Annotated in this window: 33 protein-coding genes and 2 rRNA genes (1 of these 35 running past the window's edge); 26 read left to right on the forward strand and 9 right to left on the reverse strand. The window is 33.7% G+C overall.

Annotation, left to right across the window (positions count from 1 at the left end; all coding sequences use genetic code 11):
- From DIT68_RS02750 to DIT68_RS02760, 3 genes are all read right to left on the reverse strand, one after another.
- Nucleotides 1-664 carry the 5' portion of a M90 family metallopeptidase gene (locus DIT68_RS02750; protein ID WP_109358278.1) on the reverse strand. The gene continues 212 nt to the left of window position 1, outside the view, so the window shows 664 of its 876 coding nt (coding positions 1-664); the start codon lies at nucleotides 662-664; the stop codon falls past the left edge of the window.
- A gap of 69 nt (nucleotides 665-733) precedes the next feature.
- Nucleotides 734-2,047 (reverse strand): DEAD/DEAH box helicase, encoded by a 1,314-nt coding sequence (locus tag DIT68_RS02755; RefSeq protein ID WP_109358279.1) that lies wholly within the window; start codon nucleotides 2,045-2,047, stop codon nucleotides 734-736.
- A gap of 178 nt (nucleotides 2,048-2,225) precedes the next feature.
- Entirely contained in the window at nucleotides 2,226-3,521 is a 1,296-nt protein-coding gene (locus DIT68_RS02760; RefSeq protein WP_109358280.1) for a DEAD/DEAH box helicase, read from the reverse strand.
- Nucleotides 3,522-3,771: 250 nt separating this feature from the next.
- Here DIT68_RS02760 and DIT68_RS02765 point away from each other — a divergent pair, with 250 nt between their 5' ends.
- From DIT68_RS02765 to DIT68_RS02810, 10 genes are all read left to right on the forward strand, one after another.
- Nucleotides 3,772-4,728, forward strand: a complete 957-nt coding sequence (locus DIT68_RS02765) for a tRNA dihydrouridine synthase (protein ID WP_109358281.1) — start codon at nucleotides 3,772-3,774, stop codon at nucleotides 4,726-4,728.
- Between the two features lie 52 nt (nucleotides 4,729-4,780).
- Nucleotides 4,781-5,656: an aldose 1-epimerase family protein gene (locus tag DIT68_RS02770; RefSeq protein ID WP_109358282.1), complete on the forward strand. Its 876-nt coding sequence runs from the start codon at nucleotides 4,781-4,783 to the stop codon at nucleotides 5,654-5,656.
- A 406-nt stretch (nucleotides 5,657-6,062) separates the two neighbouring features.
- The gene (locus DIT68_RS02775) at nucleotides 6,063-6,401 is read left to right on the forward strand and encodes a hypothetical protein (RefSeq protein ID WP_109358283.1); all 339 of its coding nucleotides are present in this window, start codon (nucleotides 6,063-6,065) and stop codon (nucleotides 6,399-6,401) included.
- Nucleotides 6,394-6,774, forward strand: coding sequence for a hypothetical protein (locus DIT68_RS02780; RefSeq protein ID WP_109358284.1), 381 nt, complete (start codon nucleotides 6,394-6,396; stop codon nucleotides 6,772-6,774). Before DIT68_RS02775 ends, DIT68_RS02780 begins: the two co-directional genes overlap by 8 nt.
- 146 nt (nucleotides 6,775-6,920) lie before the next feature.
- Nucleotides 6,921-7,811 (forward strand): DMT family transporter, encoded by an 891-nt coding sequence (locus tag DIT68_RS02785; protein ID WP_109358285.1) that lies wholly within the window; start codon nucleotides 6,921-6,923, stop codon nucleotides 7,809-7,811.
- A 354-nt stretch (nucleotides 7,812-8,165) separates the two neighbouring features.
- Nucleotides 8,166-13,262: a translocation/assembly module TamB domain-containing protein gene (locus DIT68_RS02790; protein WP_109358286.1), complete on the forward strand. Its 5,097-nt coding sequence runs from the start codon at nucleotides 8,166-8,168 to the stop codon at nucleotides 13,260-13,262.
- Nucleotides 13,262-15,547, forward strand: a complete 2,286-nt coding sequence (tamL, locus tag DIT68_RS02795; RefSeq protein WP_109358287.1) for a translocation and assembly module lipoprotein TamL — start codon at nucleotides 13,262-13,264, stop codon at nucleotides 15,545-15,547. The genes DIT68_RS02790 and tamL overlap by 1 nt, the downstream gene beginning before the upstream one ends.
- Nucleotides 15,548-15,698: 151 nt before the next feature.
- Nucleotides 15,699-16,970, forward strand: coding sequence for an SdiA-regulated domain-containing protein (locus DIT68_RS02800; protein ID WP_109358288.1), 1,272 nt, complete (start codon nucleotides 15,699-15,701; stop codon nucleotides 16,968-16,970).
- 88 nt (nucleotides 16,971-17,058) lie between these two features.
- A complete protein-coding gene (trhA, locus tag DIT68_RS02805; protein ID WP_109358289.1) occupies nucleotides 17,059-17,694 on the forward strand; it encodes a PAQR family membrane homeostasis protein TrhA in 636 nt (211 codons plus the stop codon).
- Nucleotides 17,695-17,834: 140 nt separating this feature from the next.
- Nucleotides 17,835-19,139 (forward strand): DUF2254 domain-containing protein, encoded by a 1,305-nt coding sequence (locus tag DIT68_RS02810; RefSeq protein ID WP_109358290.1) that lies wholly within the window; start codon nucleotides 17,835-17,837, stop codon nucleotides 19,137-19,139.
- Between the two features lie 4 nt (nucleotides 19,140-19,143).
- On the opposite strand, the gene DIT68_RS02815 is transcribed toward DIT68_RS02810, so the two are convergent.
- Together DIT68_RS02815 and DIT68_RS02820 are read right to left on the reverse strand one after the other, a co-directional pair.
- Nucleotides 19,144-20,703, reverse strand: a complete 1,560-nt coding sequence (locus DIT68_RS02815) for a PH domain-containing protein (protein ID WP_109358291.1) — start codon at nucleotides 20,701-20,703, stop codon at nucleotides 19,144-19,146.
- Nucleotides 20,693-21,211, reverse strand: coding sequence for a PH domain-containing protein (locus DIT68_RS02820; RefSeq protein WP_109358292.1), 519 nt, complete (start codon nucleotides 21,209-21,211; stop codon nucleotides 20,693-20,695). Before DIT68_RS02820 ends, DIT68_RS02815 begins: the two co-directional genes overlap by 11 nt.
- Before the next feature lie 284 nt (nucleotides 21,212-21,495).
- Between DIT68_RS02820 and DIT68_RS02825 the strand changes: the two genes are divergently transcribed.
- The 3 genes from DIT68_RS02825 to DIT68_RS02835 all read left to right on the forward strand — a co-directional run bounded on the left by DIT68_RS02825 (nucleotide 21,496) and on the right by DIT68_RS02835 (nucleotide 24,691).
- Complete coding sequence (locus DIT68_RS02825; protein ID WP_109358293.1) at nucleotides 21,496-21,855, forward strand: TraR/DksA family transcriptional regulator; 360 nt, start codon at nucleotides 21,496-21,498, stop codon at nucleotides 21,853-21,855.
- A gap of 101 nt (nucleotides 21,856-21,956) precedes the next feature.
- A complete protein-coding gene (locus DIT68_RS02830; protein WP_109358294.1) occupies nucleotides 21,957-23,546 on the forward strand; it encodes a T9SS type A sorting domain-containing protein in 1,590 nt (529 codons plus the stop codon).
- Between the two features lie 98 nt (nucleotides 23,547-23,644).
- A complete protein-coding gene (locus DIT68_RS02835; protein WP_109358295.1) occupies nucleotides 23,645-24,691 on the forward strand; it encodes a hypothetical protein in 1,047 nt (348 codons plus the stop codon).
- A gap of 86 nt (nucleotides 24,692-24,777) precedes the next feature.
- Here DIT68_RS02835 and DIT68_RS02840 read toward each other — a convergent pair whose 3' ends face one another.
- The gene (locus DIT68_RS02840) at nucleotides 24,778-26,664 is read right to left on the reverse strand and encodes a B12-binding domain-containing radical SAM protein (RefSeq protein ID WP_109358296.1); all 1,887 of its coding nucleotides are present in this window, start codon (nucleotides 26,662-26,664) and stop codon (nucleotides 24,778-24,780) included.
- Between the two features lie 150 nt (nucleotides 26,665-26,814).
- Here DIT68_RS02840 and DIT68_RS02845 point away from each other — a divergent pair, with 150 nt between their 5' ends.
- The 13 genes from DIT68_RS02845 to DIT68_RS02910 all read left to right on the forward strand — a co-directional run bounded on the left by DIT68_RS02845 (nucleotide 26,815) and on the right by DIT68_RS02910 (nucleotide 38,064).
- The gene (locus tag DIT68_RS02845) at nucleotides 26,815-27,423 is read left to right on the forward strand and encodes a class I SAM-dependent methyltransferase (protein ID WP_109358297.1); all 609 of its coding nucleotides are present in this window, start codon (nucleotides 26,815-26,817) and stop codon (nucleotides 27,421-27,423) included.
- A 416-nt stretch (nucleotides 27,424-27,839) separates the two neighbouring features.
- Nucleotides 27,840-28,346, forward strand: coding sequence for a cupin domain-containing protein (locus DIT68_RS02850; protein WP_109358298.1), 507 nt, complete (start codon nucleotides 27,840-27,842; stop codon nucleotides 28,344-28,346).
- Nucleotides 28,347-28,404: 58 nt separating this feature from the next.
- The gene (locus DIT68_RS02855; protein WP_109358299.1) at nucleotides 28,405-29,127 is read left to right on the forward strand and encodes an NAD(P)-dependent oxidoreductase; all 723 of its coding nucleotides are present in this window, start codon (nucleotides 28,405-28,407) and stop codon (nucleotides 29,125-29,127) included.
- Between the two features lie 226 nt (nucleotides 29,128-29,353).
- On the forward strand, nucleotides 29,354-29,995 hold the full coding sequence (locus DIT68_RS02860; protein WP_109358300.1) for a hypothetical protein: 642 nt from the start codon (nucleotides 29,354-29,356) through the stop codon (nucleotides 29,993-29,995).
- Between the two features lie 36 nt (nucleotides 29,996-30,031).
- Nucleotides 30,032-30,523 carry a hypothetical protein gene (locus DIT68_RS02865; protein ID WP_109358301.1) on the forward strand — a complete coding sequence of 164 codons (492 nt, stop codon included), beginning with the start codon at nucleotides 30,032-30,034 and terminating at the stop codon, nucleotides 30,521-30,523.
- A 494-nt stretch (nucleotides 30,524-31,017) separates the two neighbouring features.
- Nucleotides 31,018-31,971, forward strand: a complete 954-nt coding sequence (locus tag DIT68_RS02875; protein ID WP_109358303.1) for a polysaccharide deacetylase family protein — start codon at nucleotides 31,018-31,020, stop codon at nucleotides 31,969-31,971.
- 84 nt (nucleotides 31,972-32,055) lie between these two features.
- Nucleotides 32,056-32,685, forward strand: coding sequence for a hypothetical protein (locus tag DIT68_RS02880; protein ID WP_109358304.1), 630 nt, complete (start codon nucleotides 32,056-32,058; stop codon nucleotides 32,683-32,685).
- A 315-nt stretch (nucleotides 32,686-33,000) separates the two neighbouring features.
- Nucleotides 33,001-33,885 (forward strand): endonuclease/exonuclease/phosphatase family protein, encoded by an 885-nt coding sequence (locus DIT68_RS02885; protein WP_233244139.1) that lies wholly within the window; start codon nucleotides 33,001-33,003, stop codon nucleotides 33,883-33,885.
- 149 nt (nucleotides 33,886-34,034) lie between these two features.
- Nucleotides 34,035-34,985, forward strand: a complete 951-nt coding sequence (locus DIT68_RS02890) for a hypothetical protein (protein WP_109358306.1) — start codon at nucleotides 34,035-34,037, stop codon at nucleotides 34,983-34,985.
- Between the two features lie 221 nt (nucleotides 34,986-35,206).
- Entirely contained in the window at nucleotides 35,207-35,560 is a 354-nt protein-coding gene (locus DIT68_RS02895) for an FEKKY domain-containing protein (protein ID WP_109358307.1), read from the forward strand.
- Between the two features lie 139 nt (nucleotides 35,561-35,699).
- Entirely contained in the window at nucleotides 35,700-36,134 is a 435-nt protein-coding gene (locus DIT68_RS02900; RefSeq protein WP_109358308.1) for a hypothetical protein, read from the forward strand.
- A gap of 186 nt (nucleotides 36,135-36,320) precedes the next feature.
- Complete coding sequence (gene arsS, locus DIT68_RS02905) at nucleotides 36,321-37,385, forward strand: arsenosugar biosynthesis radical SAM (seleno)protein ArsS (protein ID WP_109358309.1); 1,065 nt, start codon at nucleotides 36,321-36,323, stop codon at nucleotides 37,383-37,385.
- 70 nt (nucleotides 37,386-37,455) lie between these two features.
- Nucleotides 37,456-38,064, forward strand: a complete 609-nt coding sequence (locus tag DIT68_RS02910) for a TIGR04282 family arsenosugar biosynthesis glycosyltransferase (RefSeq protein WP_109358310.1) — start codon at nucleotides 37,456-37,458, stop codon at nucleotides 38,062-38,064.
- An 86-nt stretch (nucleotides 38,065-38,150) separates the two neighbouring features.
- Here DIT68_RS02910 and priA read toward each other — a convergent pair whose 3' ends face one another.
- The 3 genes from priA to DIT68_RS02925 form a co-directional block, all read right to left on the reverse strand.
- Entirely contained in the window at nucleotides 38,151-40,634 is a 2,484-nt protein-coding gene (priA, locus tag DIT68_RS02915) for a replication restart helicase PriA (RefSeq protein WP_109358311.1), read from the reverse strand.
- Nucleotides 40,635-41,185: 551 nt separating this feature from the next.
- Nucleotides 41,186-41,299: ribosomal RNA gene (gene rrf, locus DIT68_RS02920) — 5S ribosomal RNA — on the reverse strand.
- 77 nt (nucleotides 41,300-41,376) lie between these two features.
- Nucleotides 41,377-41,496: ribosomal RNA gene (locus DIT68_RS02925) — 23S ribosomal RNA — on the reverse strand; the annotation flags it as partial.

Here is a 41,496-nt window from a genome sequence, read left to right on the forward strand (position 1 = left end):
CTTCACCGAGATAGTTTGGAATTCCATCTATTGCCCCATCCGACTTATCCAAAAGATGAGAAAACTCATGGATTCCTACATTTTTCTTGTCATTATCAATTTGAAATCCTTTGACTAAAGCTGGCAGCGATAAAATCATGGTGTTATTCATCAATCCACCATGGTGTACTTTCCCGTTTACAATTCCGTGTTTATTCAAGGAGTTATCCATATCAAAATTGGAAGGGTAAACTAAAACTTCTCTTAAATTTCCGTAGTTGTAGTAAGGCAAACCCCAAAATGCAATTACCGCACTAGCAGCTACATACAAACAAGTTTCTTTCTCAGGTTTTTCTTTACCAATTTCTGATATCGTTACATTTGCAATAAAAATGCCCACCCTATCTTCAAAAATAAGCTTGTCTTCTTTATTTAAACGTTTGTAGAATGAAATGTACTCTTTCATCCAATGCTTATCGTTTACGGACAATGAAACCTTAGGTTTTCTCGGGGATTTCTTTCGGGTATTGATTCTCCAAAACCATAAAGCCGCTACAATTGCAATGACAACGATTATTCCAACGATTTTTGCCGATGTAAATCCTTTATAATGAAGAATTACAGGAATACTTCCTAAGGTTACCAGAAACAAAATAATCCAAGGTAAAAAAGACTTATTTTTCATGCGTTAAAGATAGCATTGAAAGAAGTAAAAGCAAATTGAAAACCTTAAAGATTGTTGAAGGACGATCGTCTAAATCCCATAAATTCGCACTTTCTTCTTTTTAAAATAAGTGTTATTCAGTTTATCGACCAATTCATCGGCTTTTTTAAGTGGAACTGCAACGAAAGAACAATCTTGCTTGAGTTCAATCATTCCAAGTTCATCCTTTGATAAACCGCCCTTTTTCATGAAAGTTCCTGCGATATCTCCTTTGGAAATCTTGTCTTTTCTTCCTCCCGAAATGAACAATGTCGTGAAGAATGAAGTAGTTATGCCCGCATTTTTGAGCTGATCTAAAGTTGAAGTATTTCGAATAAAATCTGGTAAATTCTTCGTTCTGTCTTTTAAAATATATGCTGTTCCTTTCGCTGAAACCCTTGCCGTTCGTCCATTTCTATGCGTAAACTCTTCCATGGCATGTGGTAATTCATAGTGAATAATAAAACTCAATTCTGGAATATCTAATCCGCGAGCAGCTAAATCTGTGGCTACCAAAACTTGTGTGCTTCCGTTTCTAAATTTAATCAATGAACGTTCTCTATCCATCTGTTCCATTCCTCCGGAAAAGCAGCTGTGGCTAATTCTATGCATTTCCAAATATTCACTCACTTCATCAATTGATGCTTTAAAATTACAAAAAATGATTCCGTTCTGATTTCCAACGTGTTTTAACAGTTTCACTAAGGTTTCAAGCTTTTGTGCCGCATAAGTTTCAAGCACTTTAAGCTCAAGATTGGAACTTGCTTTTTTCTCAAGATAGTTTAAAGTTTTGGCTTCATTCATTTTCACAAATGCGGGAACAGTAATATTTGAAGTCGCTGAAGTTAAAATTCGCTTTTTTAGATTCGGTAAATAATCAAGAATTTGAGTTAGTTCTTGTTCAAACCCTACTTCCAAAATCTTATCAAATTCGTCCAATACCAAATATTTGATGGCATCCGTGTTCATTCTTTCATCCGTAAAGTGGTCTAAGACTCTCCCCGGAGTTCCGATTAAAACGGAAGGTGTGTGCTTTAGCTCAATTCTGTCTTTCGATTTCGCTCTTCCTCCATAAACGGCATTTAACTTAAACCCAGTTCCCATGTGACGAAAAACTTGTTCAATTTGAATGGCCAATTCTCGAGAAGGAACTATAATTAAAGCTTGAAGTTCTTCAATTTCAGAATCCAACAAATTAATCAAAGGCAATAAAAAAGCTAAGGTTTTCCCAGTTCCCGTAGGTGATAAAACGACAGTATTTTCCGTTTTCTCAATCACCTCTTTGGCATCTTGTTGCATTGGGTTTAAACCTTTAATATTTAACTTTTCTAAAATTTCTTGCTGCGATTTTATATTATTTGCCATTTGTTTATGTTGAATTCAAAAATGAGATGATTTTTTTTATTGAATTGAAAAGATTTTAAACCAACTAGTGTCTGGACGAAAACACATCAAAATTAAAAATATTTCTTTTTGTGATAGTTCCCTTTATTTTTAATCGCCTGATGCTAAGGCTAACTATAAATCTTTCTAACGAAGAAAACTAATTGTTTTCTCTCCAATAATTCGCCAAAACCTTCTCTATAAGTTCCTCCTTTGTGAGGTGTTTGAAAATGCTTTTAACCTCCTCTTTTAACTCTTCTGAAATCTGACGATTAGGTTTAGTTTTAAATACTTTTTTCGCCCAAACCAAAGTGTTATTAGATTCAATATCTTCTTCTTTAGCTTTTTCAACAGGTTTAAACTGAATTCCTAATTCATCTTCAAAACCAGCTATTTCTGCAACTTCTTCTTTTTGTAGAATTGTCATAGAAAGTCCCTTCTCTCCTGCCCTTCCTGTTCTACCGCTACGGTGAACGTAGGCTTCATACGTATCTGGCAAATGATAATTAACAATATATCCTAATCCTTTTACGTCGATTCCTCTTGCAACTAAATCCGTAGCAACAAGAATATCGATGTGTCCATCACGGAATTGATCCATAATCCTATCGCGAATTCCCTGCGTTAAACTTCCATGCAAAGCACCTGATGAAATCTTACGAATCGCCAAGTTTTTGGCTAATTTGTTAACAGCGGCCTTCGTTCGGCAGAAAATTATTCCTCTTTCTCCCTCTTGGGTACTTAAAAAATGAAGAAGAACATCTAGCTTTTCAATGGGTTCAACGACCAAATATTGATGATCAATTCCCTCGTGTCCAATACTTACTCTATCCGACTCAACAGTAATTGCTGTTTTCGACATGTAGTTATGTACGATGTCCTTCAAATCACCGGGTATTGTGGCGCTAAACAAAAGCGTTCTCCTAGATTTTGACAAGGATTTAATTAATGAAATCAACTCATCTTTAAAAGCTTGAATCATTTCATCTGCCTCGTCTAAAACTAAATTTTTAACCGATTTAAGGTTCAAGGCATTTTTCTCCAACAAATCCATTAAACGTCCTGGCGTAGCGACAACGATATGAGTTGGTGACTTCAACTCTTCTATTTGTGTTTTTAAAGGTGCTCCTCCTGTCAGCAAAGTTATTTTCACTTCAGGAGAATACTTTGTAAACGACCTTAGATTATTATAAATCTGCTGACTTAATTCACGCGTTGGTGATAAAACAATTGTCTGAATACTTTCATTTTCAGTATCTACCATTTGAATTAACGGTAAACCGAATGCTGCTGTTTTACCCGTTCCAGTTTTTGCAAGTGCAACGATATCCTCGTTTTTATTGAGGATTAATGGAATAACTTGCTCTTGAATATCTGTAGCTTCAGTTATTTTTAATTCGTTTAAAGCTTGTTGTAACTGTGGATTGATTCCTAAATCGGATAAAAGTCTTGACATTGTAATATTTTTCAGCAAAGATAGGGACAGTTTTTTGTGAAATGCTAAAAGTCGGATTATAATTGGATAAAAAACGCTATTAAAATCTAAAGGGACCTCGAAATTGAATTGAATTTTATCTTCTCCACTTAGTTACATTTCAAAATTAAGGAGGCATTACTAAATCTGTAGAAGACAAAAACACACAAAACACTTTTAAAGATTAACGTCTCAAGAAGTAAAATTCTATATTTGTCCTTCAAATAATTCTATGACTCCAGTTTTACTTTCTTCGCCATTGCAGGGTTTTACAGACTTCAGGTTTCGCAATGCTTTTCATCATTATTTTGGTGGAATTGATACTTTTTATGCTCCGTACATTCGATTACAAGGTAAAATGGTGATTAAAAATTCATATCAATTAGATTTAGCACCAGAAAACAATTCTACTTTGGATATTATTCCTCAGGTGATGACCAATGACCCTGATGAGTTTTTATTTGTTGTAAAATACGTTCAGAGTTTGGGTTACAACGAATTGAATTGGAATTTAGGTTGTCCATATCCCATGGTTACAAAATCAGGAATGGGATCAGGAATGATCTGTCAGCCCGCTAAAATTGATGATGTTTTACATAAAGCCCACAATGAATCCGACATTGTTGTTTCAATGAAAATGAGAATGGGTTATGAAAACCCAGAGGAAATCCTCGATACTTTTCCAATTTTAGATAAATATCCACTTAAAAATATCGCTATACATGCTCGAATTGGTAAACAATTGTACAAGGGTCCAGTTGATTTAGACGCTTTTGAGAAATGTGTGACAGCAACAAAACACAAATTGTATTATAACGGAGATATTACAAGCGTTAAAGCTTTTAAAGAGATTTCAAAACGTTTTTCAACACTTGATCATTTCATGATAGGACGGGGTTTGATTGCTGATCCATTTCTGCCCAGCATGATTAAAAACAACACAGAAGAATACCCAAAAAACCGTTGGGAAATCTTCTCCGAATTTCACGATACCATTTACCAACAGTACGATGAATACTTGTCTGGGCCTACGCCAATCAAAATGAAAATGCAGGGGTTTTGGCAGTATTTTGCGGAAACTACTTCTAATCCGCATAAGACTTTTAAAGCAATCAAAAAAGCACAGAATCCTCAAAAATATAGACAAGCCGTGGATAAAATATTAAGAACAGAAATGGAATTTGGTTAACTGACTGGATTCGAGGGAGGAATTGACAATAAAAATTTTAAAAACCACAATTATGCTGCATACCATAGAAAATGATTTTTTGATTTGTAAAATAGAATCTAAAGGTGCTGAAATTCGTTCATTAGAAAACAAGCAGACAGGTGAAGAATTTATTTGGTCAATTGATGAATCAATTTGGGGAAGTAGTTCGCCTGTGTTGTTCCCTTCCATTGGCAACATAAAAGGAAACAAACATGTTTTTGAAGGGAAAGAGTTTCCTATGACAAAACATGGAATCATTAGAAATAATGAGCATTTAGAATTCAATCAAATTGATCCTAAAACTTGTACTTTCACCTTAAAATATTCGAAAGAAACACTTAGATTATATCCATTTAAATTTTCATTTACCGTAGAATTCTCCCTTAAAAAGAAGCGACTGGAAATGAAATATATCTTAGAAAATCAGGATTCTAAAGAGCTGTTCTTTTCTTGTGGTGGACATACGGCTTACGCTTGTCCTTTGGGTGAAAATTTACAATTATCAGATTATGTGGTTGAATTTCCCCAAGAAAATCATCTTCAGTCTAAAAAGCTAGGCGAAACGGGATTGCTTTCAACTGCTGAAAAGGAAATTTCAATTCAAAAGGGTGTATTAGCACTTTCAGAAACACTTTTTAATGAAGATGCCCTAATATTTTCCAATATAGAATTTGATTTTGTTCGTTTGCGAAAAAAGAATGCTAAAAAAGGAATAATTGTTCGCTTTCCAAACTATCCAAATTTAGCACTTTGGTCTAAACCGGGAGCAGATTTTCTTTGTATAGAACCTTGGTTAGGCTTGCCTGACAGTGAAAATGAAGCTTTGGATATTTCACAGAAATCAACTTATAAATCACTTGCTATTGGTGATAAATTCGAAATTTCAATCCTTACAGAAATCGAGTGAGTAAATTGAGATTTTTCTAAAAACAAAGATCGCTTTTACAACAATTTTTTATAATGCGTATCCGATACTTTACCAGTATATTCAGAATTAAAATTCAATCCTCCATAAAAAACAGAGTTTTATGAAATATGGCATATTATTAATTTCATGATATAACAAAACTTAGGTTTCAAGACGCAAGAAATTAGTGTTTATCCGCGTTGCTTGCATCTGTTATGCGGTGACTGAGCTTGCCGAAGTCCCGCGTTCCATTACAGCGCAAACCATTTGCTAAGAAATAGAGAATAGATTATTTCACTACTGGTAAAGATTCCTATAGGCATATTTTTATATAATGCCATACATTATTTAATCCGCTGACTTTATTGAACTATATTTGTGCTTTTAAAATATACAGAACAACATAATGACAAAAAATACAGAAAAACCGTCTCCAGAAGTTAAAGCACTTTCATTATTCTTAATGTCACACAAGTCTTTAAGCCAAAACTATAAGGAGAAGTCTAAACGAATCAACAAATTATGGACGCAAGTAGGTTCAGGAGGAACAACGAAAGCTGTTTATCTTGAAGAAGTTCAAAACATGTTGGATTCTTTTGGCGGTTATGACAAGGTAGTTGAGAAAACTGTTCAGTTTTACATTAACAAAACCGGTAAATGGAAATTAGAAGGTGACGACAAGTTTTGTGTTGATGCAAAAGCAGTTGCGGATAAAATCAACGCGTTAAAGAAAGGAAATGATTAAACAGAAACTATTCGAAAACCAAATTCATTTATCAATAGATAATGAAGATTTTTCCTACAGGATTCCATTAAAAAAGATTGGACACACGATTGATTGGAAAATTGGGGAAAAAGTTTCAGATCATATCGAGTTGAAACACGTTTCAAAATGGGCGCTTAAATTGTTCACCAAAAACGTGACGAATGAAGAGTTTATTTCTCAATTCAAAGCTATAGTTAAGGCCTACGCCCCAGACCATACAATTGATTGGGAGGAAACCTTAATGGCTATTCAAGTTCAAAATGAATACAATAGTCTGATAAAAGAGAATAAATTGAATGAAGAAGAAATCATTTCAAGTTTGAACACAAAGTACAAGTTAGATATCACTTAAAGAACGATAATTCATCATTTAAATTTGGGGAGTTTTTATAACTTCCCTTTTTTGTTTTATAGCGTATAAATTTCAACTCCGAACTTGAAATTTATCGATTTATTAGACTACTTTTATTCTTTGTTTTATATTATTACACAGTCAAAATGAACAGATCTTATGTTGAAATGCATCTTGCCATTCTTTTGGCTGGCTTCAGTGGGCTTTTCGGGAAATTAATCACCTTAAACGAAACATTATTGGTGTTTTATAGGGTTTTGTTTTCATCATTCATCTTGATTCTTATTGTACTCTCCATTTGGAAGAAAAACAAAATGGATCTCTCGTTTTCAAAAGCGAATTTCCTACTGCTCGCCAATGGTGCCTTGCTCGCTCTTCATTGGGTTTTCTTCTTTGGAAGTATTCAAGCCTCTAGCGTTTCTCTTGGAGTTTTGTGTTTAAGTCTGGCGAGTTTTTTCACCGCCTTATTGGATCCGATAATCAATAAAACCCGACTTTCGTTAAACAATCTAGCATTAAGTGCCCTTAGTTTAGTAGGAATAAGTTTGATTTTTGGAATCGACAGTCAATACCGAGAAGGGATTATTTTAGGGATTATTTCCTCCATTTTGGTTTCACTTTTCACCTTATTTAATGAGCGCTTAGTCAAAAAACATGATACAATGAAAGTCACCATGCTTCAAATGTCTGGCGGAACAATTGGTCTAGGAATAATTATACTTTTTCTTGCTTCATTTACTGAATTTCAATTCACATTGCCCGATTCCACAAATTTATTCTACCTCATTATTTTGGCTTTGGTTTTCACCATTTTCATGTACACCTTATTAAATCGTTCTTTACGAACCATCAATTCCTTTACAGTAAATTTAAATTTTAACCTTGAACCAATTTACGGAATAATTCTCGCCTTTCTTTTCTTCAACGAATCCGAAGATTTCAATTTAGCATCTTGGATGGGTGTTACGTTAATCATATTTTCTTTAGGACTTCAATACATTTTTTCTCGACCAAGAAAAGTAGTGAAAGTGCTTTAGTCGATTTAAGCTATTCGCTCTCATTAAAAAGCAGAAGTTGTAGCGCTCATTAATAAATAGGTCGGAACCAAAGGAGTTTTGAAAAACAGATTAGTTTTCATTTTAATTTGTCAAGAGCCTTCCATTGTTGAAAATAGAAATTTGCGAAAGATCTTATCCGTTCATCGCCTAATCAAATGCCGGACTAGATTTATTTACTGGTAAAATATCAGATATGTGTTTAATTTTAATGAGTCCCCAAGCATACACTAAGATAGGTGAAATTAAAATTTATGCTTTTTTAAACAACTAAACACCGTGTGCGTTGCGAACAACAAAGAGAAAGTGTAAATTTGAGAATACTAAAATAAAAAATTGGCAGAAACCCCAGAAACATCAAATGAGAAGAGCAGTAAGTCTAAACGACCTTGGTGGAAGCGTGTCTTACGTATATTGGGCAGTATTTTACTTGTTCTCATTATCCTGTTTATTACACTGGTGCTTATTGTGCGCAGTCCTTGGGGACAAGATTTCATTGTCAGTAAAGCCACCAATTTTGTTTCAGAGAAAACCAAAAGCAAAGTTGAAATAGAGAAACTTTTCATCACTTTTGGCGGTGACGTCGATTTGCAAGGCTTATTTCTTGAAGATAACAAAGGAGATACGCTGATTTATTCCAAAAAATTACAAGTTGACATTCCTCTTTGGCCAATTATCATGGGAAATCCAATTTCTATTGATGGATTAGAATGGACTGGTCTTCGTGCAAATGTAATTCGTAAAGATACAGTAGAGGGCTTTAATTTTCAGTTTTTGATAGATGCCTTTGCTTCTGATACGACAAACACAGAGCCTGCTCCAGAATCGGACACCACAAGTAGTAAACCTCCAAAAATCTCTGTAGGTTCTATTGATTTCACTGATTTTAAAGTGATTTATGATGATGAAGTTACCGGAATGAAAGCCAATCTTGATTTGGGTAATTTCCATTTTCAAGGTAGAAATATTGATTTGGAAGAAATGAAGTTTCAAGTCGCTGAAATGGCTTTGGAAAATACTAAAGTGAGCTACATTCAAACCAAAGCAAGTGCTCCTTCGGACACCACAGAGTCTACGCTTCCTTATTTAAGTCTCGATAATTTAAAATTGAAAAATGTTAGCGCGCATTACGAATCTGTCCCAGACAGTATGTTTGCCGATATTGATTTAGATGAGCTAGAATTAGAAGTTCCAAAAGCTGATTTAGCAAAGCAAGACATTAAAGTGGGGAAATTCATGTTGAACAATTCAAACATTCAACTCATCACAGGAACTCCAAAAGTAGAAGATTCAACTGTAGCTCCTACTCCATCTCAAAAAACGCAGGCCTTTATTTGGCCAGACTGGAAAGTTGAGGTGGAATCCATCGCACTTCAGAACAACAATTTGCACTATCAAGTAGGCAAAAAACCAGCCGAATTAAATAGTTTAAATTCAGATTATATAGTCTTGAAGGAATTCAACTTTTTAGCAAATGGCATCTTATTGAGCAAAGAAGAATCAGCAGAATTAAAGCTTGAAAATTTATCTTTTAAAGAGGAAAGCGGTATTACATTGAACAAATTGGCACTTATTGCAAAACTTGATCCCTATTCCTTTTCGATTGATGATTTTATTGTAGCTACAGGAAATAGTTCCATTGATTTAAATTTAAAAGCACAGTTTTCATCTTTGGAAAGCTTTATAGAAACTCCAGAAAAGTCTGAATTAAACTTGAATTTGAAACAATTTATTATTGATTTAAACGACGCTTTTGAATTTGCTCCAAAACTAAAGGAAAATGAATATCTAAATAAATTAGCCAAACATCCATTTATCGGTGGAATTAAAGCAGACGGTAAACTTAAGGAAATGGATCTTTCCAAATTTCAGGTGAATTGGGGACAAAACACAGAAATTAAAACGAATGGACAGTTTAAAAACTTAACTGATGCTGACCAATTATATGCCGATGTTGAAAGTCTTACCTTCAATTCCACGAAATCAGATATTACCAACATCATTTCAGAGGAAGATTTAGGCATTTCTATTCCAAAAACAGTACAATTAAAAAGTAATTTCAGCGGAAAACTTGATGATTTAATAGCGCAATTACAACTTACTATTCCAGAGGGAAAAGTGAACGTTGACGGTAAATTTAAGCAGCAAAATGAAATTGCTTTCGATGCAAAAATCGATGTGATTGATTTAGAATTAGGCAAAATTCTTAACAATCCAGAAATTGGTACAATCGCTTTTGAAATGAAAGCCAATGGAAAAGGAAATGACATCAATGATTTGAACGCAAAATTAACTTCAAACTTTTCTCAGCTAGAATTTAGCGGATATGATTTTTCTGAATTAGAGCTAGATGGACAATTGAAAAACGGAAAAGGTGATGTCAATATTTGTTATCAAGATGAAAATTTAGACTTAAAAATAGATTCTAAAATTGAATTAGACTCAGTTCAACCAAAAATCGATTTAGATTTAAAATTAGAAGGCGCTGATTTGTATGCTTTAGGCTTAACTGAGAAGAAAATTAGGGCAAAAGTCTTGATGATGGCCAATTTTGAAGGTAATGCAGATGAATTTAAATTCGAAACGAAAATTACGGAGGGAGTAGCTGTTTATGATAACGATAATTATTATTTAGGACCTGTTGACATTAGCGCTAGCGCAGCAACAGACAGTACTTCTATGGACATTAAAAGTGACTTTTTGAATGGAAAGTTAAGGGCAAATACTGGGATTGCAAAAATTACAGAGGCGATTCAACATCAAATGGAAGGCTATTTTAGCGACTCATTAGACCATGAGCATAATTTTGAAAATCCTGTTGAACTTCAATTAAACATGAAGCTGTCCGAGACAAAATTAATCACTAGCTTTTTCGTTCCCCAGATTAAAACAATGGATACTTTGGAGTTAAATCTTGACTTCAATCAAGAAGAAAAAGAGCTCATAGCCAATTTAGATTTACCCTATTTGAATTACGCAGACAACACCATTGACAGCTTAAAATTGAATTTTGACGCATCCGATAAAGAAGCAAAATTCAAGTTCGGTTTTAATGAACTCGACGCTGGACCTTTAGTAATGAAGAGAACTTATTTTGATGGTGACTTTCAAAATGAGCAATTGAATTTACACTTCCATTCATTTGATGGTGAAGAAGAATTGTATGTGCTAAAAACTGGAATTACTGGGAAAAGTTCAAATTTAAAGGTACATATCAATCCGGAGAAGCTTATTTTTCAAGGGGAAAATTGGTCTATTCCTACAGACAATGAATTAAGAATTGAAAATAATCAGCTATTGGCTCAAAATTTTGTTTTCAGCAAAGGAAATGAAAGCGTTAAAATTGCCAATGATTTAGTGCAGACATCACAGCATAATATAGGCGTAGGATTTGAGAATTTCAAACTGGCCAATTTGCTCGCACTTTTCAATAAGGATGAATTATTGGCCACAGGAAACATGCAAGGAAACATTGTAGCCATCGATCCTTTTGAAAACTTCGGTTTAAATGTAGATTTTGGAATTTCCGATTTAACCGCACTACAAGCGCCATTGGGCGAGCTTTCTCTAAAAGCAAAATCTGAAAGTGGCGATAATTATAATCTTGATTTAGGAATTAAGGGAGAGGATATTGATTTAGAAGTGAAAGGCGATTATGCATTTCAAAACAAAGAATCTGAACTTGATTTCATGTTGAATTTAAACAAGATTGGAGTTGAAACCATTGCAATTATATCCGGAGAAACTTTGAATGAAGCCTCAGGAAATATTTCAGGAGAAATTGCGCTTAAAGGAGATCTTAGCAATCCAGATTATAAAGGAAATATACAATTTAACCAAGCCGAATTTAATGTTACACAATTGAACTCTAAATTCAGATTGGCCAATGATAAGATTAAGATAGACAATTCAGACATTACCTTAAATCAATTCTCAATAGAAGATGAACAAAATAATAGCTTCACCTTAGATGGAGGAATTTCAACGGAAAATATGGCTAATCCAGACTTTGATTTAAAAATTAACGCTAAGAATTTTCAGCCTATAAATTCAACCCAAGAAGACAACGAGGAATTTTATGGCGTTTTGGATTTTGATATGAACGGAACAATAAAAGGAAACCTCAATTTCCCAGTCGTTGACATGAACTTATCGATAAACGAAAATACCGATTTCACTTACGTCCTTCAAGATGCACAAGCGCAAATTGAGAAAAGTGAAGGGATTATCGAATTTGTAGATAAGGAAAATCCAGACAATATTTTAACCAGAGCAGACGATTCTACAGAAGTCACTATGTTCGGAGGAATCGAATTACACGCTAATTTGAAAGTTGAGAAAAATTCTGAATTCAATGTAATTGTTGATCCTAGAACAGGAGATAACTTAAATATTTCTGGTGATGGAGATTTAGATTTCAACATTGCCAGAAATGGAAGAACCACACTGAGCGGAAGGTACAACATTAACAAAGGGCATTATAACTTAAGTCTGTACAACCTGGTGAAAAGAGAATTTGAGTTAGAACCTGGAAGTAATATTTCTTGGTCTGGAGGAAGTCCAATGGATGCTGAAATGGACGTTACTGCGAGCTACAAAGTGGAAACTTCAGCCTCTGCCCTTATGGCTTCTCAGACTTCTGGAGCCAGTGAAGAGGTGAAAAATAAATACAGACAAAGACTTCCTTTCTTAGTTTATTTAAATGTAAATGGTGAACTAGATCAACCCAGATTGAATTTCAATTTGGGAATGCCTGAAGATGCTCGTGGCGCAATTGATGGAACAGTTTACAGCAGAATTAAACAAGTCAACAATGAAGAAGATGCCTTGAACAAACAAGTCTTTTCTCTTTTGGTATTAAAGAAATTTTACCCCAACGCAGGCTCTGATGGTAGTGATGGAGGAACAGCTAGAATAGTACAGAAAAACATAAATCAAGCCATTTCCGATCAATTAAATACCTACTCTGACAAATTATTAGGGAATTCTGGCGTAGAATTGAATTTTGGACTAAATAGCTACACCGATTATCAAGGAGAAACAGCAGAAGAAAGAACAGATTTAAACGTAAGTGCTCAAAAAAAATTACTAGACGATCGCTTAATTGTTCAAGTGGGTAGTACGGTTAACGTGCAAGGTGATGCACAAGCTGGAGAGGAAAACGCTGTTGTGGGGAATGCCAGTATCCAATATCTTTTAACAAAAGATGGACGCTGGAGGCTGAAAGGATTTAGAAGTAGTGAATACGAAAACGTGATAGACGGACAAGTTTATGTGAATGGAATAGCGCTAATTTTTCAGCGACAATTTAATCATTGGAATAAACTATTTAGCGAAAAACCAATAAAAGAAGATGGAGAAGACTCTAATTCTGATGAAAAGGAGAAAAGTAAAAATACAAGCACTAAAACCGGTAAAAAAGAGGAGGAATAATGCTAAATAACTTAGGAAAATATCGTGTTATTATTGTTGTTTTGGTGATCACAATGCTTTCTGCTTGTAGCGTCAAAAAGTACATTCCAGAAGGTGAAATGCTGTTTCGCGGAGGAGAAGTTAAGGTAAATGATACACTAGGCAATCAAGACATTTCAAGCTTAGAAAGCGAATTGCAGAGTCTACTCTATCCTGACCCAAACACAAAGTTTTTGGGTTTATACCCTGGACTTCACTACTATTATAAAGCACAAAAAGAGAAACCTAATTTCATCATCCGCTTTCTAAACAAAAAGATTGGAGAAAAGCCCGCATACTTTTCAGATGTCAACGTTAAAAAGACGCAAGAATTATTAGAAAATCGTTTAGAGAATAGCGGTTTTTTCTACACCAGAACTTCTTCGAACATTGAAAAAGACAGCATTTCAAAAACAGTTAAAACAAACTACACCGTCACCATTGGAGAAGCTTATCATTTAGAAAACTATACTGTCGAAGTGGATTCTCTGGAAAAAGCAAATCATGTACCAATCTATTATCAATTAGAGAAAGCACTCTCCGAAACCATTTTAAAGAAAGGCATCCGCTATGATTTGGATGCTTTTAAGGCGGAAAGAGAAAGAATCGATAAATATTTGAAAGATCTTGGCTATTATAATTTCAATCCTACATTTATACTTTTTCAAGCCGATACGAACTTAAACAACAATAGAACTTTTAATCTCTATCTAAAATTGAAAGAAGGAGTTCCTCTCAAATCAAAAGTACCTTATGTTATTGATCATGTTGAAGTTTATCCCAACGTCTCAAAAGACACTACTGGAAATGTAGCAGACACGACACGCATTAATGAAGTGGAATTTATCCAGAATCATTTATTCTTTAAACCTTACCGACTCGATCCATTTATTCTCTTAAAACCAGGAGATAGATTCGACCCTACCAAATCAAAATATACCAGTCAGCGAATTTCTTCCATTGGAACATATAAATTTGTAAATATTAATTTTGAGGAAATCGAACCCATTGGTGAAGACAGTCTCAAATTAAGACATTTAAAAACGACAATTTCCCTTTCACCGTTAAACAAACGTTCCTTAAGATCAGAATTACAGGGAGTTACAAAATCTAATGATTTTACTGGACCTGATCTAAGTTTAACCTACTTAAACAGAAATATTTTTAAAGGGGGCGAAAGTTTTTCTGCCCGCGGTAATTTTGGTTACGAAAAGCAATTCGGTAGAAACACAAATGGTTCAAGCAGCTTACGTCTAGGATTAAATGCGGCTATAACTTTCCCAAGATTAATTTTCCCAGGTAATTTTGATAAATATTTCAAATATGCAATACCGAAAACCAGAATAAGCACCGGTTATGATTTCATGAGAAGAACTCAACTTTACACTCTCAACTCCTACTCTGCTTCATTTGGATATATTTGGAACGCCAATCAATGGGTAACACACCACATTGAACCAATCAAAGTGAATTATGTTAAAGTGGGTAAACGAAGTGAAATATTCGATTCTATATTAGACGGGAATCCATTCTTAAAAAGAAGCTTTGAGCAACAATTTATCGCCGGATTAAATTATACTTTCACCTACAACGAATTAAACAATCCGAATAGAAAAGCGAGACTTTACGCAAGGTTTAATTTCGATTTGGCTGGAAACGCAGTAAGTTTATTTGGTAAAACTAGAGAAGGAGATTCAACTGAAAGTTTTCTTGGTCTTTCTTATGCGCAATACATAAAAGGAGATTTAGATTTAAGCTATCATGTCAGGTTAACACAATCTGGTCATAGTTTAGTGGGTAGAGTATTTGGTGGAATTGGTGTTCCGTACGGAAATTCGAGTTCTCTGCCCTACGTTAAACAATATTTTTCAGGGGGATCCTACAGTGTTAGGTCCTTCGATATTCGCGGACTTGGTCCTGGAACATATAATCCCGACACCGAAGGAGATTTATATTTCGACCGATCAGGAGATATTCGTTTAGAGGGGAATTTTGAATACCGCTTTCCACTAATTTCTGTCCTAAAAGGCGCTTTATTCTTCGATGCAGGAAATATTTGGAATTTGAGCGATAATCTTGAAGGAGGAAAATTCACATCTGATTTCCACAAACAATTTGGTATCGGAACGGGTGTTGGACTAAGGGTCGATGTACAAGGATTCGTTATTCGTTTCGATTTTGCCGCACCATTAAAACGCCCCGAATCGGATTGGAAATTTGAAGCCGATAAACCAGTGTTTAACTTTGCGATTGGTTATCCATTTTAGATGAAAATTAGCTATTTAAATTTTATTTCAATCCTATACTTGATTTAAAAAGAATACGTAATTTAGCGTATGGTTTATGTTTGTAGATTCTAAAACAAAGGACTAGAAAGCAGACAAGTGACACCTAACAACTTAATATAAAATACTGAAAATGAAAACAACGCTATTTCTCGCAATACTTCTTAGCTCTTTTGTTTGTATAGGTCAAAAAACTGGTGACCATATCAGCAATTCTGAAAAGAACGAATATTTCAAAATCATTTATGAAAAATGTCCAAATGCAGATATTCTAAAATTAGAAAATAAAGAAGACTATGTGGAAATAGAGTACCTCTGCGATGGAAAGTATTATGAAATTGGAATCAGTAACTCGAAAGTTTTATTCATCGAATCTAAAGCGGAAAGCAACACAATTCCTAAGGAAGAAATCAAGAAAAAATTAAGCAAGAAATATGAAGGTTGGTTATTGGATGAAATCTCTTTAATTACCACAAATGACACTTCTTTTTTTAAAGTAGAAATCATAAAAGATGGACTAGAACAGAATTTATTTTTCACAACCGAGGGAAAATGGTACAAATCAAAATCTATTGTAAGCTCTGATAATTGGACGATTGATAAGCTAGGCAAAAGCAGTTTATTTCAAAATGCAGAATACAACTTTCTCTCACCAGCACAGGTTTATAACTTGCCCGATGTGTTAAGAGAGGTTTCAGGAATCGCATTATCTGAAGATGAAAAATCAATACTTTGTGTTCAAGATGAACTTGGAGCGGTCTTCGAATATGATTTTCTTCAGGAGGAGATTAAAAACATCCACCGATTTACAGATATTGGCGATTTTGAAGGGGTTTCCGTTATTGGAGAACTCGTTTATGTGTTAAGAAGTGATGGGAAAATTTTTACATTCAATTACAAAAACAAAACAGAAATTAAGGAACAAATGCTCTCTTTGAATTCATTTAATTTTGAAAGCTTGGCATTTGATGAGAGCAATAAGCAGTTTCTTACCATTAGTAAAGATGCTGCATTAAACCAACCTGAATCTAAAAGATTCCTTTATCAATTCCCTGTTGATTACCCCGCACAAACCTCCTTACTCCTTGAAGTTGATATTTTGGAAATTAATAAAATAATTGCTGAAGAAATAACAGATATGCAAGAGAATAATGTGATGTTTAATCCTTCTGAAATCGCGATTCACCCCATCACCAGAGAAATTTATATCCTTGCAGCAAGCGATAGAATTTTAACCATTTACAATGAGCAGGGTTTAAAATCTGTCTATCCCTTACCCGCAGAATTATACTACAAACCAGAAGGTCTAGCATTCTTCAAAAATGGCGATTTATTGATTTCTAGTGAAGGCGACAAAAGAGGAATTGTAAAAGGAAACGTCATGCTTTTTAAGTATGGAAAGTAGATTTTCATTTTGTCTAAAGCCCTGTAAACATTAATGAAAACAAGGCGAATTAGATAAAAATTATAACTTAGCAAAAAATGACAATTACATGAATGATTACTCACCCAAAGAAGAAAGGTTAAACGTTCTTTCTCATGCACTTGGATTTTTTTTGAGCATTGTTGCTTTGTTTTTCCTAATCTTTCGGGCTGCTGAAATGGGGAACTCTTGGCACATTACCAGTGTCACAATTTTTGGTGTTAGCATGATCATCCTTTATGCTGCTTCTACGCTTTACCACAATTCAAAAGAGATTGAGAAAAGAAGAAAGCTAAAGATTTTCGATCACGCAGCCATTTTTGTTTTAATTGCAGGAACTTACACTCCATTTACTTTAATCACACTAGAAGGGACAGTGGGTTGGACAATCTTTGCAGTGATTTGGGGAATGGCCATTACAGGCGTAACTTTAAAACTGTTTTTCACCGGAAAATATAAAATCCTTTCTACAATTATGTACGTTTTAATGGGTTGGGTAATTATTTTCGCCATAAAACCACTGATTGAAAGCTTGTCCTCTGGAGGATTATTTTGGCTATTTCTGGGTGGAGTGTTTTATACAGTTGGAGCAATTTTATACAGTATCAAGAAAATAAAATTCAATCATGCCATTTTTCACTTTTGTGTCCTAGCGGGAACCTTCTGTCATTTTTATTCCGTTTATCATTTCGTACTTCCTTCTTAATAAAGACTAATTTTCTTGAAATCCGGAGTCTTTTGCTACCTTACTCCGCTTCAAATTGCTATATTTAATATTTGGCAGTCATTTGCAGGGTTAAAAACTACAAGAAAACTCTAAAATTAAATAAATCTACTCCTTATTGTATGAAAAGAGAAATAACTAAATTCTTCAAGAAGCAATATCAATACATCATTCAAAGCATTGCATTTTATCCGGTGCTGATCAGTCTCGCGTTTTTAGCGGTTGCCGTTTTAAGCATTGAGATTGAGAGTCATGATTTTATCGACAAAATTAAAAAAGATATACCGTATATATTTATCGAAGATTTTGAAACTGCAAGAGCTATTCTTTCTACAATTATTGGCGGAATAATTTCATTAACGGTTTTCAGCTTTTCTATGGTGATGGTGGTGCTCAATCAAGCCTCATCCAACTTTTCCCCCCGGTTACTGCCTAGTTTAATTTCCAATAAAAAGCATCAAGTCATTTTAGGATTTTACATTGGAACACTACTCTATTGTATCATTTTAATCACAGCATTAGGCGCTTATGGAGTTGAATCAGACTCATTAGGCTTATCGACTATGCTTGCCGCTTTAGCGAGTTTAATTTGTATTGGCCTATTCGTTTATTTTATCAACAGTATTTCTGTTGCTATCCAAATTCACAACATAGTGGATAAAATTCATGCTTCTACCAACTCCTATTTGGATAAAGAACTAAAGCAACAAGAAGAGTCAAAAGTGATAATGAATACTGAAAATTCAGAAAATTGGCTAACTATAAAAATCGATAGAACTGGCTATTTTAGAGGTTTTGACACTTCATTACTCAAAGAGTCGTTAAAATGTAAGGACAACCATTTCATTCTACTACCCTATATAAATCAGCACATTTGGGAAGGAATGCCAATTTTAAAAGTGCGAGAATTCATTACTGAGGAAGAGTTAGAAAATCTTCTTTTTTGCTTTGATATTTCCTCGGACCGACACGAAAGCGATAAAAATGTAACAGGAATGATTAAATTAATGGAAATCGCGGTAAAAGCAATGTCTCCAGGTATAAACGATCCTGGAACAGCAATAAACGCCATTAATAAAATTGGACAATTAATGAACAAGTTTCTTGAGTTTCCAGAAAAATATTCCAAATATGTCACGGAAAATAAATTGGTTATCACAGATTATAGCATTCCCGCCAGCGAGCTCATGAGGTTGGTTATTCAACCCATCAGGTTGTATTCAAAACACGACAACTCGGTGATGTATGTGTTGCTTAAATCACTGCAATTCATGAAAGAGAACCCAAAGATTTCAGTAAAAAACAAAGGTGTGGTTGAGATTGAGTTAAATGCATTAAAACATGACATCGAAACAAGTATTGGTAATCCTATGGACAGAGAGAGTTTGGTGGTTTTGATGGAGGGTGAAAATCAATTGAATTTTTAAATTATTAGATCCAACCCAACTCACTCTCCTCCACTTTAAAATTCAAATAATTTACAAGCAGTAAAACCTCTTCCAACTTCAAGTAATTGATGCGCTCTTTCCCAGAAGCTGTATAAATGATTAAATCTGCGTGTTGGTTTTTTTGCTGAAAAAAGTTTCGCTGAATGGATATGGATTGAACTTTGTGAACTGCGATATACTTTTTATTCGTGTGAATAGAACCAGACTGCACTTCGATGAGATTTTCATTTACACCAATATGACTTTTTCGAACTGTTTTATAGACGATAAACCCGAAAACTGAAAATAGCATAAGCAAAATTACTAAGCTAAATAGCCAGCCTTGTAAAAAGAATAAGGCCGTTGCGATGAGCGAACTCAACAAAACATAAGCAAATGACAGTCTGAACATTAAACGCATACTACTTTTAAAATTCACAAATTGCTGCGGATAGTTCAAATCAAAAAGGGAGGTAAAAAGGATATTTAAATTAGCATCTGAAATTCCTATCACTCCTATCTTTTTCTTATCGCGCAATTCTTGCGATGAAGCTTGACTAATGAATACATTTTTAATTTGGAAGAGGTTCTTTAATGGGTTTTCCTCAATTTCAAAAACTTGTGCCTTATTCTTTTTTATAATTTGATTTACGCGCTTCAAAAGACCATATTCAACTTCATAATCATTGTCTTTTTTGGTGACTTGAAGTCCATAATATTTAATAACCGTTCTTCCCACTGTTACAATAAAAGTGGCTATTAACAGAAAAATGATAAAGCCCACTAAAAAAGTAAAAGTTTGATAAAGCTGGGTTAAGTAGGTGTTTTCAAAATCTACTTTATAAAAGCTGGCGAAGAATTCCTCAAGGTATTGAAAGATTGTGCTGATAAAGAAAATAACCAATCCAAAGCCTTTTAGGTAATTCGAACTAATTCCAACTTTTAACAACTCCCAAATATTCAAATTAAACAAAAGAGACGGTTTAGAAGCTAAGTTATTGTGCTGTGTTTTATGGTCGGCTTCACTTTGTAAATGGTCCTCCAAGTCATTTTCTAAATTTCCGCTGTTCTCAATAATCTCCCTATTTTCAGAGCGAATGCTTGTTTCATTTTTCAGCAATTCCTCTTTGAGTTCCATCGCCACTTCCCTACTCAAAGCTTTAATCTTAATTTCAGCAGTACTTTGTCCAGCAGTTTCAATCTCTACTCCTACAACATTCAACATTTGCTGTATGAGGTTTTGGTTGATATTAATATTTTGAATTCGGTCGAAAGGAATATCCGTGTCTTTAAAGCTAAAAACGCCTTGCTTTAATAAAAAGCGTTGATTTTGGACATGAAATTTAAAATTCAAATAACTTTTGTAGGAATAAAGCATTTGCAGAAGCAACAGTACAGCTAAAACAATGAATACTTTGCCCAAGTGATTTTCCCGCACATTACTGCTCAACAGCGGAAGAAAAACATAGATATTTTGTCTAAGACTTTTTACTAAATCCATTAGAAAAACTACGAGAATACCTCTAAGGTTTTGACGTCTTGGAATTGAAAAATCAGTCTTCATCGATGTCTGCAACTTTTAGAATTTGAGCCTTAATTTTATCGGCGTTGATCTGATCTAGACCTTTAATACTTAAATCTCCAGAGGATGATCCTGCGGTGTAGATTTTAAGTGAATACAATTTAAACGCCTTCAAGAGCAAGCTTTGTCGGAGCTCAATGTGCTGTATTCTTTTATAGGGAACTAAAGTTTCTTTATAAACAAAAAAACCTCTTTGAAACAGAATATCCTTTTCTCTAATTCCAAATTTTCTTCGTGAAAATCCCTTTTCTATTTCTGTGATAATTAGAGCGAAGAGGATGACTAAAATTCCCAAAAGAACAAAAAACAGCTCTTTTATTGGGCTAGCAGTCAAAAAAACAGTCAACCAGGCCCCAATAAACACCAAAAACCAAAACAAGTATAGAATGCGTAAAACTTTCAAATATTTAGAATCAACAGCAATTCCTTCGACTTTTTCAAAGCGGGGCAAATCATCTATGTTTAAAGTATTGTTCTGAAAATCTAACATTCATGAGTTTTTAAATATGGATCAAATTTAAGGAAAGTATTAGTTATGGGCTTCGATAGAGAAGATGTTTCTGAGCTAAAAACTCATTTTGTGAAAGCAAGAGCCATTGTATTCAACACCGCAAAATTCACAAAGAATCATAATAATTCACCAAAAAGCTTCTAAAATCACTATATTATGGCATAATCAAGAAATTTATTAATGTAAATTATAAAACTGACTCTAGTTTTAAGCGCATTCATAATTCTTCTTGATTTAATAATCAAACCAAAAAAACAAACAAAATGTCAGACAACAAAACACAATTCAGTCCAAAAAAACTTGAAAATTTCAAATCAATTATCGATAAAGAAATAAACATTATAGATGAAGAACTTAGTAAACTAAAAGAAGAAAGAGCAATTCAAAAGGAAAAACGAGCGAACACAAACGTAGCATTTAATCAAAGTAGTAAACACTTCCAGCAACAAGCCAAAAACAAGCAGTTAATCAGTAGACTTCAGCGTAAATCGAGAGAATTGCATTCGGCATTAGAAAGAATTGAAGACAAAACTTATGGTATTTGTGAAAGAACTGGTGAATTAATCAGAGAAGAAAGATTGGAAGCAAAACCAACAGCGCGTTTTGACATTTTGAAGAAATAAATAGATTCTAACAAAAAACACTTATCCAACCTTCCCTTCAAAATTCTCGTGTACCTAGGTAATTCATCAAGTCAGATGAATCCAGTAAAAAAACGTGAATTATGAAACTAATAAAAACGACTTTAATAGCGATTTCCATTTTATTCGTCAATTCCTTAAATGCACAGATAAATTCTTCAACTCTAGATCACAATAATGTTTCAGCAAAGATATCCGATGCTGGAACTTTCTTTTATGACTTTGTAAATCAACAAAATGGCTATGAAATCCCCAAAGGTTCTGGCTTGTCACCTATTTACACAACTCAATTTTGGTTCGCAGCAGTTGACAGTCAAGGTGATATTCATTTCGTTCAAGGAGGAATGCCAAATCAAGGAAGTGATGTTTTCAATGGACCTATTTCTGATCCTGGAACATATAACACTCCAGAATATCAAGCCAAGTGGGGAAATTCAATTTGGAGTATTTGTCAAACTGACATTGATAATTTTATTTTGACTTATGAATGTAATTTAGACCCAAACTGTAATGAAGTTTATCCATTGACCAACGAGGCTATCATGACAATAAATAATTGGCCAGCGCATGGAGATGACAATTCAGGTCAATCCTATTACCTGGCAAAATTCTTCGATAATAATGGTGATGGTTCCTATAATCCAATGGCTGGCGATTATCCAATTATTAAAGGTTGTTGTGCAACATATATGATTCAAAATGATGCTGCTGAATCTCATTCTTATACAAATACTGATTCAGTCGGAATGGAAATTCATTACATGTTTTACCAATATAAAACTTGGGATTATTTAAACGACGTCACATTTATTGATATTTCTGCAATCAATAAAAGCAATATAAATTACCCAGAATTTATTCACAGTATAGCCGTAGATGCCGACATTGGAAACCCTGAGGATGATTATTTTGGCTCGGATTCACTGAAGAACCTAAGCTATTTCTACAATGCAGATAACGATGATGAAGATACTCAACAATCACTCGGTTATGGAGTAAATCCTCCAGCAATTGGAATTGTGAGTCTCAACAAGGACATGACTTCTAGCCTTCCGTATGAAGGTTTCGGACTTACTGTTCCACAAAAATGGAACTTGATGAATGGATTGAAAACTGACGGAAGTTTATGGCTAAACCCAAATGGAAATCCAACAAAATACGTTTTTTCTGGTAATCCAAATATCGCTTCGGAATGGAGTGCGCTGAGCATAAATCATCCCATAAAAGAAGCAAAAGCCTTGTCATCAATAAATATTGGCAGTTTCAATATCGGCGATACAATGAAACAATCTTTCGCAATAACTTATGCTAGAAATGGAAACCACTTAGAAAATGTTCAATCGATAATTGATTTAGCTTCAGATGTGCAGCTTTTTTATGACAACGAATCGGACATTCCTTGCACAAATGGAACTACTAATTTAGAGGAGCAAGAGAACTTTAATGTATCAATTTCTCCTAATCCTTCTACTGGGACTGTGAACATTAATAATTACAACAAAAACCTACTGTCCATTAGTGTTTTAGACTTTCAAGGAAAAGTGATTTTAGAGAGGTTTTTTAGTTCTGAAAGTAATATTGATGTTGATTTAAGTAATCAAAATAGTGGAATTTACTTTTTTCATTTGAGAACGGAGTCATTGAATTTGATTAGAAAAGTCATTATCCAGTGATAAAACGAGGTCAAATAAACATCAAAGATAAGGCAAATGCCGTATTTCAAATTTTTAGTTACAGCCCTAAATTTGTTCTAAATATTTAAACTAAGAATATGAAAACGATGAACACTATTTTAAGCTTGTTAATAATTCTATTATTCTCAACCTTAAACGCACAAGAACTGGGAGATTTTAAGCCAAAAGACAATACTTACAAAGCTAAACTACTCAATAAAGGCTCTAAAAAGCTATACATTGCCAGTTTTACAATAAATTTCGAAACTTATAAAGAAGCCATAGATAAAAAGAAAGCTGGTGGATTTAGAAATACCATTAAAAATGCTGCGAAAGCAAAAGCGGCTATTGGTTTAGGATCCCTTGACAAAGAGGCTTTACAATCAAAGGCAGACCAATTATACATTGAATTTGTAGAGGAAATGAAAGGCAAAGGTTACGAGATCATTTCCGCTGAAGAAGCTGGGAAAACTGAAGTTTACCAAGGATACAAAAGCATGACTGGACCTACAATATTTGAAACAGACATGACGGGAATTTTATCAGTAGTTCCAACAGGCTATTCATTTTATTATAAAGACAGAACAGCATTTACTAATCAGTTTGGTGGAGTTTCAAAGGTGCCACAAAATTTATCAAAAGAGTTAAACGATGCTCTAATTGCGGACATTTCTTTAAATTACATTTTTTCAGAAACAGGAGCTGATTGGAATGTTGGAAATCAGGCAAAAGTGAAGTTATTTGTAAACTATAGATTGGCGAATCAATTTACCGTTTCTGATGAAAATACGGGAACTACTTTAACTAGTTTCGTGGATAAATCACAACAATCTGTTGGCTTATCAAGTTTTGTGCAATTCACTAAAGGGAAACTAAAAATTGGAGGAAGTGCTGAATCTCAATACACGGGAATCATGAAATCTGATTTAGAAATAAATGATGTACTTCCAAAAGAAAAAGTGGTTGCCTATTCAAGCCAAACGATAGCAACCGCTACTTCAATCAATCCAATTGTTACCATCAGAGGAAGTAATTACAGTGAAAAAACAAAGTGGTTAGAGCCGGATGGTGTAAAGTATGCCAAAGGAATGTATTTAGCTGGAAGTAAATTCATTAACTATCACTTAAACGAAGTTTTTGAATAAAATCGAAATAGATAAACATGATTTTTTTAGACCTACTTGGAGTTTTCCACTCTCAGTATGGTCTAAAAAATGTCTTGTTTCATTCATTAACCCACAGCAACTGTTTTCGTCATTTCCTCCTTTAAAAATCCTTCTATCAAATCTTTAGGATGCGCTGTTGGAACCACAGGAAAATCAAACCAATGTTGCATTTCTTTGTCAAATCCTGAATTATTCATGTAGGCGCTCAAAGCGAGATTTAATCCTTTTGAATAAATTATATGGTCTGCTCCTGTTGGATCTTCATGGTATAAATCATTCTGTGCAAAGCCTTTAAATGGAGGCCCAATAATATTAATACCAAAATCATCTGGGTTCTTCCCTACCGGACTGTGTATTGTGGTGGTAAACCTATGCCAATAAGCAGATTGAATACAGTTTTTTTCAAATAATTGCTTAACAACTTCCAAGGAATCAATTGTTTCTTGCTCATTTTGAGTTGGAAATCCGAACATTAAATAAGCATGAACCATAATATTTTGTTGGGAAAAGTTGTTGGTCACCCTTGAAACTTGAGCAATATCCACACCTTTTTTCATTTTTGCTAGAAGTCTATCCGAGGCAACTTCCAATCCTCCGGTCACGGCAATACAACCCGACTTTGCCATTAATTCGCACAATTCGGCGCTAAAGGTTTTTTCAAATCGAATATTGGTCCACCAAGTAATTTTCACATTTCTCTCCATCAATTTTAGAGATAATGCCCTGCACATTTTTGGTGGAGCAGCTTCATCTACGAAATGAAAACCTGTAATTCCGGTAGTTGCAATAATTTTCTCGATTTTATCTACTAAAGCATCGGCAGTTGTGTTTTGATAAATCGCGATATAATCTAAATTTACATCACAAAAAGTGCACTGCTTCCAGTAACAACCATGTGAAATTGTTAATTTATTCCACCTGTGATCCGTCCACATTCTGTGCATTGGATTTACAATATCCAAAAATGAAACATATTTGTCATACGGCAATCCAGCATAATTTGGTGCCGGAAGATCTTTGTGATGATAAATCGTATTGGGCAACTTATTTTTGTAAACTACCCTCCCTTTCTCTAGCACATAAGTCCTTTCCAATTCTTCAATTTCAACCTTTCCCTCAAGATAATCGACGATCTTCAATACCGGTCCTTCTCCATCATCCATTGAAATAAAATCGACACATTCGAATATTCTAGGATCTTCTAATGAACGTAACTCTGTATTGCAATATCCGCCACCAATTGCAATTTTAATATGCGGATAAAACTGCTTTATGAACTGTGAACAACGCAAGGCAGCAAATAAATTCCCAGGAAAAGGAACAGTAAAACACACCAAAGTTGGCGAATGCTTTAGTACTTGCTTTTCGAAAGTTTCCAACATTTTATCCTCAATAATTGTGGGCTCATAGTTTAGAAATTCGTCTAGTTGATCGTAGCTACAAGAATCATTAGAGATTTGTTCGGCATATTTTGTAAAAGCAAAAAACTCATCTACGTTAGCTTGAATAAAATCTCCTATTTCTTCTACAAATAATGTGGCGTAATGCTTGGCTTTATCAATAATTCCAATTTCTCCATCAGCCCATTTAATTTCTGTATTCATATTCGACAAACGATGTCCTTGAGGTAAAAAACCATCTGCAAGAATTTTGTGCGCTGTTTCAATATCACTTTTTTGAAGAAAACGAATCACATCCTCCACTCTAGAAATATACATTTTCTTGTATTTCCTTACCAAAGGATGGTGAAAACTCTGCATTTCTGCTGCTTCTTGAAAAATTGAATGCAAAAACTCAGAAGTAAAAATTGATGTAAAAAGCTCAATGCTTAAATCTATATGTTCAACAGAAACCGAATGGTCTTCAAGAAAACCTTTAAGATAAGCCGTTGCAGGATAGGCAGTATTTAACTGAGTAAATGGCGGAATAACTAAAAGGAGTTTGGATTGCATTGTGCAAAGATAGGATACTTAGTTTAGATAATTTGGCTCAATTCAAATAATTCTAAATCTATTCCTTTCAGCTTAAATTGCTACTTTTAGTTTTTATTGCATTTTAAAAACCATTTCCTTAAATTCAAAATATAATTTAAATCCAAAAATATGACTGAAATTTGGGAATCAATATTTAGGAGCAACAAAGAAATGTGGGGGTTAAACCCTACTCCTTCCACGCTAATTGCCAATGATTTCTTTATTGAAAAAGGAATCAAAAACATACTCATTCCTGGATTTGGTTACGGAAGAAACGCCCAAGTCTTTATCGAAAATGGAATAAAGATTACCGGAATTGAGATTTCTAAAACAGCAATTGAGAAATCCCGAAAACACTTCAAAGCAGATACAAAAATCTATCATGGTTCAGTTACCGAAATGCCATTTGACGAAAGTACATATGACGGTATATACAGTTATGCGCTGATTCATTTACTGGACAGCCAAGCCAGAAAAAAATTAATTCAAGATTGTTATAATCAACTTGAAATCGGCGGATATATGATATTTGTAGTTGTTTCAAAGGCTTCACCAAACTATGGAACAGGAAACTTTATTAGCCAGGATAGATATGAAGTCCACAACGGCTTGAATCTTTATTTTTATGATGAGGAATCTATTGAGAATGAATTTGGCGCTTTCGGATTGCTTAAAATTAGAGAAATTGAAGAGGATTTGTCTTTTTATATGGTGATCTCTAGAAAGGAGACTATCTAATATAATCTGTCACTCAATTCATTCTTAAACTTATATTACAATGTCAAATTTATTGATTCTTCTTTTTATCAGTTCAGTCGGTAGCTGTATTAATGCTAAAACGATGTCGAATATTATATATTTGGGTTACCAAGAAAACTAATCTAGGATAATGATAGTAATCATTCCGGTTTGGATCATTCGTCAACTGACGGACTCAATAAAATACACAAATTGTTATTCTCGTCATATGGTTCACTCTGTGGGCTTAGCTAGGATTCCAGTATAGAAAATTCTCCTTCCATTTACGAACTATCTTGGTAACGCACTTATTATAATTATTGGAGAAATCATTTTCAAAATTAAAGCAGTATTAAAGAGAAGTAGACACTAATCATAGAAAAACATTAATTTCACAGCACAAAAACAATTTCACAATGAAGAGTAAAATACAAGACATAGTTGAACGATTAGATTTACAAGAACATCCTGAAGGTGGATATTTTAAAGAAACCCATAGAAGTGTTGGTGAAATCACTGAAGAGAACTTAGGAGAAAACTATAAAGGATCAAGAAATTACTCAACCACAATTTACTTCTTACTGACATCAGCTAATTTTTCCGCTTTTCATAGAATAAAACAAGATGAAATATGGCATTTTTATGACGGCTCTCCTATTCGATTGCATGTAATTACGAAGGACGGGGCTTATCATGAACACATTATAGGAAGAGATTTTGAAAAAGGTCAGTTGCCCCAGCGAATTGTAGAAGGTGGTGATTGGTTCGCTTCCGAAGTTTTAGAAAACAACTCCTATTCTTTAGCTGGATGCACGGTTTCGCCAGGATTTAGTTTTGAAGATTTTGAAATGAAATCAAAAAAAGAACTGGTCGAATTATTTCCAGATCACGAGGAGATTATCGGAAGATTGACCCGATATTAACAATTTCACCTTAAAACTGGTAAGCCTAGTTATCCATCAAACCAACTTAAAAAAAAGTATGAAAGCATTAGTTGTAGGTGCAAGCGGCGCTACAGGACAGCATTTGGTCACCCTATTATTGTCTAAAAATTATAATGTAAAAATTGTAGTCCGATCGACTGAAAATTTGCCAATTTCTTGGAAAAGCAATAAAAATTTGGAAATTATTATAGCCAGTATTTTGGACTTTAGTGATGAGGAAATGCAAGAATTAACCGCTGAATGTCAAGCAATTATTTCTTGCTTAGGTCATAACCTGAGTTTTAAGGGAATTTATGGTGAGCCTAGAAAATTAGTAACGGAAGCTACCAGGAGATTATGTGAAGCCGTTTTATCCAATAAACCACAGGCGCCAACTAAGTACATTTTAATGAATACCTCAGGAAACAGAAACTTAGATTTAAATGAAAAAGTCTCCTTTCCAGAAAAAATAGTAATTGCTCTTTTGAGACTTATTCTTCCGCCTCATGTGGATAATGAGCAAGCCGCAGAATATTTGAGAACGGAAATTGGACAACAAAATAAATTCATAGAATGGACAGCTGTTAGGCCAGATGACTTAATAAATAATGAAAAAATAACACCCTACGAAATTCACCCTTCACCCATTAAAAGTGCGATTTTTAAGGCGGGAAAAGTAAGCCGAATCAATGTTGCTCATTTTATGTCTCTTTTATTGACCAGTGAGGGTTTATGGGAAAAATGGAAAGGTAAAATGCCTGTAATTTATAATAAAAAGTAGCGGGTTATCACCATTCAGTTTTAGGAAGTTAAATACTTATGCCATTGAGTATTTTACAAGAAAAGGTTAAAAGAAAACTAAAAATTCCATCTTTTGATTTCAACCCTGACAAACATACATTCATCGATAAATACGAATGTTTTGTCGAAAAATTTAAATCTTTCATAAGTCAACGTCAGATTGTTCTAATTTAGGAAGCTCATTTAACGATTTTTGATCAATAAATATGAAGACACTGCACTTGTTATATACGTTTTCAAAACTCATTGGAATTAAAAAACCTTATTTCTACTCTAAAAACAGTTACTACTATTTTGAGTCTATATCCACTAAATATTACAATGGAAAATATTATTTGAGACTCATGGAAGTTTTTAAATCAATGAAATCGATTTCCTCCAACAAAAAATTGAATTATAATGCCCACAGTTCTACAAAGCAAATAATAAAAGAATATGGTACTCCATTTTACACCATGAAGAATGAAGGTATGAAAGAAACAGAAATTCTGTACTATAAAAAACGCATTGGTTTTCATAAAGCTAGACTTGAATTTCATTTTTACAAAGAAAGATTATTTTTCTACAGTTATACCTTCCCATATTTATCTAATTCGGACAAAATAGAGATAAAAAAAACACTTGAAGAGAAGTACTATGAAAAACAAAAAATAGATTTCACCAAAAATTATCTTACAGATTTAGACAAAAACATGATTAGTGTTACAGATGATATGGAGTATTCCATTCTATATTTTTGCAAGAATGATAAGGCAATTTCAAAGTTAGAGTCAAAAAGAAAATCTAAGCAAATTAATAAGTTAAATACGAACAAGCTCCATAAGAGTGATTTGTTTCGAAATCTTTAACTTTACACAAAAAACTACATTCTCCTTTTTCAAGCTATGAAAACAGAATCCATTGCTTCCATTAAAAAAGAACTCAAACATTTACCACAAGAAGAACTCATTGAAGTTTGTTTGCATTTAGGGAAATTCAAAAAGGAGAACAAAGCCTTAATGACGTATTTGCTTTTTCAAGCAGACGATGAAGCTGGGTATATTGAAAGTGTAAAGGAATCAATGGATGAACTTTTTGATGAAATGAATACCCAGAGTTATTTCTACATGAAAAAAACCATTCGTAAAATTTTAAAACAAACTAAACAATACATAAAGTTTTCTAAGAATAAAGCAACGGAAGTTGAGCTCCTACTCTATTTTTGTGAAAGATTAAACGCCTTAAAACCATCCATTTTTGACAACATTTTGCTAAGTAATTTATTTGATCGTCAAGTCATGGCAATTATCAAAAAAATTGGGGCACTTCACGAAGATTTACAGTTTGATTACACCAATCGATTGGAAGAGTTTGTAGACTTGGATTATTACGCTTAAATTATGAATTTCTTTGTTGAATAATGTGAAGCACATCAATCCCTTAAAAATAAAGCTGAGAAATTTTGAAAATATTCATTTTTAGCATTCAGGGTTCAGCCTAGATTATATAAAAAGGCGGTTTATAAGTGTTGTTGCATAATCTGCCTTAGATGGTAATTTTGTACCCAGTTCCTACAACAGAGATGGATTCAAAATGAGTCAATCCTTTCATGATGAGAACCATAAGTAAAATTCAAATGCATTACTTTCGGAGTTTTAGCCAATCGTATTGTTAAAAGATATTCTTGCATGATTTTAGAAAATAAAATGCTTATCGGGAACTTTACCAGCAGTTTAATAAATTACAATAGAAAACGGTTTTCTCTTAAATTTGACAAGATCCTTCCATTGTTGAAAATCATAATTTTCAACAATGATCAGGATGACAGTTGTGGGGATTGGTGGGGCAAAGGAGAGGGGAAAAACAAAGTCAGATAACAATAAATATATGAATGAGATTTAATATGCAACATAAAAATCTTTACTTACTTCTCATTTTAATAGGTATTTCATTTTCAAATCCACTCTACACACAAACGAAAATTGCCATTACCATAGATGATGTTCCGAATACTCGGGTTTTTAAAGCCAATAATTACAATTCAATTTTGTTGAACAAACTTGATTCTTTGAGTATTCCCATTTGCATCTTCGTAAATGAGGGTTTGATATATAAACAAGACTCCATTTTCAAAAATAAAGAATTATTGAATGAATGGGCTAAACGCGATTATATCACACTTGGAAATCATACTTTTGGACATTCAAAATACTCGGAGGTTGGTTTTGAAGAATTCAAAAAAGACCTAATCAAAGGCGAGCCGCTTCTCAATTCAATGGCGGAAAAATATGATAAAAAAATTCAGTATTTCCGTTTTCCGTATAATGACTTGGGTCAAGACTCTCTTGCTCAATTCAAAATAAATAACTTACTCAAAACACGGAATTATATCAGCACTCCCTTTACCATTGAAAGTGCAGACTGGGTGTACAACTACATTTATCGTTATTATTTGGCAAATTCAGAATGGGAAAAAGCCGAAGAGATTGGGCAGCTCTACGTAGAGGCAAGCTTAGACTTTTTTCATTTCTTCGATTCACTATCTATGGAAAAATATGGAAGAAAAATTAATCAAATTTTTCTTTGTCATGACAGTCATTTGAATGAAGCTTATCTTGTCGAGATCATTGCGCATCTCAAAAGCAAAAAATACAATTTTGTAAGTTTGGAGGAAGCCTTGCTAGACCCTGTTTATGCTCAGAAAAGCAATTATCACAAAGCTAAAGGCATTTCTTGGATGTATCGTTGGATGAAAACAGAGGAAGAAAGAAAAAAATGGATGAAAAAAGAACCTGATATTTCTGAGATCGAAATTTTATTTAAAGAATTGAGCGACAATAGATAATAGCTGAAATAAAACCTTTGGAGGAAATCAAAAGTGCCATTTCACAATAAACAATATTTAAATAATGAAGCCGTTACTAGTTGTATGAAAAAACTACGGCTATTTTTTGGATTACTATTGCTCTTTACCACCTCTTCTTTTGCCCAATTGAGTTTTGAGAGTAATTTCAACCTAGTTCATATTGGAAGAAATCAAAACATACTGGCGAAATATCAATGGAACAAATTTTCTGTTCTCGCAGGAATCAAATACAACTTCAATAAAGAAATTTCATTTCCATCAGGTCAAAGACACTTTTTTAAGAAGTCCTTTTGGGCTCTCGACTTTAAAGAACATATAGGATTGGAATTTGGAGCACAATTTGTCCTTTTAAAAAAAACGAATGTTGAATTATTTACATTTTATCAAGCTCAAATCACCAAATCTCATATTCGACACGAATCTTATTATGCTTTATTCCCCCTTGTTCCCTATCCTCAGCCGGAATCCGATTATGCCTATACCCTATCAAAAAATTTTATAGGGCCAGTTTGGGCTTTAGAAAATAATTTTGGAATAGGAGTTAATGTGAATTTCACCGACTTCCTCTATTTATCCACAAAATTAGGTGGCGGTTTGGTGTTTTACAATAACACCGACCCTAACAACTTTATCGGTTCTGAAATGTGGGAGTTATCAGAGTTGTTTAGCATGGGAATGGGTTGGAATTTCTAAAACAAGGCCCTCTTTTAATTTTAACAAAAACGTCATGTGTTCTATTTCAGCGCTGATAAGCAGAATCAGAAAATCCAAAATGAAAGAAATAGGTTCCATTCTAACAATTATAATAACTTTGTATAAACTAAAATTTTGGATTTATTCTTTATTTCATTATCACTACTGCTTATACTCATAAGTTTGTTGCCCTTTATTAAGCACACGCATTGGGTCTTTCGCGCTTCAGAATTTGTTAGCCTACAAGTTTTTGTCCTTCAAATAATTGCAAGTTTTGGAATATTTATCTTTGCCGAGAGAACAACATTGTTTTGGGTGGTTGCACTCGTTCAATTTGCATTCTTAATTTATCACATTTATATTTTTTCACGTTTTACTAAATTCTTTAAGACCAAGAATCGAGAAAGCGAAAACAGGCAAAGTATTCAAGTTATTTCCAGTAATATTTATCAATTCAACAAGGAATTTGATCGTTTCAAACGCTTTATTCGAAAGGAAGATCCTGATCTATTTATTACTATAGAAAGCAATAAAGATTGGGAAAAAGCGATGAGAGAACTGGAAGAGTATTATCCTCATAGCGAAAAGATCACCTTAGAAAACACCTATGGAATGCATTTATATTCCAAAATACCCTTTGAAGAAATTACGACTCATTACTTTGTTGCCGACGATGTACCAAGCATTGAAGCACATATAAAAACGGAAGATGGAGAAGATTTAATTTTATTTATCGTTCACCCTCCTCCGCCAAGTCCAACGGAAGAAGAAAACTCCAAAGAAAGAGATGGCGATTTAATGTGCATTGCAAAACGAATTCAAGAGTTAGACAAGCCCGTTTTGGTAATAGGTGACTTTAACACTGTAGCTTGGTCAAAAATTTCAAACTATTTTCGTAAAAAAAGTGCTTTAATAGATGGAAGACATGGCCGAGGAATTCTAGCATCCTTTCACGCGAAATATTGGCTATTAAGAGCACCACTAGACCTAGTCTATCATAGTCCATCAATATTCCTAAAAGAATTAAAAGTTTTGGAAAACATAGGATCAGACCACTTTCCTATTTTTTGTGAATTTTATTTAGACAAGCAAGACAACAGCCAAAATGATGAAAAAGAAAGCATCTCCAATGAAGAAAATATTGAAACAGAAGAAATAATTGAAGAAGGAAAGAAAGAAGAAAGTTCAAATCGCAATTAAAAAAGAAGTAATCAAATAGCGAATTCTGATTCTACTCCCTTGATGCGTTAAGCATTAAAATCAGTAGCGATTTCTCAATGCCGAAAACATAGAAATCTAATTGTCAACATTTTGATTTGAATATTTTTTAATCCATTGATTTAGAACAAATGTCCATCAAGAGAAAGCTTCTCTTCATTATCACTTTCAGTCTAACTGCGTGTTTCGCATTTACCCAAGATTATTCTTCTTATTATCAAGGGATAAATAAAGCACGAAAGGCAATCGCTCTGGGAAATCATAAGAATGGAATAGAATTCTATTATGAAACTTTCATAAGGTATGATTTTGTTTTTGCTAGGGATTGTTACAATGCCATTGAAATATCAGCATTTGAAAACGATACGATTAGACTAAACTATTTCATCAGAAGAGGCTTAAAACAAGGAGTAAGCTTTCAATTAATTTCTAGCATTAAGAATCTTGAAAAATATCAAGGTGCTAACTTTTTTACAGAAATTACCATTCAGAAAGACAGTCTAGCCAATATTTATTTGGAGTCCATTAATCATGAGATAAGAAAAGAAATGAATGAGATGTTTAAGGTCGATCAAGATTTGAGGGAGGAATACTATAGTCGCATTCTGTTCAGAAGAATTAAAATTGGAAAGAAGTGGGAGGAATTAAATAGAAATCAAGTTCACAGAATTATTGAAATGACAAGAGAGCATGGTTTTCCAGGAGAAAAACTAATTGGAATCGACACCAAAGCAATGCATCCTAAAATTGGAGACTATAACTTATCTGCCGGAATGCCCATTGTAATTTTCATTCATCACTACAGCAAACCCAATACCTCTTTCAATTCTCTATTGTTTGAAGAAATTCAAAAGGGTAATTTATACAATGAACATTTCGCTACAATTTCAGACTTTGAAGTAAAGTTTGGGAAAAGTAAACACAGTAATTTTGGATTTTTCTCCTTTAAGCAAACTAGAAAGAACGAAAATCCTTTAAAAATCGATCAAAGAAGAAAACAAATTGGTTTAATAACCTTAGAGGAGGAAAACAGCTTAAAATCTGTAAAGATTATTTCCAAATTCTGGAATAGATTATACTAATCCATAGGGCTTATCGAGCTTGTCAGAAGTAACGCCATACACTTTACACCAACGCCTTCAGAAGAAGATAAAGTAATCGAATTTCAATTTATTTACAGAAAATAAAAAAAGACTAAGCTCCCGTTCTTTAGCGTTGTTTTTAGTATAGAAATTCAATTATTTATCAAGTTCCAAAATAAATAGGAATAGTTTTTATATCTTTAGTTGAAACTCATGGGACTATGACAAGAAGAAGAAAAAGAAACATCATTATTGTTGTTCTATTTGCTGGATTAGTGGGCTGGCAATTTGGACTTTTTAATCGTTATAATTATTTAACCGCAAAAATTGCTATTCTACGCGATGCTCCAGTTATAGTAGAAATTGGTGATCCTGAGCCTTGCGGTGAGCGCTGCATGGAAATCAGAGAAAAATATGGATTTACAGTTGAAAATTTCGGGACTAAAGTGACTGGCTCTCAACTCAGGGGAATTAAAGATTATAATTTTGAAATCAAAAATTACATGATTCGAAAGAATGGTGAAAACTGGGCGGAAAAATATAAAGACGAAATTGACATTTTACCCCATGAATAGCAGCTTAAATGAATAATGCAGTTCTTCCATATTTTGAGATATCACCATAATTTAACGGAATAACGTCTAAGTCCGTGAGTAAAATAATATATTTCTAACTTCGCCGCGATTACTGACAGCTAAACAATTAAATATTTTCATGGGAATTTTCAAGAATATTTTTAGGAAAAAAGAATTAATGATCACCGACACTGAATTAGGGCCACTAAAAAGTTACAGAAATAAAGGAACAAAAGTGCTATGGAAAACCAAACGAAGTTTTCTAGGGAGTAGTGTTGAAATATTAATCCATGGTAATCATTCTAAATTAGAAACAAACCAAAAAAGAATTCTACTTGAAGCGTTAAACAATGAAGATCTAATTAGAAACCAAACAGAAAAATTATTAATTCAACAATTTGAACATTCTGTTATGAATTTCACTTCAATTAAAGAACTTTATGATGTTTTAGAAATAGAGACCAACAATAAAGGATTTGAATTAACTTTACAAGAGAAAGACGGTCAATTCAGGTTTTTTACATTTTGTTTTAAAAATGGAAAGAAAACGGAGCTCAAAATAGAAGAATACTAACTTGAAAAATTTACAAGTGAGAGAACAACCACCTTTTTATAATTTAGACCAAAATGATTAAACGCAACTAATGACGCAAAATCAGATAATATCTCAAGTATTTTTGTCTATTTACAAACATTCTAAACAATTTCATTAGTTTTATGCTCAACATACGTTGTAATTAAACTAGAACAAAAATATAATATGGCAGAAACCCTAAAGAAAGACAAATTAAAATCTTTAAAACGTAGAAAAAGTTACCTCTCAGAAGCCAAAAATCAAATTGAATTACTTGAAAGAGATCAATTGGTTGGAACAAAATTTATTGATAAACTAAAAGAAAACAATCAATTTCCACTGAAAGCCAGAACAACAAACATTCTACAACTTAATTTAGGGTATATGTGCGATCTAACATGCGAACATTGTCATGTTGATGCTGGTCCAGATCGAAAGGAAATTATGACAAAGGAAACTTTGGAACATGTGCTCAACGTGATTGACAGCACCGATGTTCACACGGTAGACTTGACAGGAGGAGCTCCAGAAATGAATCCTAATTTTCTTTGGTTAGTAGAAGAACTAACAAAAAGAAATGTAAAAACGATTGTTAGAAGTAATTTAACCATTCTAGTTTCTAACAAGCGCTACAGAACTTATCCCGAATTTTTCAAAAAGCATAAAATAGAAGTAATCGCTTCATTGCCTTGTTACACCAAAGAGAACGTGGATAAACAAAGAGGAAGTGGGGTTTTCAATAAATCTATTGAATCCTTACTCATCTTAAACCAATTGGGCTACGGACTTGAAGGCACTGAACTAAATTTACATTTGGTTTTTAATCCGGGTGGAGCAAGTCTACCTCCGGAACAATCTGCATTAGAAAAAGATTATAAGGTAAGTCTAAAAGCAGATTGGAACATTGAATTCAATTCTCTTTATACTATAACAAACCTCCCGATTTCAAGATATTTAGATTTTCTGTTAGCAGCCAATAAATACGAGAGCTATATGGAAACTTTAATTAACGCCTACAACCCTGTTGCCGCTGAAAACGTCATGTGTAGAGATACAATTTCTGTCGATTGGGAAGGTTATTTGTACGATTGTGATTTTAACCAAATGTTACAATTAAAAGTTTTAGGTAAAAGAAAACATGTAAGTGAATTTGACCAAGAAGAACTCTTAAAAAGGAATATAATGATTGGACAGCACTGCTATGGCTGCACCGCTGGGGCAGGCTCAAGTTGTCAAGGAACAACAACATAACAAGAATAAATTCAAATTGTAGCACTTTAGCTTTTCAATAATTGCATAATATTTTAAAAAAATCAGTAAAATGAATTCAAAAAATGCCCTGATCATAATGACTAAAAATCCAGAATTGGGTAAATGCAAAACTAGGCTAGCCAAAACCTTAGGTGATGAAAAGGCTTTAGAAATATACGTTCAGCTCATTGATTACACAGCAAAGATAGCTAAGGCTTCCAAAGCAGATTTGTTTATCTACTCAACAGATACATTAGTAGACCGAAAACGCTGGGAAAGTCCGCAAACATATTTTAGCATCCAAAGTAAAGGAGATTTAGGCCAAAGGATGAGTACAGCTATCGAAAATATCAAGCATCAAGGATATGAAAAAGTAATCGTGTTAGGATCTGACTGTGCAGAAATAAACGAGCAGGATATAAATTTTGCCTTTACGCAATTGGATTCAAACGATTTTGTTTTAGGTCCAGCGTTAGATGGTGGCTATTACTTAATTGGCATGAAAGAGCTTAGCCCTACTCTATTCTCCAATATGGCTTGGAGTACAGCAAATGTATTATCTGATTCTATTTTGAGAATAAAAGAAAAACAATCTTCTTACTTTTTGCTAGAAGCTAAATCTGATATTGACTTTGAAGAGGATTTAGAGCGCAAAGGATACGTAAGCTTTAACCTATAAAAAGTTCATAAGAATAGCACTGATAATTTTATGAAACATCAATTAGCAATTTAAGAAAATTAGGATACTAAAATACGTATCCATTCTTAAATAGGATCGACATCGATGACTAATCTCACAGATTTATTATGTGCGAGGCTATAAAATTCATCTATTTTCTTCTGTAGTATTTTTTTTACTTTTTTATTTGAAGCATCGCGCTCTACCTTTAATCGAATTACTTTCAAATAACTATTTTGTATTCGTTTTACCACAGGAAATTCCGGTCCTAAAACACGACTTCCAAAAACTTGTTTCATTCTATCAGCCAAATCGGCCGCCATCATATCTAACTTGTTCGGATCCTTATGCTTTAAAGTCAAATTAATCATTTTGTAAAATGGAGGATAAAAATAATTTTTACGCTCAATCAATTCATTTTTATATAATCCCATGTAATCGTGATTAATCACGTGCTGAATGATCCAGTGATCAGGGTCGTAGGTTTGAATAATTACAGTTCCACGTTTTTTCTTTCTTCCAGATCTTCCTGCCACTTGAGACATCAATTGGTAACTTCTTTCAAAAGCCCTGAAATCAGGACGATTTAGCATCATATCTGCATCGAGAATTCCAACTAGACTCACATTATCAAAATCAAGTCCTTTAGTTACCATTTGGGTACCCACAAGAATATCAATTTTTCTATCATCAAAATCCCTTAGAATGTTTTCATAGCTATTTTTTTGACGTGTCGTATCTAAATCTAATCGCTGAACACGCACCCCAGGTAAAATAATACTTAATTCGTCTTCTATCTTTTCCGTTCCAAATCCAATCATTTTCAACCGATTACTTTGACACTTTGGACAAGCACCAACCGGCGGAGTAAAATAACTACAATAATGACATTTTAGAATATTGCTATTTTTATGGTAGGTCAAAGAAACGTCACAGTTTTTACAGTGCGGATTCCAGCCACACACCTCACATGCCCATACCGGATTATAACCTCTCCTGTTTTGAAAGAGAATAATCTGTTCTTTATTTTCTAAAGCAGTTTTCATATGCTCTACCAAGAAACCAGAAAAATCTGATTGCATAGTTTTTTGCAATTTTTCTTTTTTAATATTAGCTGTAAAAATTTCTGGCATCTGAAGATCTCCAAATCGTTTGTCCAATTTTACTAGACCATATTTTCCCTCTTCAGCATTAAAATAGGTTTCCAAAGCAGGAGTAGCTGAACCTAACAAAACTTTAGCTTCATGGAAAGCACGTAAAACTATGGCAGTATCTCTTCCGTTATACCTTGGACTAGGATCGTATTGCTTAAAAGAAGACTCATGTTCTTCATCAACAATGATTAGTCCCAAGCTTCTGAAAGGTAGAAAAACGGCACTTCTTGCACCTAAAACAATTTGGAATTTAGATGTATCGTTATGTAATAGGGAATTCCAGATCTCAACTCTTTCATTTTGATTAAATTTTGAGTGATAGACCCCAACCTTATCTCCGAAGTATCGCTGCAAACGCTGAATTAGTTGAGTTGTTAACGCGATTTCAGGAAGAAGAAAAAGAACTTGTTTACCTTGATCTAACTGCTCTTGAATTAATTCTACATAAATTTCAGTTTTCCCTGAGCCCGTTACACCATGTAAAAGTGTAACATCCTTTGATGTGAATGACTCTCTAATTTCGTTTAACGCCCTTTGCTGTTCGCTAGACAATTCCATAAATTCCTTATCGGCGTCCTCTTTAGACTCCAATCGAGAAATTTCTATTCTTCTAATTTTTAGAATATCATCCTTATCCAACGTATTGATAGATGAGGCAGATACTCCTTGTTCTATCATATCAGCTCGTAAAATTGGCTTAGAAACACCTTGTTTAAACCCACCCAATTGAATGTATGTCAACAAAACTTCCAATTGTTTTTTCTTGCGTTTATCTTCACTGAACACCTCAATAATGGCTTTTAATTGCTCATCCGATTGATAATCTTCAGAGAGTTCAACAAAAAGTTGAGTCTTAGGTGTATATTTTTGCTTTAGATCTTCCTGAGTAATAACCACTCTTTTCTCAATTAGAGCCTTTATAACGGGTTGAATTGTTTTAATTCCAAGAATATCAGAGATTTCCTTTAAGTCCAGTTCCTTCTGGATCTCTAACGCTTCATAAACCTGATATTCTTTATCGGTGAGCAGATCCAAGTTCATTTCAAACTCTGGATGCAATAACACTTTTGTTTCACTACCCAATTTAAAATTAGAAGGCAAAGCGGCATTCATTACATCACCAAGGGGAGACATATAATATTCTGAAATCCAATTCCATAATTTAAATTGTTTACCAGTAATTATGGGAGTCTCATCTAAAACAGCCTCCACATATTTAGATTGATAACCTTCAGGAACTATTTCATGAATTTTAATTATAATTCCAGTCTGCAATTTAGACCTTCCAAAGGGTACAACAACCCTAACACCAGTTTTGATATGACCATTCATTTCAAATGGAACTCTATACGTAAACGCATTGTTAATAGGTACTGGTAGTATAACGTCTACAAAATATGTTTTTCTTTCTTCCACATTTCAAAGTTAAGAATGAAGAGTAATATAATGCCAGAATCACTAGAATTTTATAGTAAGAACTACAATTTGATCATCCCCAATACTTATAATCACTCTAAAATATCACATGTTCAGACACATTACACTTTAAGAATATCTTGCTAATTTTAATTTGAAATCCTTTGATGCAAAATTTTGAATGATTTACATTCATAGGAACATAAACATTACTCAAAATATGAACTAAAGCGAACAATAGAATATTGAAGAGTTACAAAATCTTAAGTTACTTAGCGATAAGAAAATCCAACAATCAATGAATACGAAAAGAATAAGATAATGGCTGTATAAAGTAAGTTATTCTAGGTTACGTCGCTCTGACTATAACCTAATGTATTAATCAAAAAACTGAGACAAACAAATGAGATTTTCTTAGAAATAGGTTCACCAGAATCTTATAGCAAAACGAAAACCCTATCCGTCGGCTGAAAATCATTATCACAACAAATAAACAAACAAATCTCCATAAACGCAAAAAACCTCATACATTCCTGTATGAGGTTTTTAAAAAGTGGCGTCGTCTTACTCTCCCACCCTTAAAAGGGCAGTACCATCAGCGCAAGCAGTCTTAACTTCTCTGTTCGGAATGGTAAGAGGTGGACCCTGCTGCAATAGACACCGAAAATCTTGATTAGCTATGCTAACACAAATATTTTGGTTGCTATGAAAATATTGGGTGATTGAAATAGTAACAGTAGAGAACTATAAGTTTACGGGTTATTAGTACTACTCGGCTTTGACATTACTGTCTTTACACCTGTAGCCTATCAACGTGGTAGTCTTCCACGGCCCTTAAAAGATTTCTCATCTTGAGGTGAGT

Source organism: Brumimicrobium oceani, assembly GCF_003143775.1.
In the GTDB taxonomy this organism is placed as follows: Bacteria; Bacteroidota; Bacteroidia; order Flavobacteriales_D; family Crocinitomicaceae; genus Brumimicrobium; species Brumimicrobium oceani.

What these genes read in the sequence shown, in the direction of transcription:
- DIT68_RS02755 (WP_109358279.1), bottom strand. Translation starts at nt 2,047, where the DNA reads ATGGCAAATAATATAAAATCGCAGCAAGAAATTTTAGAAAAGTTAAAT.
- DIT68_RS02760 (WP_109358280.1), bottom strand. Translation starts at nt 3,521, where the DNA reads ATGTCAAGACTTTTATCCGATTTAGGAATCAATCCACAGTTACAACAA.
- DIT68_RS02765 (WP_109358281.1), top strand. Translation starts at nt 3,772, where the DNA reads ATGACTCCAGTTTTACTTTCTTCGCCATTGCAGGGTTTTACAGACTTC.
- DIT68_RS02770 (WP_109358282.1), top strand. Translation starts at nt 4,781, where the DNA reads ATGCTGCATACCATAGAAAATGATTTTTTGATTTGTAAAATAGAATCT.
- DIT68_RS02775 (WP_109358283.1), top strand. Translation starts at nt 6,063, where the DNA reads ATGACAAAAAATACAGAAAAACCGTCTCCAGAAGTTAAAGCACTTTCA.
- DIT68_RS02780 (WP_109358284.1), top strand. Translation starts at nt 6,394, where the DNA reads ATGATTAAACAGAAACTATTCGAAAACCAAATTCATTTATCAATAGAT.
- DIT68_RS02785 (WP_109358285.1), top strand. Translation starts at nt 6,921, where the DNA reads ATGAACAGATCTTATGTTGAAATGCATCTTGCCATTCTTTTGGCTGGC.
- tamL (WP_109358287.1), top strand. Translation starts at nt 13,262, where the DNA reads ATGCTAAATAACTTAGGAAAATATCGTGTTATTATTGTTGTTTTGGTG.
- DIT68_RS02800 (WP_109358288.1), top strand. Translation starts at nt 15,699, where the DNA reads ATGAAAACAACGCTATTTCTCGCAATACTTCTTAGCTCTTTTGTTTGT.
- trhA (WP_109358289.1), top strand. Translation starts at nt 17,059, where the DNA reads ATGAATGATTACTCACCCAAAGAAGAAAGGTTAAACGTTCTTTCTCAT.
- DIT68_RS02810 (WP_109358290.1), top strand. Translation starts at nt 17,835, where the DNA reads ATGAAAAGAGAAATAACTAAATTCTTCAAGAAGCAATATCAATACATC.
- DIT68_RS02815 (WP_109358291.1), bottom strand. Translation starts at nt 20,703, where the DNA reads ATGAAGACTGATTTTTCAATTCCAAGACGTCAAAACCTTAGAGGTATT.
- DIT68_RS02820 (WP_109358292.1), bottom strand. Translation starts at nt 21,211, where the DNA reads ATGTTAGATTTTCAGAACAATACTTTAAACATAGATGATTTGCCCCGC.
- DIT68_RS02825 (WP_109358293.1), top strand. Translation starts at nt 21,496, where the DNA reads ATGTCAGACAACAAAACACAATTCAGTCCAAAAAAACTTGAAAATTTC.
- DIT68_RS02830 (WP_109358294.1), top strand. Translation starts at nt 21,957, where the DNA reads ATGAAACTAATAAAAACGACTTTAATAGCGATTTCCATTTTATTCGTC.
- DIT68_RS02835 (WP_109358295.1), top strand. Translation starts at nt 23,645, where the DNA reads ATGAAAACGATGAACACTATTTTAAGCTTGTTAATAATTCTATTATTC.
- DIT68_RS02840 (WP_109358296.1), bottom strand. Translation starts at nt 26,664, where the DNA reads ATGCAATCCAAACTCCTTTTAGTTATTCCGCCATTTACTCAGTTAAAT.
- DIT68_RS02845 (WP_109358297.1), top strand. Translation starts at nt 26,815, where the DNA reads ATGACTGAAATTTGGGAATCAATATTTAGGAGCAACAAAGAAATGTGG.
- DIT68_RS02850 (WP_109358298.1), top strand. Translation starts at nt 27,840, where the DNA reads ATGAAGAGTAAAATACAAGACATAGTTGAACGATTAGATTTACAAGAA.
- DIT68_RS02855 (WP_109358299.1), top strand. Translation starts at nt 28,405, where the DNA reads ATGAAAGCATTAGTTGTAGGTGCAAGCGGCGCTACAGGACAGCATTTG.
- DIT68_RS02860 (WP_109358300.1), top strand. Translation starts at nt 29,354, where the DNA reads ATGAAGACACTGCACTTGTTATATACGTTTTCAAAACTCATTGGAATT.
- DIT68_RS02865 (WP_109358301.1), top strand. Translation starts at nt 30,032, where the DNA reads ATGAAAACAGAATCCATTGCTTCCATTAAAAAAGAACTCAAACATTTA.
- DIT68_RS02875 (WP_109358303.1), top strand. Translation starts at nt 31,018, where the DNA reads ATGAGATTTAATATGCAACATAAAAATCTTTACTTACTTCTCATTTTA.
- DIT68_RS02880 (WP_109358304.1), top strand. Translation starts at nt 32,056, where the DNA reads ATGAAAAAACTACGGCTATTTTTTGGATTACTATTGCTCTTTACCACC.
- DIT68_RS02890 (WP_109358306.1), top strand. Translation starts at nt 34,035, where the DNA reads ATGTCCATCAAGAGAAAGCTTCTCTTCATTATCACTTTCAGTCTAACT.
- DIT68_RS02895 (WP_109358307.1), top strand. Translation starts at nt 35,207, where the DNA reads ATGACAAGAAGAAGAAAAAGAAACATCATTATTGTTGTTCTATTTGCT.
- DIT68_RS02900 (WP_109358308.1), top strand. Translation starts at nt 35,700, where the DNA reads ATGGGAATTTTCAAGAATATTTTTAGGAAAAAAGAATTAATGATCACC.
- arsS (WP_109358309.1), top strand. Translation starts at nt 36,321, where the DNA reads ATGGCAGAAACCCTAAAGAAAGACAAATTAAAATCTTTAAAACGTAGA.
- DIT68_RS02910 (WP_109358310.1), top strand. Translation starts at nt 37,456, where the DNA reads ATGAATTCAAAAAATGCCCTGATCATAATGACTAAAAATCCAGAATTG.